56 protein-coding genes (2 of these 56 running past the window's edge) are annotated in these 55,214 nt (G+C 63.5%); 32 read left to right on the top strand and 24 right to left on the bottom strand.

The features are described from left to right. A protein-coding gene (locus tag DPM33_RS18405) for a LysR family transcriptional regulator (RefSeq protein WP_040989587.1) crosses the window boundary here: on the top strand, positions 1-147 show its final stretch. It extends 750 nt beyond the left edge of the window; only the last 147 of its 897 coding nucleotides appear in the window; its start codon lies off the left edge, out of view; its stop codon occupies positions 145-147. 14 nt (positions 148-161) lie between these two features. Here the strand turns inward: DPM33_RS18405 and DPM33_RS18400 are convergent, their stop codons facing one another. The 3 genes from DPM33_RS18400 to DPM33_RS18390 form a co-directional block, all read right to left on the bottom strand. Next, positions 162-659, bottom strand: coding sequence for a methyltransferase family protein (locus tag DPM33_RS18400; protein WP_112098933.1), 498 nt, complete (start codon positions 657-659; stop codon positions 162-164). 689 nt (positions 660-1,348) lie between these two features. After that, entirely contained in the window at positions 1,349-3,397 is a 2,049-nt protein-coding gene (locus tag DPM33_RS18395; protein WP_112098860.1) for an elongation factor G, read from the bottom strand. Between the two features lie 202 nt (positions 3,398-3,599). After that, on the bottom strand, positions 3,600-5,129 hold the full coding sequence (locus DPM33_RS18390; protein ID WP_112098859.1) for a putative bifunctional diguanylate cyclase/phosphodiesterase: 1,530 nt from the start codon (positions 5,127-5,129) through the stop codon (positions 3,600-3,602). A gap of 309 nt (positions 5,130-5,438) precedes the next feature. Between DPM33_RS18390 and DPM33_RS18385 the strand changes: the two genes are divergently transcribed. Next, a complete protein-coding gene (locus DPM33_RS18385; RefSeq protein WP_112098858.1) occupies positions 5,439-5,834 on the top strand; it encodes a (R)-mandelonitrile lyase in 396 nt (131 codons plus the stop codon). 63 nt (positions 5,835-5,897) lie between these two features. Here the strand turns inward: DPM33_RS18385 and DPM33_RS18380 are convergent, their stop codons facing one another. Further along, a complete protein-coding gene (locus tag DPM33_RS18380) occupies positions 5,898-7,100 on the bottom strand; it encodes a pyridoxal phosphate-dependent aminotransferase (protein ID WP_112098857.1) in 1,203 nt (400 codons plus the stop codon). A 207-nt stretch (positions 7,101-7,307) separates the two neighbouring features. Here DPM33_RS18380 and DPM33_RS18375 point away from each other — a divergent pair, with 207 nt between their 5' ends. The 3 genes from DPM33_RS18375 (at position 7,308) to DPM33_RS18365 (ending at position 9,819) form a co-directional block, all read left to right on the top strand. Next, complete coding sequence (locus tag DPM33_RS18375) at positions 7,308-8,207, top strand: EAL domain-containing protein (RefSeq protein ID WP_112098856.1); 900 nt, start codon at positions 7,308-7,310, stop codon at positions 8,205-8,207. Continuing rightward, positions 8,204-9,061 (top strand): EAL domain-containing protein, encoded by an 858-nt coding sequence (locus DPM33_RS18370; RefSeq protein WP_112098855.1) that lies wholly within the window; start codon positions 8,204-8,206, stop codon positions 9,059-9,061. The genes DPM33_RS18375 and DPM33_RS18370 overlap by 4 nt, the downstream gene beginning before the upstream one ends. 152 nt (positions 9,062-9,213) lie before the next feature. Continuing rightward, on the top strand, positions 9,214-9,819 hold the full coding sequence (locus DPM33_RS18365) for a glutathione S-transferase family protein (RefSeq protein ID WP_112098854.1): 606 nt from the start codon (positions 9,214-9,216) through the stop codon (positions 9,817-9,819). Between the two features lie 483 nt (positions 9,820-10,302). Here the strand turns inward: DPM33_RS18365 and DPM33_RS18360 are convergent, their stop codons facing one another. After that, positions 10,303-10,515, bottom strand: a complete 213-nt coding sequence (locus DPM33_RS18360; RefSeq protein WP_027168154.1) for a cold-shock protein — start codon at positions 10,513-10,515, stop codon at positions 10,303-10,305. Positions 10,516-10,789: 274 nt separating this feature from the next. Here DPM33_RS18360 and DPM33_RS18355 point away from each other — a divergent pair, with 274 nt between their 5' ends. Beyond that, positions 10,790-11,119 carry a hypothetical protein gene (locus DPM33_RS18355; RefSeq protein ID WP_112098853.1) on the top strand — a complete coding sequence of 110 codons (330 nt, stop codon included), beginning with the start codon at positions 10,790-10,792 and terminating at the stop codon, positions 11,117-11,119. Positions 11,120-11,275: 156 nt separating this feature from the next. Here the strand turns inward: DPM33_RS18355 and DPM33_RS18350 are convergent, their stop codons facing one another. Then, positions 11,276-11,845, bottom strand: coding sequence for a methylated-DNA--[protein]-cysteine S-methyltransferase (locus DPM33_RS18350; protein ID WP_112098932.1), 570 nt, complete (start codon positions 11,843-11,845; stop codon positions 11,276-11,278). A gap of 165 nt (positions 11,846-12,010) precedes the next feature. Between DPM33_RS18350 and DPM33_RS18345 the strand changes: the two genes are divergently transcribed. The 6 genes from DPM33_RS18345 to DPM33_RS18315 all read left to right on the top strand — a co-directional run bounded on the left by DPM33_RS18345 (position 12,011) and on the right by DPM33_RS18315 (position 17,615). Then, complete coding sequence (locus DPM33_RS18345) at positions 12,011-13,006, top strand: lytic transglycosylase domain-containing protein (RefSeq protein WP_112098852.1); 996 nt, start codon at positions 12,011-12,013, stop codon at positions 13,004-13,006. Positions 13,007-13,046: 40 nt separating this feature from the next. Continuing rightward, positions 13,047-13,544 (top strand): GNAT family N-acetyltransferase, encoded by a 498-nt coding sequence (locus DPM33_RS18340; RefSeq protein WP_112098851.1) that lies wholly within the window; start codon positions 13,047-13,049, stop codon positions 13,542-13,544. Positions 13,545-13,756: 212 nt separating this feature from the next. Next, positions 13,757-14,284, top strand: a complete 528-nt coding sequence (locus DPM33_RS18335; RefSeq protein ID WP_112098850.1) for a phage tail protein — start codon at positions 13,757-13,759, stop codon at positions 14,282-14,284. Between the two features lie 254 nt (positions 14,285-14,538). Beyond that, positions 14,539-15,093: a DUF4142 domain-containing protein gene (locus DPM33_RS18330; protein WP_112098849.1), complete on the top strand. Its 555-nt coding sequence runs from the start codon at positions 14,539-14,541 to the stop codon at positions 15,091-15,093. A gap of 372 nt (positions 15,094-15,465) precedes the next feature. After that, a complete protein-coding gene (locus tag DPM33_RS18320; protein WP_112098848.1) occupies positions 15,466-15,858 on the top strand; it encodes a Rid family hydrolase in 393 nt (130 codons plus the stop codon). After that, a complete protein-coding gene (locus DPM33_RS18315) occupies positions 15,840-17,615 on the top strand; it encodes a hypothetical protein (RefSeq protein ID WP_146770279.1) in 1,776 nt (591 codons plus the stop codon). Before DPM33_RS18320 ends, DPM33_RS18315 begins: the two co-directional genes overlap by 19 nt. Before the next feature lie 52 nt (positions 17,616-17,667). Here the strand turns inward: DPM33_RS18315 and carB are convergent, their stop codons facing one another. From carB to DPM33_RS18295, 4 genes are all read right to left on the bottom strand, one after another. Continuing rightward, a complete protein-coding gene (carB, locus tag DPM33_RS18310; protein ID WP_112098846.1) occupies positions 17,668-21,171 on the bottom strand; it encodes a carbamoyl-phosphate synthase large subunit in 3,504 nt (1,167 codons plus the stop codon). Between the two features lie 288 nt (positions 21,172-21,459). Beyond that, positions 21,460-22,263 (bottom strand): SH3 domain-containing protein, encoded by an 804-nt coding sequence (locus DPM33_RS18305; RefSeq protein WP_342634353.1) that lies wholly within the window; start codon positions 22,261-22,263, stop codon positions 21,460-21,462. Positions 22,264-22,323: 60 nt separating this feature from the next. Continuing rightward, positions 22,324-23,100, bottom strand: a complete 777-nt coding sequence (locus DPM33_RS18300) for a metallophosphoesterase family protein (RefSeq protein WP_112098844.1) — start codon at positions 23,098-23,100, stop codon at positions 22,324-22,326. A gap of 5 nt (positions 23,101-23,105) precedes the next feature. Then, entirely contained in the window at positions 23,106-23,462 is a 357-nt protein-coding gene (locus DPM33_RS18295) for an ArsR/SmtB family transcription factor (protein WP_112098843.1), read from the bottom strand. A 192-nt stretch (positions 23,463-23,654) separates the two neighbouring features. Here DPM33_RS18295 and DPM33_RS18290 point away from each other — a divergent pair, with 192 nt between their 5' ends. After that, positions 23,655-24,833 carry an MFS transporter gene (locus tag DPM33_RS18290; RefSeq protein ID WP_112098842.1) on the top strand — a complete coding sequence of 393 codons (1,179 nt, stop codon included), beginning with the start codon at positions 23,655-23,657 and terminating at the stop codon, positions 24,831-24,833. 32 nt (positions 24,834-24,865) lie between these two features. Here the strand turns inward: DPM33_RS18290 and DPM33_RS18285 are convergent, their stop codons facing one another. Next, positions 24,866-25,330: a MarR family winged helix-turn-helix transcriptional regulator gene (locus DPM33_RS18285; protein ID WP_112098841.1), complete on the bottom strand. Its 465-nt coding sequence runs from the start codon at positions 25,328-25,330 to the stop codon at positions 24,866-24,868. 194 nt (positions 25,331-25,524) lie between these two features. Between DPM33_RS18285 and DPM33_RS18280 the strand changes: the two genes are divergently transcribed. Beyond that, positions 25,525-26,319 (top strand): SDR family NAD(P)-dependent oxidoreductase, encoded by a 795-nt coding sequence (locus DPM33_RS18280; protein ID WP_112098840.1) that lies wholly within the window; start codon positions 25,525-25,527, stop codon positions 26,317-26,319. A 176-nt stretch (positions 26,320-26,495) separates the two neighbouring features. Here the strand turns inward: DPM33_RS18280 and DPM33_RS18275 are convergent, their stop codons facing one another. Continuing rightward, a complete protein-coding gene (locus DPM33_RS18275; protein ID WP_112098839.1) occupies positions 26,496-27,095 on the bottom strand; it encodes a LysE family translocator in 600 nt (199 codons plus the stop codon). A 99-nt stretch (positions 27,096-27,194) separates the two neighbouring features. Between DPM33_RS18275 and DPM33_RS18270 the strand changes: the two genes are divergently transcribed. Beyond that, positions 27,195-28,061 carry a LysR family transcriptional regulator gene (locus DPM33_RS18270; protein ID WP_112098838.1) on the top strand — a complete coding sequence of 289 codons (867 nt, stop codon included), beginning with the start codon at positions 27,195-27,197 and terminating at the stop codon, positions 28,059-28,061. An 8-nt stretch (positions 28,062-28,069) separates the two neighbouring features. On the opposite strand, the gene DPM33_RS18265 is transcribed toward DPM33_RS18270, so the two are convergent. From DPM33_RS18265 to DPM33_RS18250, 4 genes are all read right to left on the bottom strand, one after another. Beyond that, positions 28,070-28,720: a glutathione S-transferase family protein gene (locus DPM33_RS18265; protein WP_112098837.1), complete on the bottom strand. Its 651-nt coding sequence runs from the start codon at positions 28,718-28,720 to the stop codon at positions 28,070-28,072. Between the two features lie 94 nt (positions 28,721-28,814). After that, entirely contained in the window at positions 28,815-29,465 is a 651-nt protein-coding gene (locus DPM33_RS18260; RefSeq protein ID WP_112098930.1) for a dihydrofolate reductase family protein, read from the bottom strand. A 154-nt stretch (positions 29,466-29,619) separates the two neighbouring features. Beyond that, positions 29,620-30,462 carry a protein-L-isoaspartate O-methyltransferase family protein gene (locus DPM33_RS18255; RefSeq protein WP_112098836.1) on the bottom strand — a complete coding sequence of 281 codons (843 nt, stop codon included), beginning with the start codon at positions 30,460-30,462 and terminating at the stop codon, positions 29,620-29,622. A 36-nt stretch (positions 30,463-30,498) separates the two neighbouring features. Next, positions 30,499-31,857 (bottom strand): Nramp family divalent metal transporter, encoded by a 1,359-nt coding sequence (locus DPM33_RS18250; RefSeq protein ID WP_112098835.1) that lies wholly within the window; start codon positions 31,855-31,857, stop codon positions 30,499-30,501. Between the two features lie 296 nt (positions 31,858-32,153). On the opposite strand from DPM33_RS18250, the gene mntR reads away from it, so the two are divergent. The 4 genes from mntR to DPM33_RS18230 all read left to right on the top strand — a co-directional run bounded on the left by mntR (position 32,154) and on the right by DPM33_RS18230 (position 35,429). Then, entirely contained in the window at positions 32,154-32,606 is a 453-nt protein-coding gene (gene mntR / locus DPM33_RS18245; RefSeq protein ID WP_112098834.1) for a manganese-binding transcriptional regulator MntR, read from the top strand. A 100-nt stretch (positions 32,607-32,706) separates the two neighbouring features. Next, positions 32,707-32,895: a hypothetical protein gene (locus DPM33_RS18240; protein ID WP_112098833.1), complete on the top strand. Its 189-nt coding sequence runs from the start codon at positions 32,707-32,709 to the stop codon at positions 32,893-32,895. A gap of 176 nt (positions 32,896-33,071) precedes the next feature. Then, the gene (ypfJ, locus tag DPM33_RS18235) at positions 33,072-33,995 is read left to right on the top strand and encodes a KPN_02809 family neutral zinc metallopeptidase (protein WP_112098832.1); all 924 of its coding nucleotides are present in this window, start codon (positions 33,072-33,074) and stop codon (positions 33,993-33,995) included. Positions 33,996-34,160: 165 nt separating this feature from the next. Continuing rightward, a complete protein-coding gene (locus DPM33_RS18230) occupies positions 34,161-35,429 on the top strand; it encodes a TCR/Tet family MFS transporter (RefSeq protein ID WP_112098831.1) in 1,269 nt (422 codons plus the stop codon). A 14-nt stretch (positions 35,430-35,443) separates the two neighbouring features. Here the strand turns inward: DPM33_RS18230 and carA are convergent, their stop codons facing one another. After that, positions 35,444-36,649 carry a glutamine-hydrolyzing carbamoyl-phosphate synthase small subunit gene (carA, locus tag DPM33_RS18225; RefSeq protein WP_112098830.1) on the bottom strand — a complete coding sequence of 402 codons (1,206 nt, stop codon included), beginning with the start codon at positions 36,647-36,649 and terminating at the stop codon, positions 35,444-35,446. A 265-nt stretch (positions 36,650-36,914) separates the two neighbouring features. On the opposite strand from carA, the gene DPM33_RS18220 reads away from it, so the two are divergent. After that, positions 36,915-37,364: a GatB/YqeY domain-containing protein gene (locus DPM33_RS18220; protein ID WP_112098829.1), complete on the top strand. Its 450-nt coding sequence runs from the start codon at positions 36,915-36,917 to the stop codon at positions 37,362-37,364. A gap of 13 nt (positions 37,365-37,377) precedes the next feature. On the opposite strand, the gene DPM33_RS18215 is transcribed toward DPM33_RS18220, so the two are convergent. Beyond that, positions 37,378-38,376: a hypothetical protein gene (locus DPM33_RS18215; RefSeq protein ID WP_112098828.1), complete on the bottom strand. Its 999-nt coding sequence runs from the start codon at positions 38,374-38,376 to the stop codon at positions 37,378-37,380. 338 nt (positions 38,377-38,714) lie between these two features. On the opposite strand from DPM33_RS18215, the gene DPM33_RS18210 reads away from it, so the two are divergent. Both DPM33_RS18210 and DPM33_RS18205 read left to right on the top strand, forming a co-directional pair. Beyond that, positions 38,715-39,452: a DNA helicase gene (locus DPM33_RS18210; protein WP_112098827.1), complete on the top strand. Its 738-nt coding sequence runs from the start codon at positions 38,715-38,717 to the stop codon at positions 39,450-39,452. Between the two features lie 19 nt (positions 39,453-39,471). Next, a complete protein-coding gene (locus tag DPM33_RS18205) occupies positions 39,472-40,029 on the top strand; it encodes a GNAT family N-acetyltransferase (protein ID WP_112098826.1) in 558 nt (185 codons plus the stop codon). Positions 40,030-40,047: 18 nt separating this feature from the next. On the opposite strand, the gene DPM33_RS18200 is transcribed toward DPM33_RS18205, so the two are convergent. Next, positions 40,048-40,434, bottom strand: a complete 387-nt coding sequence (locus DPM33_RS18200; RefSeq protein WP_112098825.1) for a DUF983 domain-containing protein — start codon at positions 40,432-40,434, stop codon at positions 40,048-40,050. 114 nt (positions 40,435-40,548) lie between these two features. Here DPM33_RS18200 and DPM33_RS18195 point away from each other — a divergent pair, with 114 nt between their 5' ends. Then, positions 40,549-41,925, top strand: a complete 1,377-nt coding sequence (locus DPM33_RS18195; RefSeq protein ID WP_167449127.1) for an aminotransferase-like domain-containing protein — start codon at positions 40,549-40,551, stop codon at positions 41,923-41,925. A 30-nt stretch (positions 41,926-41,955) separates the two neighbouring features. Here the strand turns inward: DPM33_RS18195 and DPM33_RS18190 are convergent, their stop codons facing one another. The 3 genes from DPM33_RS18190 to DPM33_RS18180 all read right to left on the bottom strand — a co-directional run bounded on the left by DPM33_RS18190 (position 41,956) and on the right by DPM33_RS18180 (position 45,280). Continuing rightward, positions 41,956-43,137 (bottom strand): MFS transporter, encoded by a 1,182-nt coding sequence (locus DPM33_RS18190; protein ID WP_112098929.1) that lies wholly within the window; start codon positions 43,135-43,137, stop codon positions 41,956-41,958. A gap of 126 nt (positions 43,138-43,263) precedes the next feature. Beyond that, positions 43,264-43,473 (bottom strand): DUF2061 domain-containing protein, encoded by a 210-nt coding sequence (locus DPM33_RS18185; protein ID WP_112098823.1) that lies wholly within the window; start codon positions 43,471-43,473, stop codon positions 43,264-43,266. Between the two features lie 142 nt (positions 43,474-43,615). Beyond that, positions 43,616-45,280 (bottom strand): Na/Pi cotransporter family protein, encoded by a 1,665-nt coding sequence (locus DPM33_RS18180; RefSeq protein WP_112098822.1) that lies wholly within the window; start codon positions 45,278-45,280, stop codon positions 43,616-43,618. 363 nt (positions 45,281-45,643) lie between these two features. On the opposite strand from DPM33_RS18180, the gene DPM33_RS18175 reads away from it, so the two are divergent. From DPM33_RS18175 to DPM33_RS18145, 7 genes are all read left to right on the top strand, one after another. Then, positions 45,644-46,006 carry an RcnB family protein gene (locus tag DPM33_RS18175; RefSeq protein WP_112098821.1) on the top strand — a complete coding sequence of 121 codons (363 nt, stop codon included), beginning with the start codon at positions 45,644-45,646 and terminating at the stop codon, positions 46,004-46,006. A gap of 141 nt (positions 46,007-46,147) precedes the next feature. After that, on the top strand, positions 46,148-48,091 hold the full coding sequence (gene dnaG / locus DPM33_RS18170; protein WP_112098820.1) for a DNA primase: 1,944 nt from the start codon (positions 46,148-46,150) through the stop codon (positions 48,089-48,091). A 424-nt stretch (positions 48,092-48,515) separates the two neighbouring features. Then, a complete protein-coding gene (rpoD, locus tag DPM33_RS18165; protein ID WP_112098819.1) occupies positions 48,516-50,543 on the top strand; it encodes an RNA polymerase sigma factor RpoD in 2,028 nt (675 codons plus the stop codon). A 23-nt stretch (positions 50,544-50,566) separates the two neighbouring features. Further along, on the top strand, positions 50,567-51,178 hold the full coding sequence (locus DPM33_RS18160) for a hypothetical protein (protein ID WP_146770278.1): 612 nt from the start codon (positions 50,567-50,569) through the stop codon (positions 51,176-51,178). Between the two features lie 267 nt (positions 51,179-51,445). Continuing rightward, complete coding sequence (locus tag DPM33_RS18155; RefSeq protein ID WP_042646984.1) at positions 51,446-51,739, top strand: GYD domain-containing protein; 294 nt, start codon at positions 51,446-51,448, stop codon at positions 51,737-51,739. A gap of 63 nt (positions 51,740-51,802) precedes the next feature. Continuing rightward, on the top strand, positions 51,803-52,183 hold the full coding sequence (locus DPM33_RS18150) for a thiol-disulfide oxidoreductase DCC family protein (RefSeq protein WP_245442211.1): 381 nt from the start codon (positions 51,803-51,805) through the stop codon (positions 52,181-52,183). 135 nt (positions 52,184-52,318) lie between these two features. Next, the gene (locus DPM33_RS18145) at positions 52,319-52,987 is read left to right on the top strand and encodes a PadR family transcriptional regulator (RefSeq protein ID WP_112098817.1); all 669 of its coding nucleotides are present in this window, start codon (positions 52,319-52,321) and stop codon (positions 52,985-52,987) included. A 76-nt stretch (positions 52,988-53,063) separates the two neighbouring features. Here the strand turns inward: DPM33_RS18145 and DPM33_RS18140 are convergent, their stop codons facing one another. After that, on the bottom strand, positions 53,064-53,324 hold the full coding sequence (locus DPM33_RS18140; RefSeq protein ID WP_112098816.1) for a YiaA/YiaB family inner membrane protein: 261 nt from the start codon (positions 53,322-53,324) through the stop codon (positions 53,064-53,066). A gap of 51 nt (positions 53,325-53,375) precedes the next feature. Continuing rightward, a complete protein-coding gene (locus tag DPM33_RS18135) occupies positions 53,376-54,053 on the bottom strand; it encodes a PspA/IM30 family protein (protein ID WP_112098815.1) in 678 nt (225 codons plus the stop codon). Between the two features lie 176 nt (positions 54,054-54,229). Between DPM33_RS18135 and DPM33_RS18130 the strand changes: the two genes are divergently transcribed. Together DPM33_RS18130 and DPM33_RS18125 are read left to right on the top strand one after the other, a co-directional pair. Further along, positions 54,230-54,871, top strand: a complete 642-nt coding sequence (locus DPM33_RS18130; RefSeq protein WP_112098814.1) for a TetR/AcrR family transcriptional regulator — start codon at positions 54,230-54,232, stop codon at positions 54,869-54,871. 68 nt (positions 54,872-54,939) lie between these two features. Then, positions 54,940-55,214, top strand: the 5' portion of a protein-coding gene (locus DPM33_RS18125; RefSeq protein ID WP_112098813.1) for an HlyU family transcriptional regulator. It continues 19 nt past the right edge of the window; 275 of the gene's 294 nt are visible here — the first part of the coding sequence; its start codon is at positions 54,940-54,942; the stop codon falls past the right edge of the window.

Below are 55,214 nucleotides of genomic sequence, written 5' to 3'. Positions count from 1 at the left end.
GACACCAACCTGGTGCAGCTGCTGCCGGAGACCGAGGTGCCGTCCTTCGACACCTATTTCGCTTATCCCGACGCGATGAAGAACCAGGCGAAGCTGCATGTGTTTCGCGACTTCATCATCGCGAAGGCGCGCAGCTGGTCGTACTAGCTCAGGGGTGCCGTTCATCCACGCCACGGCGTTAGCCGCGGCAGCCAGCCGGGGACGGCGCGGCGATAGGTTTCGTACTCCGCGCCGTAGCGGCCGGCGAGCGTCGGCTCTTCGTAGGCTTTGACGAAGGAGATCATCGCCGCCGCGGCGATGAGGCCGTAGACCATAACCGCCCAGCTCGAAAAGATGAGAACCTGGCCGAGGATGATCGCCAGCACGGCGACATACATCGGGTTGCGCACGTGGCGGTAGATGCCGCCGACAACCAGCGTCTCGGTCGGGGCCACGGGAGCGGGTGTGCCGAGGCCCTCCAGCGCAAAACGGGCGAAGGCATGAAGCAGGATGGCGACCGCTCCAACGACGAGGATCGAGCCTGCGGGCACGAAGGCGGGCACCGCCGACAGAGGGTTGCGATAGTGGTCGGTCAGCAGCCATGGCACCAGCCCGGCGACAGCGCCGGGTGCTGCGACAAGGAACAGCGCGCTGCCGGCGATTGCTGAAAAAGGTCGCATCATCGGTCTCCTGCCGTGAAAATAAACTCGGCCTGCCGAAATCGGCATCATTGTGCCGACTTGCATATTTCGGAGCAAAATCGGCTCGGTTTTGCATTTTAGCAGTCGCTTTCGGCCCGGAAATGCCGCGAAATCGGCGATTTTTCTGGTCCTATGGGCATCGGAGATAGGTTGGACCACAGCCTGCGTCTTTTTGCATGCGTGTGTTGCAAAATAGATGCTTGTTTCTTGGGCATGATGAGCACATATATAGTCGTATCTCCAGGGCGCGTTCTCCTCCCATTAGCGCCCTTGAGTGTTCCCCTCTGGAGGTTAGCCCTAATCGGCACTTCCAATCAAACTCAGCCGGATCTTTATTGATCCGGCTTTTTTGTTGCCCGCGAGCCTTCGAGCCGGCAAGAAAACGGCTGAATCCCCCACGTAACAGTGACATGTAACATCGGGTAACATGTCGCGGCCGCAGTCTATCGATTAAGTAGACCATAGGACGCGGTTGGTCGCTTCGAGAGATGGGGGCATCACTCGGATGACCGGGCTCAGGCAAGCGCCGCGTCCGAACCTTTTTTTCCGGATGCGGCGGACCTGCCATTGCCTCCCAGGAAAACGGTCCGCAATAGAAACGGCGTCCGGATCATCCGGACGCCGTTTTCATATCTTCGACAGAACGACCGGTCAGGCGGCCGACCTGTTCAGGCAGCTTTGCCGTTGGCGTTCATCGCCTCATCGGCGAGGCGGCCGGTCAGCTCGGCCATATGGTCGAAAGCGGCCTTGTAGGTGGCAACGCCGGCCGTCGCCGAGCGCAACTCGATGATCAGGTCACCGATTTCCGACTGCGGCATGGTCGCCTCGACCACGTCCCAACCCGGCCAGTCGGGCCGTGCGTCATAGCCGAGGATCTGACCGCGGCGTTGCGGGATCAGCGCGATGATCTTCGAGGTCGCGTCGGAGGGCGTGACGATCTCGACCTTCATCACCGGCTCCAGCAGGACCGGCGAACAGGCGGCCATGCCTTCCTTCATCGCCAGCTTCGCCGCCATCTGGAAGGCCATGTCGGAGGAGTCGACCGCATGGTAGGAGCCGTCCGACAGATTGACGGCGACATCGACGACCGGGAAGCCGAGCGGACCCGTCTTCAGATAGTCGCGAATGCCGGTCTCCACCGACTGGATATAGGTCTTGGGAACCACGCCGCCGGTGATGGTGTCGGAGAACTGGAAGCCGGTGCCGCGCGGCAGCGGCTTGATCTCGATCACCACGTCGCCGAACTGGCCGTGGCCGCCGGACTGCTTCTTGTGGCGGCCGCGCTGCTGCGCCGATTTGCGGATGGTTTCGCGATAGGGCACCGCCGGGGTATGGCCCTCGATCGGAATCTGGTTCTTGCCCTCGAGGCGCTCGCGCACCACGCGCAGATGCATTTCGCCGTGGCCCGACAGGACGGTTTCGGCGGAGTCCTGATTGTGGCGCAGACTGAGCGAAGGGTCCTCCTCGGCCAGCCGCTGGATGGCCGCCGACATCTTGACCTCGTCCTTGCGCTCCTTGGGGCGAAGCGCGAAGGCAAAGACCGGCTGCGGCGGCTCGAGCGCGACCAGAGGCCGGATGCCGCCCCTGGCCGAGCTCAGCGTCTGCCCGGTCTTGACGTTGTCGAGCTTGCCAAGCGCGACCGTGTCGCCCGCCCTGGCGGAGGTCAGCTTCGACTGGTCCTTGCCGAGCATCCTGTAGATGCCGGAAACCTTCGCTGTGTCGCCATTGGAAAGGTAAAGCTCGGCCGCGTCGGCCAATTGGCCGGAGAGCACGCGCGACACCGAGAGCTTGCCGCCATGCGCGGTGTGGATGGTCTTCATCACCTGCACCACCGTCTGGCCACCCGGCGCGCCAAGGCGCTTCCTCGTCGCCTCGACATCCGGAGCGTCGTGGCGAATGGCTTTCAACAGGCGCAGCACCCCATTGCCCTTCTCGGCGGTGCCGATCAGCACCGGCGTCACGGCGCCGCCGCGCAGGTCGGCCGAGAGATCGTCGAAAATCGCATCCTTCGGCGGCTCGATCTCCTCCAGCAACTGCTCCATCAGGTGATCGTCATGGTCGGCGAGCGTCTCCAGCATGGAGAAACGCGCTTCCAGTTCGCGCGCCTTGTCGTCGCCAGGAATCTCGGCGACTTCGCTCTCCGCGTATTCGCGGTAGATGTAGGCGCGTTCCAGCGCCAGATCGATCGAGCCGATGACGACGCCGTCCTTGCGCACCGGAATCTGGCGCAGCAGCAGCGGCACCGAACTTGCCGGCTGCAGCATCTTCAGCGTCTCGCGCACGCCCGCAATCGCCTTGTCGACCTTGTTGAGAAACAGGATGCGCGGAACGCCGAGATCATCCAACTTGCGCATGATGAGCTGGAGCGCCGGGATCTTCTTCTCGTCGGCCTCGGCGACGACGACCGCGAGGTCGCAAGCGGCAAGCACGGGTTCGGCCTCGAAGGCGAATTCGATGGAGCCGGGGCAATCGACGAAGGTCAGCTGCTCGCCCATGAAATCGGTGGTGGCGAATGTCGCCTCGACGCTCATGGCGTGGGCGCGGGCCTCGGGCGAATGATCGGAAACGGTGTTGCCCGATGAAACGGGCGACTGGCGGGGAATGGCGCCCGTGCGGGCGAGTATGGCTTCGAGAAGTGTCGTCTTACCGCTTGCAAAGGGACCGACTATGGCGATGCATTTCGGTCCCGTGCGTCGTCCTCCGGCGCGAGTACCCATGGCTGACCTCCACTCAGGCGTTTCCCAAGAGAGCGATCAGCAAAAGTGGAAACCGGTTTTGCGTCCGATCGCACCCTGTGCAGAGCGGCGGCCGGCCTGTTCGGCCGTCGCGGGCGGGGTTTATACACCCCTACCCAAAACCATCGTCACACGGGTTTGCCGGGAGGGCAAGAAAAATAGGATGTTCGCCGGCTTGGGTTCGTCAGGCAGTCAGGGCCAGCGGTTCGTGAGCGGTGGCGCACAGCGCGCTTGCCTTGTCGCGGGGCGCCGGCCTGCCGAAGAAATAGCCCTGGAAGCGGCCGCAGCCGGCGGTCTTGGCAAGGGTGAATTCCGCCGCCGTTTCCACGCCCTCGGCGACTATGGTTATGTCCTGGATGCGCGCGATCTGCGCAAGCGCCGAAACGAAGATCTGCGCCACCTGGTCATGGGCGAGGCTGCTTATATAGGAGCGGTCGATCTTGACGCTGTCGATGGGCAGCGACTTCAGGTAGTTGAAGCCGCAATGCCCAGTGCCGAAGTCGTCGAGGGCGATGTGGAAGCCGAGGCCGCGCAGCGCCTCGATGCGCCTTAGCACCTCGGGCGTCGCGGCCGTCGCCACCGTCTCTGTGATCTCGATGATGAACTGCGACGCGGACCGTCCGGTCTCGCGCAGGACCCGGTCGCACATCGTCACGATCTCGTCGCGCTTCAGCTGCTCGCCGGAGACGTTGATGGAGATGCGCCGTCCGGGAAAATGCCCGATATCGGCGCAGGCGCGCTTGAAGACCCATTCGCCGATCATGTCGATCAGCGTCGAGCGCTCGGCGATCGGGATGAATTCGGCCGGCGAGATCAGGCTGCGGACGGGATGGCGCCAGCGGATCAATCCCTCCAGCGCGTCGACCGAGCCGTCGGTATCGACGATCGGCTGGTAATGCAGTTCCAATTCGCCAAGATAGACCGCGGCGCGCAGCTCGCGTTCCACCAGCCGGCGATAGCGTTTGTCCGACAGCATCTCCTCGTCGAAAACGGTGACGCGGCCGCGGCCGCCCGCCTTGCTTTCGTAAAGCGCGAGGTCGGCCAGCAGCATCAGTTCGGTGCAGTTCGAGGCATGCAGCGGCGCAAGCGCGACGCCCACCGAAATCGACAACGGAATGATCTTGCCTTCATGCCGTTTGCCGGCCCGCATCGCATCCAGCAGACGACGCACATCCTTGTGGATGAGGGCGACGTCGCCGTGCGGAACCAGGACGCCGAACTCGTCGCCGCCGAGCCGGCCGATGACGCCATCCTCGAAGATGCGCTGCGCCTCCGCGACCAGATGCGCCAGCGCCAGGTCGCCAAACTGATGGCCGAACGTGTCGTTGAGCTGCTTGAAATGGTCGAGGTCGATCAGAAGCAGGCTGGCCTGGCGGCGGTTGCGCAAGCCGCCCAGCCGGTCGCGCAGGGCTTCGACGAAATAGCGCCGGGTCATGGCGCCGGTCATGGCATCGACGGTGAGAAGGCGGTGCTTCTCGGCTTCGGCGTCTTCCGCCGACTGCAGGCGCTGGACGACGCTCGAGCGCATATACATCAACACCAGGAGCGCCACTAATGTCGATGCCGCCGACATCGCCAGCGCGCCGGCGCGGGAGGTATCCTCCGTCAGCGCGAAAGCCGCGAGGCCGATGGCGACGATGCTCATCACGAGCAGGGCCTGGATGCCGCGGTAGATGCGGCCGCTGTGATCCTTGATCGTTGCCAAGATACTCATGTCCGCGCCCCCACAGCACGCGGCATGGCTAAGACCTCAGCCGTTAAAAAACACTGAGTGCGGCTTTTCGCTTCGAGCTGTTCTTTGACGGTGGAACGCAGGTTGCGCTTTTATGGTTAAAAAGCAACGGTTTATGACAATATTCGGACAGTCTAATGCCGCAGCTTGGGTAATGCTGGAACGTCAGGATGAGGGTGTTGTTCAGCAATAGCGTCAAGCTGGTTGCAACGGCCCCTCGATCGGATGAAACTGCGTCACGAAACGCCGCGCGCGGCCTTTGTCCAACCAACGATTTCGAGGATTTGAACGATGAAGATCATTGCGTGCGGCAGCGTGCCGACGATCATCGCGCCGGAGACCTATTTCACCGGGCGGGTGCTGCAGACGCCGATCATCGACAGGGAAGCGCCGGCGCGGCTCAGAGCGACGCTGGTCAGTTTCGAGCCCGGCGCGCGCACGCATTGGCACACGCATCCGCTCGGACAGACGCTTTACGTCACTTCCGGCGCCGGGCTCGCCCAGACCTGGGGCGGGCCGATCCAGACGATCAGGGCAGGGGATGTCGTTTCCTTTGCGCCGGGCGAAAAACACTGGCATGGCGCCGGATCGAACACCGCCATGACCCATATCGCCATGCAGGAGGCGCTGGACAGCGTCCACGGCGAATGGCTGGAAGCGGTGACGCCGGAGCAATATGGCGGCTGAAGCTGCCCAACAAAAACCCGGCCGGAGCCGGGTTTTTCCGATCTGCGAAGCTTGCTCTTCCGGTCAGGTCAGCGACGCGGTGAAGCGCTGGATGCGCGTGCAGGCTTCTTCCAGCAAAGCGTCCGACGTGGCGTAGGAGATGCGGAAGTTCGGGCCAAGGCCAAAGGCCGAGCCGAACACAACCGCAACGCCTTCGGCCTCCAGCAGTTCCGAGCAGAAGGCCTCGTCATTGTCGATCACCTTGCCCGTCTTCGTCTTCTTGCCGATCAGCTGCGCGCAGGACGGATAGACGTAGAACGCGCCCTCCGGAGACGGGCAGGAGATGCCGCGCGCCTGGTTGAGCATCGAGACGACGAGGTCGCGCCGGCCCTGGAAGATCGCCTTGTTCCTGGCGATGAAGTCCTGCGGCCCGTTGAGCGCCTCGACGGAAGCCCATTGCGCGATGGTGCAGGCGCCGGAGGTCTGCTGACCCTGGATCATGTCCATCGCCTTGATCAGCGGCACCGGACCGGCGGCATAGCCGATGCGCCAGCCGGTCATGGCATAGGCTTTCGACACGCCGTTCATGGTCAGCGTGCGTTCATAGAGGCTCGGCTCGACCTCGGCGATGGTCTTGAAGACGAAGTCGCCATAGGTCAGGTGCTCATACATGTCGTCAGTCAGCGTCCAGACATGCGGATGCTTCATGAGTATATCGGCCAGCGCCCGAAGCTCGGCCTCCGTGTAGGCGGCGCCAGACGGGTTGGACGGCGAGTTCATCAAGAGCCATTTAGTCTTCGGCGTGATCGCCTTTTCCAGCACTTGCGGCGTCAGCTTGAAGCCATTGTCGATCGAGGTGTCGGCGAAGACCGACGTGCCGCCGCAGATCGCCACCATTTCGGGATAGCTCACCCAATAAGGGCGCGGGATGATGACCTCGTCGCCGGGGTTCAGCGTCGCCATGAAGGCGTTGAATAGGATCTGCTTGCCGCCGGTGCCGACAATGGTCTGCTCCGGCCGGTAGTCGAGATTGTTCTCGCGCTTGAACTTCTTGGCGATCGCCTCACGCAGCGGCGCGATGCCGGAAACCGGCGGATATTTGGTCTCGCCGCGGCGGATGGCTTCGATCGCCGCGTTCTTGATGTTGTCGGGCGTATCGAAGTCCGGCTCGCCGGCGCCGAGGCCGATCACGTCACGGCCGGCATTTTTCAGCTCGCGCGCTTTCTGCGTCACCGCGATGGTCGCGGAAGGCTTAACGCGGGAAAGGGCGTCGGCAAGAAAGGCCATGACAAAATGTCTCCTAGGAAAGCGGCCAGGAGCGGCCGCGGCGCGCCTCTCATGTCGCATCACCGCGCCAAGCGCAAGCATTGTGCGATGAGCCAGGGGTCAAGGAGGCGTGAGCGGGCAATTAACAAATTCATCAACGACCGGTAAACCCTTCGCTGGCAGGATGTCGGATTGAATTCCGCTGATTTCGCGGAGCGAGGGGGATTCTTGTCGCGCAGCGTCGGCCTTGCCCACATCATTCGTCATGATGACGGCACCTCGAGCGGTGTCTGGGGCATCTATACGCTGCAGAGCGCGTTCCAGCCGATCTTCGCCTTCAAGGAAGGCAAGCTGTCGGTCGCCGCTTTCGAGGGGCTGATCCGGCCGTTCCGCGACGGCGAGCTGCAGTCGCCAGGGACCTTCTTCGGCATTTGCCCGGCCGGCGACCGGCTGCATATCGAGGCGCTGACGCGCACGCTGCATCTTCTCAACGCCGGCACCTGCCTGCCGGAAGAGGCGTCCATCTTCGTCAATTTCGACCCGTCGGTCTTCACCGATCGCAGCATAGCCGACAAGGCGCTGCGTGACATGCGGCTGGTGCTGCACGAAGCCGGCATCGATCCGCGCCGCATCGTGTGCGAGGTCACCGAGCAGAAGTCGGCTTCGCAGGAAACGCTCTACGGCTTTGTCGAGGCGCTGAGGGCCAATGGTTTCCGCATCGCCGTGGACGATTACGGAGCCGATGAATCGGACATCAACCGGGTCAAGGAACTCAAGCCCGATATCGTCAAATTCGATGCGCATTGGATCACGCATCTGATGGAATCCGGCCCGGGCTTCGCGTTGCTGACGGCGATGGTGCACAGCTTCGAGCACCAAGGCATTCGCACAGTCTTCGAAGGCATCGAGGAAGGCTGGCAGCTGGAGCTTGCCGAACGGTCCGGTGCCTCGATGGTGCAAGGCTATGTGCTTGCCCGGCCCGAGCTTGCCCCCACCAGCTTTCGTGTTTTCGGCAAGGTCGCGCAGGTCGCGACCGAGGCGAGCAAGGCGCCGGCTACTCCGAGCCCGACCGCCCCGGCGCCGCAGGTCCGGCCGGCCAGGGTGTTCGGGCGCAAGGTCGCGCCATGAGTGGCAAGCCTGAGAGGCGGCGCAACGTCGCCAAGGCGATCTTCGCCGACGAGATCGGTCTCCAGTTCGGCATCTATGGCGATTTCCGGCTGTGGAGCGCCTACCAGCCAATCTTCGCGCCGCAGGGCAGGGTACTCAGGGCGGTCGCCGTCGAGGGACTGATCGAACCGCGCCGCATTGCCCAGCCGGTGGCCCCGTCGATCTTCTTCGACGGCGTTCCCGCGGCCGACCGGCTGTTCGTCGAGACGATGTGCCGGATGCTGCATCTCGGCAATTATCGCAATTTAGGCGTCGAAGGGCTGTCGCTGTTCTTCAACTACAACCCGATGATCAACGACCATCTCGGGCGGGCGCTGGCCGAGATCCGGCTGATGACGAGGCATCTCGGCGAACTCGAACTGGAGCCAAGCCTTCTGGTCTGCGAGATCACCGAACAGGCGGCGGACGACCGCGTTCTCACCAGCCTGGTGCGCGAAATGCGGCGCGACGGCATCCGCATCGCCATCGACGATTTCGGCACGGGACATTCGACCGAGGCGCGCATCAATCTTCTGGCGCCCGACATCGTCAAGATCGACGGTGCCTGGTTCGGCGAGCTCTGCCGCCATGCCGCCGCCGAGCGCTTCTTCCGGCCATTGGTGGCGATGCTGCACGAGCGCGGCGCCAAGGTGCTCGTCGAAGGCATCGAGCAGGCTCAGCATTTGCGCGTCGCGCTCGAGGGGGGCGTCGACCTGCTGCAGGGTTTTTATCTTGCCCGTCCGGCGCTCGCCGGCACGATCTTCAGAGAAGAGCCTCTTTCCGTCGATACCCTGCTCGGGGCCGACAATGTAGTGCCCCTGCATCAGCGTCGCTGATGCTCGATCCTAAAGTTGTATCAGCGACGCGGATGCTTGGCCCCGAAAGGATGCATCAGCGTCGCTGATGGTTTTCCTCAAAAACAAATCACTGGATGAGACCCGCCCAGGCGCGTTAGAGCCTTCGTGGGCGGACGCGCGAGGTGGGTCGCATGATCCTTTACGACATGGCGGACAGCGGCAATTGCTACAAGCCGCGGCTGTTGATGGCCAAGCTCGGCATTGCCTTTACCCGGGTCGAGGTGAGCTCGCACACCGGCGAGACGCGAAGGCCCGACTATGTCGCCAAGAATCCGAACGCGATGGTGCCGATGCTCGAGCTCGACGACGGGCGGCGCATCGCCGAGAGCAACGCCATCCTGCTCTATCTTGCCGAGGATACGCGCTTCCTGCCGGCCGACAGATACGAGCGGGCGCTGGCTTACCAATGGCTGTTCTTCGAGCAATACAGCCATGAGCCCTATATCGCGGTGCGCAAGGCGCTGCTCACCTTCCCGGAACGGGCCAAGGACGCCACACCGGAACGATTGGCGCAGACGCTGGAGCGCGGCAACAAGGCGCTCGGCGTGATGAACAAGCATCTGGAGCAGAACGAATTCTTCGCCGGCTCCTATAGCGTCGCCGACATCGCGCTATACGCCTACACCCACACCGCCGGGATGGGCGGCTTCCAGCTCGACGCCTATCCGGCCGTCGCCGCTTGGCTGAAGCGGGTCGAGGCTGACAAGGGCCATGTGCCGATCGGGTGGGCGCCTTAAGACGCGACCTTGGAGATTGGCGAAAGCGTCGGCGACAGCGCCCTTCTCCCCTGTTTACGGGGAGAAGATGGCGGTAGCCAGATGAGGGGCGGCGCCGGCCTCTCTTAGTTGGTCCTGAGGTAGAAGTTCTGAAGTGTAGGCGCTGCCCCTCATCGCCCTGCCGGGCACTTCTCCCCGTATAGCGACGGGGAGAAGGGAGCAGCTTCGCCGACTCCGCCAATCGCCAAAATCCAGACAACAAAAAAGGCGGGCATTGCCCGCCTTCCTCTGTCGGTAGCCTGATCGGGAGCGTCCGGTCCGGGCTGGCAGCTATCTGCTGTTCCAGCTTGTCGGGTCTTTCCGCTCCGGCGCGCTTCTCGCGCGACTGTCAGTACATCCGTGACTTGCCGCGCGCCCCGAACCTTCGTCCGGCGCGCGCCTTTACTCAATCGCACTTTCGCAACGCCAAGCGCTGTGCTTGGCCGCAAAAATGCTTAAGTCAAATCAGGCTGCCTTGCTCAGAGATCCAGCAGCGGACTTGCCGGTGCGGCGGTCCTGCTCGATCTCGAAGTTGATCTTCTGGCCTTCAGCCAGGCTCGTCATGCCAGCGCGCTCGACAGCGGAGATGTGGACGAAAACGTCCGCGCCGCCATTGTCAGGCTGGATGAAGCCGTAGCCCTTGGTGGCGTTGAACCACTTGACCGTACCAGTTGCCATTTAGAATGCCCTTCACATTTGCTTTTGTTTGACCTGACCAACGTCCGGCCGGCGGTATCGAAATTTTGGAGATAGACGTCAGCAAACGCGAAGATCGCGGCCCGATCGATCGGCCAAATTCAATGGAGCGGATATAGGATAGTTTGAGCGAGAAAACAAGACGGGTCGCTCGGCTCTCTACCGGCACGCTTTCCGTATCGAAGGGAATGGAAGTTTTGACAGCGGCCGCGCGTTGTGGAGGGATGAGATGCTTGCCGTTCCAAGGAAGGGAACCATGAAGATCATTCTGCTTGCGGCTTGTTTCTTGCTCGTGGCCGCCGAGGCGCAGGCGGTGTCGCGTTACGATCCGACGCGCATGAGCTGCGACCGGGTGCAGGCGACGATTGCCAGACAGGGCGCCGTCATCCTGCGCTATCAGTCGACGCGCGTGCCGGGTCTTCCGCTCTATGATCGCTACGTGCGCGACGAGCGCTTCTGCAATATGGGCGAGGTGAGGTCACGGGCCTATGTGCCCAGCGCCGACACCAGATCCTGTGCCGTCTATATCTGCAAGCGGCCGGACTTCGACCATTTCCGGAGGCGATTTTTCCCCCACCGCCACTGAGAGTCCATTTGGAAACTCTACTCCCGCGGCCACCTGACGGCGTCACCTGCGCTTCCGGTGCTCACGTACTCAAAGTACGTTCCGCTCCGGTTCTCGATGCCGCCGTCATCTGACTCGCGGGAGCGAGTTTCGAAACGGACTCTCATCGTTGCACCTTCAGAAACCGAACGAGGCCTGCGCGGCCGGCGGCGGGCCGACGCGAACGCCTTCCATGGCCAGCATCTTCTCCTTGGTGGCCGAGCCGCCCGGCGCCGAGAAGCCGCCGATCTTGCCGCCGGCCGCCAGGATGCGGTGGCACGGAATGACCAGCGGCACCGGGTTGGCGCCGAGCGCGGCGCCCGTCTCGCGCGGCAGGCCGGCATGGCCGGCGCGCTTCGCCAGCTCGCCATAGGTGGTGGTCTCGCCGAAGCCGAGCTTGCGCGCGGCGTCGTAGATGGCCAGGCGGAAATCGTCGACGCCGTCGAGATCGACCGGCACGCCGGAGAAGTCGACATCCTCGCCGGCCGCATAGGCTTTGATCGAGGCGATCAGATCGACCACCCAGGACGGCTGGTCGGTCGAGGCCGAGACACCGGGGTGGCGGAGCAGCCGGCGCTCGACCGCTTCGCGGCTGCGCTCGGGCAGGCAAAGCCGGATCAGGCCCTTCTCGCTCCAGGCGATGCCCATGAAGCCGATCACTGTTTCTAACACTGCGTGGCCGGCCGTGATCTCAGATGTGGGTTTCATGGCGTATTCCTTTCGCAAAACGGCGAAAAACGAGTACATATCCAGAACAATATGGCATTTTCGCCCTGTTGCCGCCACCCGAAAACCGCCGGGTGGCCCCGATTGCCGGGTGTGAATCGCTGGTGTAAGGACTTCTTAACAACCGACAAACCGGACCCGCACGGCTTGCCAACTAAAATCATCATCACCGCGGTCGGCGTGCTCATTGCGGCAGCCGGTCTCAGCGGGTGCACCTCGACCTCGCAGATGAAGGCCGCGCCCGCGCTCGCGGCGGTCTCGACGCCTGTCGTCGCGGACGATACGCCGACGCTTGCGCTGCCCGAAACGGTGGCCGTGCTGCCGGAGCCTTCCGGCCTGGCGCAGGTACAGACCGCGGCGCTTACCGGCGATGCCGTTGCAATGGCAGCGACGCCCGGCGCCCCCGCGACGCCCGGCTCACTTTTGCCGCCACCCACCCAGCCCGGCGCGCCCCAGTCTGCCATGACCCTGGCACAGCCGGCGGCTTTCGCCGGCTCGACGCCGCTCGCCGGCCAGTTCCCGCCGCCGCCGGTGCTGACGGCCGGCGGTTCGCCGACCGGTCCTGGCTCAATCAAGCAAGGGGCGTCCATCAAGCAAGCGGCTGTCTACACGACCGCGGGCGTCGCCATGCCGCTCACCGGCCAGTCGGCGAAAGTCGCGCCGATGCCCGGCGTCCAGCAGGTCGCCTATGTGGTGCCGGGAAATCCGGCGCTGCTTGCGGCTCCCGGCCAGCCCGAGCAGCACGCCAGCGGTCCGCGCGGCGAGATCGAGCGGCTGATCGAGAAATATTCGGCGATCTATGAAGTGCCGGTCGACCTTGTGCGCCATGTCGTCAATCGCGAGAGCACCTTCAACCCGAAAGCCTTCAATCATGGACATTGGGGGCTGATGCAGATCAAGCACGCGACGGCGCGCGGCATGGGCTATGACGGGCCGGCGACCGGCCTTTTCGACGCCGAGACCAATCTCAAATACGCGGTGAAGTATCTGCGCGGCGCCTGGCTGGTTTCGGGCGGCAACGCCAAGCGCGCCGACATGCTCTACCAGACCGGCTATTACTACGACGCCAAGCGCAAGGGCCTGCTCGAGGCGACGGGCCTCGGCGTCGACCGCAAGCGGCACCGCCTGCCACCCGACGCCTGAGCGGATCGTCCGGTCATCCGCGGCGTTTCGGGACAGCGCCATGCCTGAAAACACCACGCCCCGTCCGCCGGTTCCCAACGACATCCGCCTGCGCAAGATGCTCGACGACTCGCTGGCCGCGCCGCATTGGCCCGAAGGCTTCGTCATGCGCGCGTTCGAGCCTCGGGATGCGCAGGCCCTGCACGCGCTGCTCGAAGAGGTGTTCGACGACGGCGCCGACGGGCCGTTCGACGAATGGTGGCCGCGCATTGCCGGCGATGCCGAGTTCGATCCCGCTCTCTGCTTCCTGGTGATCGACGGCAAGGGCCTGCTGGCGGGCGCGGCGCTCTGCTGGACCTCCGGTTTCGTCAAGGACCTGGCCGTCCATCCGGAGTCCCGACGGCAAGGCATCGGCGAGGCGCTGATGCGGCATGTGTTCGCGGCCTTCCGCGAGCGCGGGGCGGCGCATGTCGATCTCAAGACCAACACGGTGGAGAACACCGCGGCCTTCAGGCTTTACGAGCGGCTCGGCATGACCCCGGTCGGCTGGGAAGGTTAACGGTGCCCCCGCCATTGTGAAGTCCTTCACATTGGGTGACGTTAGGGCATGCTAATGCGTCGTCGTGCCGGGCGGCCGATCGGCGGATCGACGCTGGCAAGGCGTCGGAGGAGGCTGTGCCGGCATGCGTCAGCCACTCCCAGGCGGGCTCCGGGGCGGGGGTTTCGGAGCCCGTCCGCTTTCACGCGACGTGAGGCGGAGGAGATTTGGCCATGGCCCCGTTCACCGTCAATCCGCAGCGTTTCGACCCTTACAAGAACTACCGGTTCCGGCTGAAATGGGACGGTAAATACGTCGCCGGCATTTCGCGGATCAGCGGGCTGAGGCGCACCACCGAGGTGGTCGAGCACCGCGACGGCGGCGCGGCCGGCAACACGCGCAAATCGCCCGGCATCACCCGCTTCGAGCCGATCACGATCGAGCGCGGCGTGACGCACGACCTGGAATTCGAGCGCTGGGCGAACAAGGTTTGGGACCTGCAGATGGGTGTCGGCACGGAGGTTTCGCTGAAGGATTTCCGCAAGGACGTCCTCCTCGAATTCCTCAACGAGGCTGGGCAGGTGGCGCTCGTCTACAGGATCTACCGCTGCTGGCCGTCCGAAGTGCAGATGCTGCCGGAACTCGACGCCAACGCCAACGCGGTGGCGATCCAGTCGATGAAGCTGGAAAACGAGGGCTGGGAGCGCGACACCGACGTGGTCGAGCCGACCGAGCCCGGCTTCACCGACCCGCCGGGCTGATCTGCGCGCGCCGAACGGTTTTAGCCAATGGACAGGAATGCCGCAAAGCGGGGGCTGGTTCCGGCGATGAAAAAATGTCGGAACGCATTTGGCCGGCGTCCTTGGGTCGTGGAGCAACCCGCGCCCGGCAGCCTGCGCCCACTGCCACTGACGGCGATGCGGGCGGTCAGCCCGGGCGCTTCTTTTCGAGGCAACCCCGACGCCGATGCCGCGTTGGGGATGGCAGAGGGGCTGTTTCGGATCGGAGATTCCAGATGAAAACGCTGCTGCCCCTGGTCGCCGTCGCGCTGTTTGCCGGCGCGCCCCTCGCCCAGTCGGACGATACCAATACGGATGCCGTGGGACCGATGGTGACCGACAACAAGGTCGACACCCAGACCTTCGTCGCCACGGTGCCCAACGCCAACGCGTTCGAGATCCAGTCGAGCAAGCTGGCAGAGGAGAGGTCAGCCTCGGCCGACGTCAAGGCCTTCGCCGCCGATATGATCAAGGACCACGCCAAGGTTGCCGAGGATTTCAAGGCGGCGCTCAGCCAGGGCCAGACCACCGCGTCGATCAAGCCCGCCGGCCCGGCGCTGCAGCCCAAGGAGCAGCAGCTGCTCGACGAATTGAAGGGCGCGAGCGGCAAGGCGTTCGACGCCAAATACATCGAGATGCAGATCGACGCGCATAAGGATGCGGTCGCGCTGTTTTCCACCTATGCCAATTCCGGCGACGACCCGACGATGAAGGAATTCGCCAAGAAGACGCTGCCGGTGCTGAAGATGCACGAGAAGCATGTGAAGGAACTGGCGGTGGCGCATCAGTAGGGGGTTTTAGACGAGCGCGATACAGGCGGCGGTAGTGCTCTACGGCGCCCCTCTGTCCTGCCGGACATCTCCCCCACTTGGGGGGAGATTGGCGGTTTCGGCGCCTCGCCTGTTCTGCAACGGTGGTGATTGGCGAAAAGCCGACGCGACAGCTGATCTCCCCCCTTGTGGGGGAGATGTCCGGCAGGACAGAGGGGGGCGCGAAGGATCGCGACGCTGCGCACTTCCACCGGGTCTTGGCAATGACCAACCCGGCGCTCTTCAGCCCGAGCCGCCGCGCACTAATCTGCACGTATCATCCGCAGCAGGGCTAAGCCGCTGGCGTTCCCTCGCCGCCGCGATAAGCTCGCTTACAAATCAGGGAGGACCACCATGGACAAGGAAGTCATCGAAGTACCCGTGATGTCAGCGAAGGTGCGCGCGCTCGGGCTGCCGTGCTCGACAGCGGTCAGGGCCAACGGCTTCGTATTCATCTCGGCGACGCCGCCGGTAGACATGGTGACCGGTGAGATGGTGCGCGGCGACATCGAAACCCAGACGGAGGCGTCGCTGAAGGCGCTGAAACATTGCCTGGAAGCGGCCGGCAGCTGCCTGGACAAGGTGGTGATGGTGCGCATCTACGCCGTCAATTCCGGCTTCTACAACGCCATCAACCGGGTGTACGCGAGGTATTTTTCGACCAACCCGCCGGCGCGGAGTTTTGTGCCGGTGGCGTCGTGGCCGATGGAGTTCGATATCGAGATCGAGTGCGTGGCTGTGGCTTGAGGGGCGGCCCAAGCGGTTCGGTTTTCCCTGTGGGAAATTTTGGGCTTTCGGAGACGATAAAGTCTGTAATTTCCTCTGGCAAACCCTCCATTTCCGTTTCTGGTGCGGAGAATTTTGAAGAAGTCTTGTTACCATCGGACCTGGGCGACAATTTTGTAAGTGACCGTGAGGTTGACGCTCTCCTTGTCAGAGGGATTTACAGCAGAAGTAAATATCTAGAGTCTTCTCTTGGCGGGGGGAGGCCGTACCTTATCGACAGATCTGACGCTAGGGCGGTTGCAGAAGCCCTTAGGAAGTCGAATTCTACGGTGATAATTCATTGCGAGTTTGGCAATGGCAAGACTCTCTTTGTGGAGCAAGTTGCGAAATATCTGCTAGTCGATAGATTCCGTGTATTCATTCTCAATCGAACTACCGATAATTTTTCTTTTGACATTGAGTTTTTCTCGAGTTTGATGGATAAACACGTAATAATCATAGAAGAGATAATAGCCAACGAAGACATTATTAATGCAATAAGATCCCAAATAACGAATTTGAGGATGGTGATAACTACGCGAACTTCTGCATTCGATTTAAAAAGCACGGATATACGTACTATAGTCGATGAAAGTGCTGCGGTATATTCTGTTGATAAACTCAAGCCTGCAGACATCGATTCTGCGATAAGTATCCTAGATCATGGCGGCTATTGGGGTAAGTTAGATGGCGTTCGCAGCCTAAGGGACAAGAGAGCATTTATTGAGAAGAACTGTAAGCCAGAGATTTCATCGCTTCTTCTTGGTGTGGTTTCGTCAGAATATCTTGACGAAAGACTCAGGGTAGCTTTCTCTAAGCATAGCTATCAGTTATCTTCCGCAGAGCGGGGGATAGTCCTAGCTCTTTGCCTGAATATGGTCGAGATAGTTCCGACATTTGAGTTTTTCAGCGAACTGCTTGATGTCGATCTATTTAGTACGATACGTACGTTTGACGATCATTTTGTAAGCGAGTTCTTCGCAATTAATGATGTTGGTATATTTGCGAGGTCTCCTGTAATGTCCGAGTATATACTTAGGAACGTTATTTCTGACGATCTAAAAATTGACGTTGTCCTCGAAGCAATCAGAGTTTCGTCGGAAAAGCACAAGAGAGCGAAGAGGTATAGGGAAGTTAATTCGAAATTGATGCAATTTTCTTTCATAGAGCGGATTGTCAGGAGCGTTAACAACCGCTACGAGCGCATCGAGGAATTCTATGATCGAGCTGGCGAAATCGGATTTAAAGAATTCAGCCCTCACTACTGGCTTCAGTATGCAATTGCTGCTCGCTCTTTTAAGGATTATAGATCGGCAGATCGTTTTTTCGCGCAGACTAAAAAGATAATGGAGAGAAGGCCGGATTTTTATACGTATAAGGTGGACAACGCTTATGCGCAATTCTTATTGGAAAGCCGTGTTGATACAGATTTATGGAGCGATTTCTTTCCTTCTTTTGTTGAGGCCAGCACGTTAGCGCTCAACCAGACTCGCAATAAGCGGACGGGACTCTATCCGTACAAAGTGGCATCGAAGTTCCTAAATTTCTTTGAGGCAAGAGGGGAGCGCTTCTCGCAGACGCAGATACAGCAGAGCCTTGACATGCTCGGACAATGGTCGAAGCAAATTGAAAGTGTATCTAAGAACAACCGAAATAAAAGAAGTCTGACGCTGGCGAATAATAGCGTCGACTTGTCGATTGACTACCTGTTAGCTCTCAAGAGGCCAAGAAAGAGCTAAGGGTTCTTTCGTGCCGTTCTCCTATGTGTTTGACGATATTGAGGCGTGGGCCTCATCCAAAATACTCCTGCAGCGGCCGCACTTCGAGGTTCCCCGCTCTTAGCGCCGCAATCGCCTCCGCCACCGCAGCCGCACCCGACAGCGTCGTGTAATACGGCACCTTCTGCATCAGCGTTGCCCTGCGCAGCGATTTCGAGTCCGACACGGCCTTCTGGCCGTCGGTGGTGTTGAAGACGATCTGGACCTGGCGATTGCGGATGGCGTCCTCGATGTGGGGGCGGCCTTCGAGCACCTTGTTGATCTTTTCGGCAACCACGCCGTTCTCGGCGAGGAAGCGGGCGGTGCCGGAGGTGGCGAGCACCTTGAAGCCCTGGCCGGCGAGGCGTTTCACCGCCGGCAGGATGCCTTTCTTGTCCTCGTCGCGGACCGAGACGAAGAGGGTGCCGGAGCGGGGCAGGTCGACATTGGCGCCGAGCTGGCTCTTGGCGAAGGCCAGCGCAAAATCGCGGTCGAGGCCCATGACCTCGCCGGTCGAGCGCATCTCCGGGCCGAGCAGGATGTCGACGCCGGGGAAGCGGGCGAAGGGGAAGACGGCTTCCTTGACCGCGATGTGGCCGGGATTGCGCGGATCGGGCATTGCGCCGTAGTGGGCGAAGGCGTTTTCCAGCGTCTCGCCGGCCATGATGCGCGCCGCGATTTTCGCGATTGGACGCCCGATGGTCTTGGCGACGAAGGGCACGGTGCGCGAGGCGCGGGGGTTGACCTCCAGCACATAGACCGCGCCGTCCTGGATGGCGTATTGCACGTTCATCAGGCCGCCGACATTGAGCGCGCGCGCCAAGGCCGCGGTCTGCCGCTCCAGCTCGTCGACGAGGTCCGGGTGCAGCGAATGCACCGGCAGCGAGCAGGCACTGTCGCCCGAATGGATGCCGGCCTCCTCGATATGCTCCAGGATGCCCGAGACGAAGGTGTCCTTGCCGTCGCAGAGGCAGTCGACATCGACCTCGATGGCGCCCTTGAGATAGGTGTCGAACAAAAGCGGGTTCTTGCCCAGCAGCGTGTTGATCTGGCCGGTCTTGTCGTTGGGGTATTTCTGCTTGATGTCCTCCGGCACCAGGCCGGGCACGGTGTCGAGCAGGTAGGTCTGCAGCATGCCCTCGTCATGGATGATCTGCATGGCGCGGCCGCCGAGCACATAGGAGGGGCGCACCACCAGCGGGAAGCCAAGCTCGCCGGCGACGAGGCGCGCCTGCTCGACCGAATAGGCGATGCCGTTCTTCGGCTGGCTGAGATTGAGCTTGTGCAGGAGCTTCTGGAAGCGGTCGCGGTCCTCCGCCAGGTCGATCATGTCGGGCGAGGTGCCGAGGATCGGGATGCCGGCCTTCTCCAGCGCGTCGGCCAGCTTCAGCGGCGTCTGGCCGCCGAACTGGACGATGACGCCGACCAGTTCGCCCGAGGCCTGCTCGGCGCGCAGGATCTCCAGCACGTCCTCCGCCGTCAGCGGATCGAAATAGAGCCGGTCGGAGGTGTCGTAGTCGGTCGACACCGTCTCCGGGTTGCAGTTGATCATGATCGCTTCATAGCCGGCGTCGCGCAGCGCGAACGCCGCGTGACAGCAGCAATAGTCGAACTCGATGCCCTGGCCGATGCGGTTCGGACCGCCGCCGAGGATGACCACTTTCCGGCGCGACGAAACCCGCGCCTCGTTGGCGGGCTCGCCGACGAAAGGCACCTCATAGGTCGAGTACATATAGGCGGTCGGCGAGGCGAATTCGGCGGCGCATGTGTCGATGCGCTTATAGACCGGATGGACGTCGAGCTTCTGCCTGGCCTTCTGGACGGCTTCGGCGTCGGTCCTGGTCAGCGATCCGAGGCGGGCGTCGGAAAAGCCCATCGCCTTCAGCATGCGCAGGTTCTCGGCATCCTGCGGCAGGCCATGCTCGCGGATGCGCTCCTCCATGGCGATGATGCCGGCGATCTGCTCGAGGAACCACGGGTCGATCTTGCACATGGCGTGCACGTCTTCCAGCGACGTGCCCATGCGGATCGCCTGCGCCACCATGCGCAGCCGGTCGGGCGTCGGCGTGCCGAGCGCGGCGCGGATGGCGTTGCGGTCGTCGACATGACTGGCGGGCGCGCTGCCGTGGCCGAGGCCGGGGATCTCGATCTCGTCCAGGCCTGTCAGGCCGGTTTCCAGTCCGCGCAGCGCCTTCTGCAGCGATTCCTGAAAAGTGCGGCCGATGGCCATCACTTCGCCCACCGACTTCATGGCGGTGGTCAGCACCGGCTCGGCGCCGGGGAATTTTTCAAAGGCAAAGCGCGGGATCTTGGTGACGACATAGTCGATGGTCGGCTCGAAGGACGCCGGCGTCGCGCCGCCGGTGATGTCGTTCTCCAACTCGTCCAGCGTGTAGCCGACGGCGAGCTTGGCGGCGACCTTGGCGATCGGGAAGCCGGTCGCCTTCGAGGCCAGCGCCGAGGAGCGCGAGACGCGCGGGTTCATCTCGATGACGACCAGACGGCCGTCGGCCGGGTTGACGGCGAACTGCACGTTGGAGCCGCCGGTCTCGACGCCGATCTCGCGCAGCACCGCCAGCGAGGCGTTGCGCATCATCTGATATTCCTTGTCGGTCAGCGTCAGCGCCGGCGCGACGGTGATGGAGTCACCCGTGTGCACGCCCATCGGGTCGAGGTTCTCGATCGAACAGACGATGATGCAGTTGTCCGCCTTGTCGCGGACGACCTCCATCTCATACTCCTTCCAGCCGAGCACGCTTTCCTCGATCAGCACCTCGGTGGTGGGGGAGGCGTCGAGGCCCGACTGGACGATGTCGTAGAATTCGGCGCGGTTGTAGGCGATGCCGCCGCCGGTGCCGCCCATGGTGAAGGACGGGCGGATGATCGCCGGCAGGCCGACATGGTCGAGCGCCTGGGCGGCGATCGCCATGCCATGGCTGATATAGCGCTGCTTGCGGTCGCCTTCGCCGAGGTTCCAGCGCGTTTCCAGCGCGTCGAGCGCGGCGTCGAGGTTTTCCGGGTTCTCGGCCTTGAGTGCTGCGCGCTCGGCCTCATGCGTCTTGCGGTCGGCGTTCTTGACGTCGGTGGCGTTGGCCAGCATCGAGCGCGGCGTCTCCAGGCCGATCTTGCTCATCGCCTGGCGGAACAGCGCGCGGTCCTCGGCCTTGTCGATGGCATGCGCGTCGGCGCCGATCATCTCTACTTGATAGCGCTCCAGCACGCCCATGCGGCGCAGCGACAGGGCGGTGTTGAGCGCGGTCTGGCCGCCCATGGTCGGCAGCAGCGCGTCCGGCCGCTCCTTGGCGATGATCTTGGCCACCACTTCGGGCGTGATCGGCTCGATATAGGTGGCGTCGGCCAGCTCCGGATCGGTCATGATCGTGGCCGGATTGGAGTTGACCAGGATGACGCGGAAACCCTCTTCCTTCAGCGCCTTGCAGGCCTGGGTGCCGGAATAGTCGAACTCGCAAGCCTGGCCGATGACGATGGGGCCGGCCCCGATGATCAGGATCGACTTGATGTCGGTGCGTCTTGGCATATTCGAAAAATCCGTTCGGCGAGCGGCTTGCACGAAAAACCGGGACGGGAGGACCCGGCCGGTTGTGCTTGCGATTATGGTATCAGGCTAGGAGGGCCTTATAGGGAAGAGTTTTGCGGGATGTAACCCCGAAAATGCGGGAGTAGGCAGTAGGCAGTAGGCAGTAGGCAGTAGGCAGTAGGCAGTAGGCAGTAGGCAATAGGCAGTAGGCAGTAGGCAGTAGGCAGTAGGCAGTAGGGGAGGGTTCAAGCCCCTACTGCCTAATCCCTACTGCCTATTGCCAAATCCCTAGTATCCCAGCGCGAGCGCATCCGTGATCTCGAAGCGCTCGGAAACGCCGACGCGGATCATGTTGAGCGTGCCTTCGCGCGTGAAGCGGAATTCGTCCGGCGAGTCCGAGCCGCTCGGCTGGCCGTCATGGAAGGTGATGATGCGGCTGCCGCCGTCCGGCCAGGTCACGGTCACGGCGCTTTCGCCGCCGGTATGCGCGACACTTATCTCGCAACGGGTCATCGGCTGGCCGACATGGCGCGCGCAGGGGATGCCGGCGTCCGGGGCAGGGGCGTCGGCGTTTGCCGCGGCCGCGAAGGCGAGGCCATAGGCGTCCTGCATGGCGGTCCTGCCGATATCCGCGGCGGATGGCGGGTCGCCCGGCTCGCTGCCGCCCAGCCGCGTCGCGATATCCGGCGGCGGCGTTTCGGCGGGCGCGGCTGTGCTGTCTCCGGTGGTCGGTACCGTGCCGTCATCCGGCGCCGGCGCGGGGTTGTTGGGGCTGAGATAGCGGGCCGGCGCCCAGCCGACGATATGAGCGTCCTGCGTGTCCTCGACCTTGCACCAGGGATGACCTTTGATGACGTTGCAGCCGAAATTCCTGACGGCCGCGCCATTGGGCAGCCGCGCCGCCACCTTCCCGCCCGCTGAAGCGGTGGCGCGGATGTTGAGAAGATCGTCCGGCGCGAGGCCGCCGATGATCGAAATGATCGTTCCCGGCGCTTCCTCAGCCAAGGCCGGCACGGCGGCGAGCAGCAAAGGAGCAGCCAAGAGCAGCGTCGACGGGAGCATGGCCTTGCGCTTCATATGAGCCTTGCTCAATGGATATCAGCTCCACTTAATCTGGATATGAGCTTCGCCCAATCTGGATATGAACTCCGTTCAATCAGGATATGAGCTCCGCTCAATCCTCATGAACCCGGTCCGCAGCGCGTGTGCCCATTCCGGCCGTCCCGCCTGTTCGGCCTGCTTTGCGGCGGCTTCATGGTCGTAGTCCACGACGATCGCCTCGAAGCGGCCGGGATGGCCGTCCCGGAGCTCGACGATGCCATAGCGGGCGTGCGGCGAGCCTTGCTCGGAGACATGCGCCGGCGGCGTGTCATCGTCATAGGCCGGGCAGCCGACGCTGCCGGGGTTGAAGATGACAGGACCGTCGGGGATGCGGATCAATTCGTTGCGGTGGCTGTGGCCGCACAATACCAGACGGCAGCCCGGATCGAGCGGCTTCAGCCGGCGCCTGATCGCGGCTAGCGGCGCGCGCACCAGCTGGCCGTCGACGATGGCGTCGGCAAGGTATTTCTCGTCATGGTCCGGCCGGGAGTGGAAGGCGACGATTCCGGGCGCGATCTCCAGTGTGAGCGGCAAGTCGAGCAGCGCCTGGCGCTGCGCCGATGTCAGCCGCTCCTTTGCATAGCGATCGGATGGCCACATGGTGTCGTCGGCCGGATCCTGCGCGACGCGGCGATCGTGATTGCCGCGCACCGTCGGCAGGCCGAGCGCCCGCAGCCTGTCCATCGTCTCGCGCGGCCAGAGCGGGCCGGAGACACAGTCGCCGAGATTGACGGTGATGTCGGCGCCGCCGCGCCGTTTCAGATCGTCCAGCACCGCATCCAGTGCCAGCACGTTGCCATGGATGTCGGCGAGGACGGCGATGCGCATGGGGATCAGGCCGAAACCTCGACCTCGGCGGTGCCGACCGCCGGCAGATCCTTGTCGCCGTCGGCCGCGGCGATCACGCTGTCGAGCAGGCCGGGAAAGCGCTTGTCGAGGTCGTCGCGGCGCAGCGTGATCAGCCGGCTGGTGCCGACGGCTTCGCTGCGGGTGACGCCCGCCTCGCGCAGCTTGGCGAGGTGGTAGCTGAGATTGGTCTTGGAGGCGAGGTCGAGGAACTTGCTGCAGTTCAGCGGCACGCCTTCCTTGCTGGCCAGATAGCGCACGATGGCAAGCCGGGTCGGATCGCCGAGCACGGCGAGTACGATCGGCAGGCTGATCTGGTCGGTGGTGGGATGGGGCAGGCTCATGCCCCAGAATTAAGCACAAACGACGCGAACTTCAACGCGGCTCCTGGTGCTGCCGATGGACGCAGCTTCTTCATTCTGGCCCCGTCCTGACACAGGGCTGTCAGCAGGGTTCAGCTATTTTGTCCCGGCTCGGTTGACATCATGCCGTGCCATGTCCAATTGTTCAATAACTTTTGAACTAAGGACATGCCCATGGACAAGCGGATCTTCTGGCTGGCGCTCGGATCGTTTGCGATCTCGACCGAAGGCTTCGTCATCTCCAGCCTTCTTCCCGACATTGCATCCGACGCCGACATCTCCGTGCCGCTCGCCGGCTCGCTGATCACTGCCTTCGCGCTCGCTTATGCGATCGGCGCGCCTGTGCTGGCGACGCTGACCGGCGAATGGGACCGGCGGCGCGTCATCCTGTGGACGCTGGTGTTCTTCGTCATCGGCAATCTGGTGGCGGCGCTCAGCTCGTCCTTCGAGTTGCTTTTGATCGCCCGCATCGTCATGGCACTATCGTCCGGCCTGTTCGCGGCGACCGCGCAGGGCACGGCGGTGGCGCTGGTCGACGACCACCACCGGGCGCGCGCCATCGCGGTCGTCGTCGGCGGCACCACGGTGGCCGTGGCGGTCGGCGCGCCGCTCGGCGCGCTGGTCGCGGCGATTGCCGGCTGGCGCGGCACCTTCTTCGCCATCGCCGGGCTCGGCGCCCTGTCCGGCGCGATCCTCTGGTGGCGGCTGCCGCGCGGCATCGTCGGCACCAGGCTGCCCCTGAAGCGCAGGCTGGCGGCGGCGGTTCGCCCCGGCGTGATGCCGATCCTTTTGACGACGGCGCTTGCGCTGGTCGGCGCCTTCACCGTCTTCAGCTTCATCGCGCCCCTGGCCATTCAGGGTGGCGGGCTGTCGCCGATCGCGCTGCCCGGGATGCTGCTCGCCTTCGGCGTCGGCGCCGTCATCGGCAACATCGCCGGCGGCCAGGCCGCCGACCGCTTCGGCGCGACCCGCACCGTCGCCTGGTCGCTGACGCTGTCGGCCGCGATGCTGGTGACCTTCTCGCTGATTCCGGCCTTCCTGCCGCAGTCGATCGCCGGACCGGCGCTGATGGCCATGATGGTGCCTTGGGGCATCGTCGGCTGGGCCTTCCCGCCGGCGCAGGCGAGCCGCATCCTCAAGATCGCGCCCGATGCCGCGCCGATCGTGCTGTCGCTCAACGCTTCGGCGCTCTATTTCGGTGTCGCGCTGGGTGCGGTGGTCGGCGCCGCGGTGCTGCGCTTCGGCGCGCCGGCCGATCTCGGCCTGGTCGCCGCGGCGTTTCCGGTCATCGGGCTCGGCATCGTGCTGGCGGGACGGGCGTTTGCACGGCCCGTCGCGATGCCCGCGGAATAAGCTACTTCAAATCCTGAACCGCGGCCGTTTCTTCAGTTCGAAGGAGCGGCCGCCGGCATTTCGAGGTCGAGATCGGCCACCGCGTCGAGCGCCGCGCGCAGTTTCGCCGCCTGCTCGGCGCCGACCTTGTCCTCGAACTGCTGCTGCGCGACGCCCCACAGCCTGATCGCTTCGTCGAGCTTGGCCTCGCCCCGCGGCGTCAGACGCACGCGCTTGACGCGGCGGTCGTCCTTGTCGGCGAAGGTTTCGACATAGCCGTCGCGGATCAGCGGCTTCAGCGTATGGCCGAGCGCCGAAAGGTCCATGATCAGCGCCTCGGCGATGGTGCCCATCGCCGGCTCGCTGCTGATATGGATCTGGAAGAGCAGGCCGAACTGCGTGCTCTTCAAGCCCGTGGGCGCCAGCGCGTCGTCGTAGAAGCGGCCGAGGCTGCGCGCGGCGCGCCGCAGCGTGGCGTTGTTGCAGCGGCTAAATCCGGGTTGCTTAGCCTGGTCCATATGAACTCCTTACCGGCGGAAACGTGTGCCGGCCATCCTGAGAAAATAGTTTTCACCGTCGCCGTTGACAAGATAGTGGCATATACCTACTTCGATGAAAGTGGCATATGCCACTAATTGGAATTGCACCCGAAGCGATGTCCGACCGGCACCGTTGGCCGAGTAGGGACGAACAGGACAAAAGGAACAGGACAATGAGCACGAAGGACAACAAGGGCACGGCCGTCATCACCGGCGGATCGTCGGGCATCGGTGCGGTTTATGCGGACCGGCTGGCGGGGCAAGGCTACGACCTGGTGCTGGTGGCGCGGCGCGCCGACCGGCTGCAGGAAGTGGCAGACAGGCTCGCCTACGCCTATGGCCGCAAGGTCAAGACGATCGTCGCCGATCTCTCCGTCGATGCCGATCTGCGCCGCGTCGAGCAGACGGTCGCGACGGACGACAGCGTGACGCTGCTGATCAACAATGCCGGCGTGGCCGGCCTGGAGACCATTGCCGATGCCGACGCCGACACGGCGGAGCGCATGATCAAGGTCAATGTCGTGGCGCTGACCAGGCTGACCAGGGCGGTCTTGCCGGGCCTGCTTGCGCGCAACCGCGGCGCCATCATCAACATCGCCTCGGTCGTCGCCTATGGCATTGCCGTCGGCGGCATCTACAGCGGCACCAAGGCCTATGTCGCCAACTTCACGGAAGCGCTGCAGAAGGAAGTCGCCGGCACCAATGTGAAAGTCCAGTCAGTGGTGCCCGGACCGATCCGCACCGAGTTGTGGGACGTCTCCGGCATCAGCCTCGACAGGATCAATCCGGACTGGATCATGAGTGCCGAAGATCTGGTCGACGCGGCACTTGCCGGGCTCGCCCAGGGCGAGACCGTCACCGCGCCCGGCCTTGCCGATGCGGCCGGGCTGGCCACCTATCTCGGCGCCCGGGACCAGTTCTTCGGCAGCCTGTTCTCCGGCAAGCCGGCGGCGCGCTACGCCGTCTGAGGGTTAGGTTCCTCGCCCCCGCAACGCGGGGGAGAGGTGGCCGCGAAGCGGCCGGAGAGGGGGCCTTCGTAGGGCGAGTTCGTCGCCGGAAACTGGTGCCGTGGCGCGAGTTCCCCTCTCCGTCTCGGCTTCGCCGAGCCACCTCTCCCCCACCTTCGTGGGGGCGAGGAACAGCGCTATACCGGCCGCCACATCTGCAGGATCGAGGCGGCCAGCAGCAGGCCGAGCACGATGTTGAGCGCACGCCACTGGCGCTCCGTCTTGAGCAGGCGGGCAAGCAGGGTTCCCGCCACACACCACAAAGACAATGAGAAAGCCGCGGTCAGGCCGAACACGGCGCCGAGCAGCAGCGCGAGTTGCAAGGGACCATCCGCCAGCGCCGCGAAGGATGCGGCGGCGCCGAGGCCCATCGCCCAGCCCTTCGGGTTCATCCACTGGATGCCGGCGCCGCCGAAAAAGCTGTTCGGCCTGGCCATGCTGATGTCGAGCTTGGGCGGGCCGCTGCGGCCGATCTTGATCGCCAGCCAGATCAGGTAGAGCGAGCCGGCGATCTTCATGGCGAGCTGCAGGGATGGGATGGCCGCAAGCAGCCCGGCGAGGCCGGCCGCGCCCGCGGCCGCCACGGTAGCCAGCCCGGCGGCGCTGCCGGCCATTAGCGGCACCGAGCGGCGAAAGCCGAATTGCGCGCCGGAAGCGGTCGAGAGCGTCGTGGCGATGCCGGGCGTCGAGGTCGAGATCAGCGCGAACAGGACCAACGGGATGATGGTTTCGGACATGCGGGCTTCCCGGTCTGAGGAGCCGGCATGCTTAGGCGCTTTGCGGCATCAGTAAATGCAATGTTTGATATAGTTTGCATTAGCGAATATAATGCCGCCATGATCCGCGACCTCGACACGACCCTCATCCGCACTTTCGTCACCACCGCCGACAAGGCCAGCATGACGGCGGCGGCCAATGCGCTTCACCTAACGCAAGGCGCGGTCAGCCAACAGGTCAAACGGCTTGAAGAGGTGCTCGGCCAGAGCCTGTTCGAACGCGACCGCCGCGGCCTGAAGCTGACGCGCTCCGGCGAGCGGCTGCTCGACAAGGCCAGGCGCCTGCTGCAGCTCAACGACGAGATCCTTGCCGACATCAAGGGCAGGGTGGTCGCCGGACAGGTGCGGATCGGCGTGCCTTACGATCTCGTCGGCACGCTGCTCGCGCCGGTGCTTAAAGCTTACGCCGAAGCCTATCCGCAGGTGGAGATATCGCTGGTCTGCGCGTCCTCGCCGGAACTTGCGGCGGCCTTGGTGGCGGGTACCATCGACCTTGCCATCATCGAGGAACGCGCCGGCCCCACCGCCGGCGAATGCCTGCTCGTCGACCGGCTGGTCTGGGTCGGCGCCAGAGGCGGCTCGGCGCGTCTGAAGCGGCCGCTGCCGGTCTCGATCGTCGCCGACACCTGCGCCTTCCGCCCGGCGGTGCTGGCCGCACTCGGCGAGCAAGGGCTCGACTGGCGGACCGTGTTCGAGAACGGCAATATCGACGCCACGACCGCGACGGTGCGGTCGGACCTCGCGGTGACCACCTGGCTTGCTTCGACGGTGCCGGCCGATCTCGAAATCCTGTCCGATGCCGGCCTGCCGGCGCTGCCGAATTTTTCCGTCAACCTGCATTTGCCGAAGCATGCCATCCAGCCTGCTGCGCAGGCTTTCGCCAGCCATATCCGCGAGGGTCTTTCGCGTTATCGACAGGCGGCGTGAACGGCCGATCAGCCATTCGATGCCGCCATAGCGACCGTCAATTGCGCATCGAAGGCGCGCTTGAAGGCCGGTCGTGCCTCGCCGCGGGCGACATAGGCGGCGACGTTCGGGAATTCGTTCAGCAGTCCCGATCTCTGCAGCCGGCGCAGCACTCCCACCATGACGAGGTCGCCAGCGCTGAATTCGCCATCGAGCCAGTCGCAATCGCCCAGGTGGCGGGAGAGTTCGGTCAGTCGCTTGCGGATCCGGTCATCGACCAAGGGCAGACGCTGGTCGTGCCACGTCGCCTCGCGTTCCAGGATCACCGTTGTCGCGCGCTCCAGGATCGGCGGTTCCACCGTGCTGTAGGCAGCGAACATCCAACTGATTGCGCGCGCCCGCGCATTCGCATCATCCGGCAACAGGCCCGCATGACGCTCAGCGATGTGAAGGACGATGGCGCCAGACTCGAACAGAGCGAGATTATCTTCCTCATAGGTCGGGATATTGCCGAAGGGGCTGATCGCAACATGCGCGGGTCGTTTCATCCCGCCGAACGAAACGAGACGAACGTCATAAGCTTGCCCCACCTCCTCGAGTGCCCAACGGACTTGCATGTCACGCGCGAGCCCTCTGCCGCCGTCGGGCGATCGTTCGAAGGCGGTAATGGTGGGGATCATCGGCGGGCTCCTGGTGGTCAGGCTTTGTTGCGAAAGCGAGGCTTGATGAGGCGGGCGCGCGGCAGGCTCGGCCCGCCGCGCACCCGATTTTGTGCTACTCCCAGTTCTTGCGCCGCTCGAGCTCGGCCGCGGAAGGCTCCTCCTGCGCGAACGACCCGACCTTGATTTCGCCCGAACGCTCATAGGTCGTCATGATGACGCCGGTGCTCGTCACCTGCGATTTGACGAGCTTGAAGGCGGCAGGCATCGCGTCATCGCCGAACAGCCGCTTGCCCTTGCCCAGCAGCAGCGGGAAGATCATCAGCCGGATCTCGTCGATCAGGCCGTTGGCGAGCAGGGTCTGGATCAGATCGCCCGAGCCTTGGATGAGCAGGTCCGGCCCGTCCTCCTGCTTGAGCCGGCGCAACGTCGCGACGATATCGGTCCCGAGCGATTGCGTGTTCTGCCAGCTCAGGCTGTCCGGCCGATGCGTCGCCACATATTTGGTCGCGGGATTGAAGACATCCGCGATCGAATCTTTCTGATATGGCCAGTAGGCGGCGAAGATGTCGTAGGTTCTGCGCCCGAGCAGCAGGTCGAATGGCTTGGAGAACATCTCATCCATTGCCTTGCCCGCCACCTCGTCAAAGTAATGGAAGGTCCAGCCGCCGAACTTGAAGCCGCCGACCGGATCCTCTTCCGGTCCGCCCGGCGCCTGCATGACGCCGTCGAGGCTGACGAAGGTGGCGGCGATGATCTTGCGCATCTTCATTCTCCGTTTTCATTATCCGCGCCGTCAGGGCCGGATTTCTCGTTAGAGTGGTTGACGAAATTCCTGACGGAAAACCGCTTCGCACTTTCCTGGAATTGCTCCTAGGACGAACGGCAAAGCACGTTTTCGACAGGGCCTCGAAAAGTTTCTATCGCCTGCTGTCGCCGCGAATGGCGCGCGATGAAAACCAGATATCGCCGAAGACGGCGGTCGCCGTGCGGTCCGGAGCCTTGGCCGCCGTCAGCCAGATCGAGCGGGTTCGCACGGCGCGTTCACGCGTCGGTGTTCTAGCCGCCACTCCGGCAACAGAGGCGCCGACACAGGGGATGAACCAGGAGCCCATGAAGGGCCGGCAGGCAAAACCATTTTCCAGGCGGGTGATGAGGACCGCGAGGCCGACGGTTTCGGATGGGCGCCATGGGAAGATCATGCGGCCGCCGGGCTTCAGCGCCTTCAGCCATGCGGCGGGCGGAGCGACGACGCCGGCATTGACGTAGATGACGTCTGAGGGGGGCAGCGCATTGGCGACGGCGTCGCCATGGACCACTTCCACGTTGTCGTATTGGCCAAGGTTCGCCTTGGCGCGCGCGGCGAGACCGGCTTCCAGCTCGAACGCGGTGACGCTGCCGCCCGGCTCGACCAGCTTCGCCAGCAGCGCCGTGTAGTAGCCGGTGCCGGCGCCGATATGGGTGACGGTCTCGCCCGGCTTCGGGGCGACCTTGCCGAGCCACATGGCATGCAGCATCGGCTCGCCATTGTTGATGCCCTTGTCGGCATCGAGGACCACGAGCACGTTCTGGTAGATGTAGCCAGGATCGGCGCTCGGCGTTTCGAACCGGCCCTTGCCGGCAAAAACAGTCCATGGTCCCGGGCCCAGGAAAGCCTCGCGCGGCACCGAGGCGAACACCTCCTCGATGCGCGGATCGGCCGACTGCGCATGCGCGGCCATCAGCCTGGCGTAAAATCTGCGGGCTTCGTCCGGCTCGGCCATAGCGCGAAGATAGCGCGATCGGCGCGAATGTCGCGGTCAGCCGGCGATGGTGTCGTAGAGCAGCTTGAAGTTGAGCACGAGGATGACGGCGGCCACCACCCACGCCAGAGCGGCAATGCCGCGCGGTATGGCGAAATTGCCCATCTTCTTCTTGTCCGAGACGAACTGCACCAGCGGGATGACCGCGAACGGCAGCTGCATCGACAGCACCACCTGGCTGAAGACCAGCAGCTGGGCCGTGCCCTTCTCGCCATAGAACGCGGTGACGATCACGACGGGGACGATGGCGATGCCGCGCGTCAGGAGGCGCCGCGCCCATTGCGGGACGCGCAGGCGCAGGAAGCCTTCCATCACGATCTGGCCGGCCAGCGTCGCGGTGACCGTCGAGTTGAGGCCGGAGGCGAGCAGCGCGACCGCGAACAGGATCGAGGCGATGCTCAGGCCCAGCAGCGGCGACAACAGTTCGAAGGCCTGGCCGATCTCGGCCACGTCCTGATGCCCGGTGCCGTGGAAGGCGACCGCCGCGACGATCAGGATCGAGGCGTTGACGAACAGCGCCAGGATCAGCGCGATGGTCGAATCCGCCGTCGCCCATTTGATCGCGTCGCGCTTGCCGGCATCGGTGCGCTCATAGGCGCGCGTCTGTACGATCGAGGAGTGCAGATAGAGATTATGCGGCATGACCGTCGCGCCGATGATGCCGATGGCGATGTAGAGCATCGTCGGATTGGTGACGATCTCGGGCGACGGCACGAACATCGAATGCAGGATGGTGCCCGCCGGCGGCGCGGCGACGAAGATCTGGATGGCAAAGCAGCCGAAGATGATGATCAGCAGCGCGATGACGAAGGCTTCGAGGTAGCGGAAGCCCTTGTTCATCAGGAGAAGCACCAGGAAGGCGTCGAGCGCGGTAAGCATGGCGCCGCCGATCAGCGGAATGCCGAACAGAAGCTGCAGCGCGATCGCCGTGCCGATCACCTCGGCGAGGTCGCAGGCGATGATCGCCAGCTCGCAGGCGATCCAGAGCATCAGATTGACCGGGCGCGGATAATAGGCGCGGCAGCCCTGGGCGAGGTCGCGGCCGGTGGCGATGCCAAGCCGCGCCGCCAGCGCCTGCAGCAGGATCGCCATCAGGTTCGACAGCATGATGACGAAAAGCAGCGTGTAGCCGAACTGGGCGCCGCCGGCGAGGTCGGTCGCCCAGTTGCCCGGGTCCATATAGCCGACCGAGACCATGTAGCCCGGCCCCATGAAGGCGAACAGGCGGCGGAACCAGACGCCGGTCTGCGGCACCGCGATCGAGGCGTTCACCTCGCGCAGGCTGGGCTGCTCGTCGTCCGGCCTGTCGAATCGCCACGCGGGTCGGGCTACGGTTGCTGCATCGGCATCGGACATGGGGGATTTCCGCTGGACTGTATCGGCGTCCCTTCTATATACGCCATGGCTCAACATTATGCAATAGGCTATATTTCATTGATCATGCTTTCGTGGATGCGTCGGACAAGGCTGGCGGCGGGGAGCCGCAAACGCCGGTTGCGCTAGCGTGGGAATGCAAATAAACGGCCGGACCAACAGGGGTTCGTGCTATGGATGCGATCCCGATTCAGTCGAAGAGATAGAGTGTGACGTCGTCCGAAAACCGCTTCACACTTTTCGGCATCACGCTCTAGGGCAGCCAAGAGGAGCGCGTATTGGCGCTGAGGAACAAACCGGTTCGACGCGAAGAGCCGCTTCCCGATGCCGAAATCCATTCGGAAGGATTTCGGCAGACGCGCGAAGCGCGCCGCAGCGCGCTGGTCGAGGACTATGTCGAGCTGATCGCAGATCTGATCGAGGACGGCAACGAAGCGCGGCAGGTGGATATTGCGGCAAGGCTCGGCGTCGCGCAGCCGACCGTGGCGAAGATGCTGACCAGGCTGTGCGCCGACGGGCTGGTCTCGCGAAAACCCTATCGTGGCGTGTTCCTGACCGAGGCCGGCCGCAAGGTCGCCGATGAAAGCCGCATCCGCCACCAGACGGTGGAGGCCTTCCTGCGCTCGCTGGGCGTCAGCGCCGAGACTGCACGCATCGACGCCGAAGGTATCGAGCACCATGTCAGCGCCGAAACGCTGGACGCCTTTCGCAGGGCGATGACGCATCGCTGAAGCGTATTGCCGGGATCCTCAAGCCTGGGACGGCGGAACCGCCGCATTCCAGAAACGTTGCCTCCAACATCGCGCGATGATCGCGCTTAGGGAGGAAGCAATGGGCGTCGAACAGGCACCGACCGCTAAAGGAAAGCAGGCCGCCAAGGGATTGCGACAGGCGACCGCGAAGGACGAGCGCAAGACCGAGGCCGAGACCGGCCATCCGCTCAAGAAGGGCGCGGCACGCTTCGAGGAGCGTTCGAAAAGTTCAGACGGCAAGAGCGCTGGCGCCAAGCAGAAAAGCTGACGGTTTTAACTTTGGGGATGCCGGGCGGAACTTTACTTTCCGATCTGGGTTGCCTGCGTGCCGCGGCGCTATGGAGCGCAAAAATTCTGTGACTCGGGCTGGCCGTTACGATAATTGTCTGGAGGGGGCGGTGGCATGCCGGTCCCTCCAGGACATTCGCATTGCGAGGAGTTGCCATGCTTTGGAGAGGCCGTCGTCAGAGCGACAACATCGAGGATGACCGCAGCGACAGCGGCGGTGGCGGCGGATTGGGCGGAGGTGGCCAGTTCCGCGTTCCGATCGGCGGCCGTACCGGCGGCGGCGGCAGCATCCTCCTGGTCATCCTGGTCGTGCTCGCGGGCTGGTATTTCGGCTTCGACCCGTCGCAGATCCTCGGTGGCGGCGACGGCGGCCTGCTGCCGGGCGGTGGCGGCCAGATCACCGACAACAGCGGTTCGCAGGACAATGGCAACGCGCCCGCCAATGACGAGATGAAGCAGTTCGTCGCGACCGTGCTTGCCGACACCGAGGACACCTGGACCGGCATTTTCAAATCTCAAGGGCTGACCTATGAGAATCCCAAGCTGGTGCTGTTCAGCGGCCAGGTTCGCTCGGCCTGCGGTTTCGCTTCGGCGGCGGCCGGGCCGTTCTACTGCCCGGGCGATCACAAGGTCTATCTCGACATGACCTTCTTCCAGCAGCTCGACCAGCAGTTCGGCGCTTCCGGTGAATTCGCGCGCGCCTATGTGGTGGCACATGAGGTCGGCCATCACGTGCAGAACCTCACCGGTATCATGGAGAAGTTCAACCAGATGCGGCAGGGCATGAGCGAGGCCGACGCCAACCAGCTCTCGGTGCGCATCGAGCTCCAGGCCGATTGCTTCGCCGGCGTGTGGGCGCATTACACCCAGCAAAAGGGTATTTTGGAGCAGGGCGATATCGAGAGCGCGCTCAATGCCGCCAAGCAGATCGGCGACGATACGCTGCAGAAGAAGATGCAGGGCTATGTCGTGCCGGAAAGCTTCAACCATGGCACCTCGCAACAGCGGCAGACCTGGCTGGCGCGCGGCTTCAAGAGCGGCAAGCTGTCCGACTGCAACACGATGAGCGGTGCCATCTGAAGCGGCGCATACGCCTGATTTCTAACAGTGATCCGCGATCGGTGGCGGCTGGCAAGTGATGTCAGCATGAGACGTTCGCCTTCGTTCGCGGATTGTTCCCGCCGGCAACCTCGCCTATAAGGTGCCTCCCGCCTTCGCCCCAGGCGGCCCGAGGAGCTTATCGTCATGATCGACCCGAAAACCGCCAAGCGGGGCCTTGCGCTCGTCTTCACCACGCTGCTGCTCGACATCATCGGCTTCGGCATCATCATGCCGGTGCTGCCGGCCTATCTGGAGGAACTGAGCGGCGTCAGCGTCAGCCAGGCGGCAATCGAGGGCGGCTGGCTGTTCTTCGTCTATGCGGCGATGCAGTTCGTCTTCGCGCCGATCATCGGCGGCTTGAGCGACCGCTTCGGGCGCCGGCCGGTCCTGCTTGCCTCGGTGCTGACCTTCTCGATCGACAATCTGATCTGCGCCATCGCCTGGTCTTACCCGATGCTGTTCATCGGCCGCGTGCTTGCCGGCATTTCGGGCGCCAGCTATTCGACGACATCGGCCTTCATCGCCGACATCTCGAACGATGAGAACCGGGCGAAGAATTTCGGCCTGCTCGGCATCGCCTTCGGCGTCGGCTTCGTCATCGGCCCGGTGCTGGGCGGGGTACTCGGCACGTTCGGGCCGCGCGTGCCGTTCTATTTCGCGGCTGGGCTCGCCTTCGTGAATTTCCTGATCGCGATGGTCTTCCTGCCGGAGACGCTGGACCGGAAGCATCGTCGCCGCTTCGAATGGAAGCGCGCCAATCCAGTCGGCACGCTCATGCAGATGCGCAACTATCCGGGCATCGGCTGGATCGGGCTGGTCTTCTTCCTCATGACGCTCGGCCACATGATGTATCCGGCGGTCTGGTCGTTCGTCTCCACCTACCGCTACGGCTGGAGCCAGCAGCAGATCGGCTTCTCACTCGGCGCCTTCGGCCTGTGCGGGGCGATCATCATGGCGACGGTGCTGCCGCGCATCATCCCGAAGCTCGGCGAGTGGAAGACGGCGGCGATCGGGTTGACCTTCACCGCGCTCAGCGCGTTCGGCTATGCGTTCTCGACGCAAGGCTGGATGATCTATGCGGTGATCGTCGCCGGTTGCCTGGAGGCGCTGGCGGATCCACCGCTCAGAAGCCTCGCCGCCGCCAAGGTGCCGCCTTCGGCGCAGGGCGAATTGCAGGGCGCGATGACCTCGATCTTCTCGATCACCTCGATCATCACGCCGCTGCTCTATACGGCGATCTTTTCCTGGTTCACGGGCCCGGCGGCGCCGGTGGTGTTCGGCGGCGCTCCCTACGTGCTCGGCGCGATTTTCCTGACGCTGGCGGTCATCGTCTTCGTGACGAAGGTGGCCAAGCCGACGCCGAAGGAAGTCGAGCGCATGCACACGCAGGAAGCGGTCACGGACGCTGCTTAGGCTGGCGGTTTGAGCTAGGCGCGTTCCGCCAGTGCTTCCTCGCCGCGCCGTTCGCGGATCAGGTTGACGAAGCGACGGAACAGGTAATGCGAATCCTGCGGGCCGGGCGAGGCCTCAGGATGATGCTGGACCGAGAAGACTGGGCGGCCGGTCAGCGCGATGCCGCAGTTGGAGCCGTCGAAGAGCGAGACATGGGTTTCCTCGACGCCTTCGGGCAGTGAGTCGGCGTCGACGGCGAAACCGTGGTTCATCGAGACGATCTCGACCTTGCCGGTGGTGTGATCCTTGACCGGATGATTGGCGCCGTGATGGCCCTGATGCATCTTCTCGGTCCTGCCGCCGAGCGCCAGCGCCAGCATCTGATGGCCGAGGCAGATGCCGAACACCGGTATGTCGGTCTTCAACAGGTTCTGGATCACCGGCACGGCGTATTCGCCGGTCGCTTCCGGATCACCGGGGCCGTTCGACAGGAAGATGCCGTCCGGCTCCATGGCCAGGATCTCCTCGGCGCCCGTCTTGGCCGGCACGACGGTGACCTTTGCGCCGAGGCCCGCCAGCAGGCGCAGGATGTTGCGCTTGACGCCATAGTCGATGGCCACGACATGCATCGACGGCGCGTCCTGCTCGCCATAGCCCTCGTTCCAGATCCAAGGCGTCTCGCGCCAGACCGAGGACTGGCCGGAGGTGACCTCCTTGGCGAGGTCGAGGCCGATCAGGCCCGACCAGGCCGCGGCCTGCCGCTTCAGGTCTTCGATGTCGAACACGCCGTCAGGCGCGTGCGCGATGACGGCGTTGGGCATGCCCTTCTCGCGAATCAGCACGGTCAGCGCGCGGGTGTCGATGCCGGAAAGCGCGACGATGCCGCGCCGCTTCAGCCACTGGTCGAGATGGCCGGCGGCACGGTAGTTCGACGGGTCGGTGACATTGGCCTTGAAGATGGCGCCAACGGCACCGGCGCGGGCAGCCGGATGCAGATCCTCGATGTCCTCGTCATTGGTGCCGATGTTGCCGATATGCGGGAAGGTGAAGGTGACGATCTGGCCGGCATAGGACGGGTCGGTGAGGATCTCCTCATAGCCGGTCAGCGCCGTGTTGAAGCATACTTCCGCAACGGCCGACCCGGTGGCGCCGAGACCGCGGCCTTCGATCACCGTGCCGTCGGCGAGCACCAGAAGGGCGGTCGGCTTTTCGGTGGCCCAGGGGGCGGTGGTCGTGGCCATGGCGGCACTCCTGTCTGTCGCGTCAAAAGTGGTCGGCGGGACCGTTTGCGCGGCAAGGCGCGCGAGCTGGATGTTTTCAGCTCCCGCGCGTCGGTTTCATCGTCTTATGCAGGACCGAGTACATAGGGGAAGGCGCGGGAGCGGTCAATGCGGCGGCACCAAGCCAGGGTAGATTTGCATTCGTCCAGCAAAATCAGCGGCTTGCCGGGATTTGCGTCACGCGGCCGGCGAAGCTATTGTCCGCCGCATTCGAAGGAGAAGCACGATGCGCGAGAAAATCGCCGAATCCACCAAGAGCGCGATGAAGGCGCAGGACAAGGACCGTCTGCCGACGTTGCGGCTGATCCAGGCGGCCATCCACGACCGCGACATCGCCAATCGCGGTGCCGGCAAGCCGGCGGCGGGTGATGACGAGATCCTGCAGATTCTGTCCAAAATGGCGAAACAGCGCGAGGAATCGGCCAAAGCCTTCGAGGACGGCAAGCGGCCGGAGCTGGCCGCCAAGGAACGCGCCGAGATGGAGGTCATTCTCGGGTTCCTGCCGAAACAGCTGGACGATGCGGCGATCACCGCCGCCGCGCGCGAGGCCGTCGCTGCCACCGGCGCCGCCAGCCAGAAAGACATGGGCAAGGTGATCGGCGCGCTGAAGCAGAAATATGCCGGGCAGATGGACTTCGCCAAGGCGAGCGCCATCATCAAGGGACTGCTGCAGTAGAAACTTCAGCCTGCTAATTCTTGCAGATCGGCACCGGCTGTGGCGGCGGTGCCGGGTGGTCTTTCTTGTACTGCGCAATGATCGGCTCCAACGTCTTCTTTGGCCAGAACTTTGGAGTGCCGATCTCCTTCAGGCAGGAGGCGTTCCAATAGGCTCCCGCGGCTGAGAGCGCCTGTCTGTCGGCCTTGGCGCGGGCGACCGCGGCGATGTCGCGCGATTCAGGGTAGATGTAGAGCGTCGTCGGGCTGTTCTTGACCATCGGGATGATCTGCTCGGCATCGGCCGGGGACCAGCTGGTGCAGCCATTGCTGCGGCCGCCGGCATAGTTCACCAGCTTGCCGAACGGGACAAAGCCGTCATGGTCGGCGTAGGAGCTTTGCGGGTTCTTGCGCATGCACAAACCCTTCAGAATAGCCGCAGGATGGCCGCCGATGACGCGTTGCCTGGCGTTGGCCGCTTCGCCTTCGCCGTCGAACTGGATGAAGGTGCGCATGAACACCGCGTTCTGCGCGCCGACGCGGTAGTAACCCTTGAAGGACGTCTTGGTCTCGGCGGTCATGTAGGCGCCGCCGGCCGTGAGCTCGGACTCCATCGCATTGCCGAAGTTTTTCGCGCAACGCCTGCCGTTGGAGAAATCGGCGACGCCTTTCAGGTTGCGGCCGCCGCCATGGCCCGAGGAAACCGCGCGGAAGAGCTGCTTGGCTTCGCAGATGACGTAATAACGCTGGCCAAGCACGCTGCTGCCGAGGTCGCCGGGACGCGTCGCATCCATGGCGAAATAGCAGGGATTGCTGACCGAGCCGTCGCTGACTTTCTTCTGATAGAGTGCGCGTGCCCGCTCCAGCACGATCTGCGAGATCTGGCCCTCGCCATCGCCGACATGGCGCTGCAGCCAGTCGGGAATGTTCGACGGCTGCAACGCCGCGAATGAACTGACCGATGCCGTAAGGGCGGCGAGGACCGTAACCAGACAGAAGATGGCCACGCCCAGCGGAACAGATCTCAACCGCACCGTTTTGCCCCTCCTGTCGAAGTGTCTCGTATCTGAGAATCACTGAGCCGATCATAGAAGGTCGCGCATCCATCGGCGAAACACTTCTAGTTTAGCGACGTCCTTTAGAGGCGGAATTGCCGTGAGGACAATTGAGAGCACCACCGCCATCGCCGCAATGCAATCTCACCGATTTTCGGTCGGCGCGGATTGAGCTATCATCTGATTCCGGCGTGCCCACGCCCCCACCCTCCACCGGGAAGCATCGTTCATGCAGGGCAGTCGATCATTCAGCCAACTGTTCGAGCGCCAGGCATAAGGAGGGGTTGCGAAGACTGCTCGCGGCAGGAGGTTTTTCGATGCGGCTTTCCGCACCCGTCTATCATCTGAAACGTCAGGCGAGGCTCTTGTCTCGCAGGGAAAATATTCCGCTCCATCAGGCGCTCGACCGTGTTGCCGCTGAAGAAGGCTTTGGCAGCTGGAGCCTGCTTGCGGCCAAGGCCACCGAGGCTGCGCCCGCCGACAGACTGCTCGCACGGCTGACACCCGGCGATATGGTTCTCGTCGCGGCGCGGCCAGGCCAAGGCAAGACGCTGATGAGCCTCGAACTCGCCGTGGCGGCCATGAGGCAAGGCAACCGCGCCGTCTTCTTTACCCTGGAATATGTGCACGCCGACATCCTGGACCGGTTCCGTGACATCGGGATCGAACCGGCCAACTTCGGCCACCTGTTCGATTTCGACAATTCCGATGCCATCAGCGCCGGTTACATCATCGAAAGGCAGCGGTCGGCGTCGCGCGGCACGCTCGCGGTCATCGACTATCTGCAACTGCTCGACCAGAAGCGCGAGAATCCCGAACTCACGGTCCAGATCCGCGCGCTGAGATCGTTTGCCCGGGAGCGCGGGCTGGTGCTGGTCTTCATCTCGCAGATCGACAGGTCGTACGATCCCGCGAGGAAACCGTTCCCGGATATCGGCGATATCCGGCTGCCGAACCCGCTCGACCTGTCGCTGTTCGACAAGGCCTGTTTCCTCAACAAGGGTGAATCCAGTTTCAGGCGACTTGAGGGCGATCCGTCCGGCCGCTATCCGTGATCTCGACAGGAAACGAGCCATGATCGCAATCGTCAAACCGGCGCTCGACCACTTGCCGTCCTACAAGGCGGCGCTGGAGCGCGGATGGTCGCCCGACAATGTGCGGCTACTGGAAGCGACGCGCGAGCAGCTCGAGGCGATCGAGAGGGATCCTGTCGAGTTTCTCGCCAGCCTCGACGATCCCGAGGCGAAGGGACCGCCCATCACTTTGCCCGACGGCACCAAGGTTGCGCGGTTGCCGGGCTTCCGGCGCTGGATCTGGGATGGCGAGGCCGCCGGGTCGATCGGCTTTCGCTGGCAGGAGGGCACGTCGGCGCTGCCTTCGCATGTGCTTGGCCATATCGGCTATGCGGTGGTGCCGTGGAGGCGAGGCCGCGGCTATGCCACCGAAGCGCTGCGGCTGATGCTGGACGAGGCGAGGGCGGTCGGGCTCGACCATGTCGAGATCACCGCGAAGCCTGACAATCCGGCTTCGCACAAGGTCATCACGGCCAATGGCGGCAGGCTCGTCGGCCGCTTCTTCGAGGACGCCGCCTATGGCGGCGCGGAGAGTCTGAAATTCCGGATCGATCTTTAGACCGGAATGGTTCGGCGTTTATTCGCCGGGCTTGGCCAGTCTTCCTTCCTCGGCCTTGTAGTAGAACTGGCTCGCCACGAGCCAGCCCTTGAGCGGCCGCAACGGCGGAATGCAGGTCAAGAGGACGATCGGCACCGACACGAAGGCGTGGAACCACATCGACGGCTCGAAGGTCACCTGCGCCCAGACGGCGAACAGCACCGAAGGCACGCAGGCAAAGCAGATGACGAAGAAAGCCGGACCGTCTGCGGGATCGGCGAAGGAATAGTCGAGCCCGCAGACATCGCATTTCGGCGCCAGCTTCAAGAAGCCCTGGAACAGGTGACCCTCGCCGCAACGCGGGCAACGGCCCCGGATCCCTACCTGCCAGGGCACGAGATGTGGATAATGCGCAAGGTCTTGCATGATCGTCGCTCCAGCGGACCTCGCGTTTGGTCAGATCGGCCTTGAGGTCTCTGATGCATACATATATCATTCTTATATGCATACAATGCGACAAAATGTATGGATAGTCGGAAAGTGACCGGCGAAAGTGACAATGGCTGGCTTCCGGTTTTGGCGGCAGGGCCGCGACCGGTCTATCTGAAGATCGTCGACGCCCTGGCGGATGCCCGTTCGGACGGCCGCTTGCAACCCGGCGACAGGTTGCCGCCGCAGCGCGAACTCGCCCGGTCGCTGGGGGTCGATCTCACAACCGTCACGCGGGCGTTTTCCGAAGCCAGGCGCAGGAACCTCATCGACGCGACGGCTGGCCGCGGCACGTTCATCACGCCGGGCGACCCGGAAGAGCCTGTCCTCGATCTTGGCATGAACATTCCGCCGGCACCGGCCGGCCTCAACCTGCCGGCCTTGATCCGGACAGGTATCGAAGGGCTGCTCAAGCGCTCCAGCGCGGAAGCGCTGCTTTCCTACCATCCCGGTCCGGGTTCGCCCGTGGAGCGCGCCGTCGGCTCGTCATGGCTTGCCGCGAAGGGGGACCGGCTGCCGGTCGACAGGGTCGTGGTCGGGTCCGGCGCGCAGGCACTGCTGACGGCCGTGCTCCTGTCCGAGACCCGCGAGGGCGATACGATCCTTGCCGATGCGCTGACCTATCCCGGGCTGATCGGGCTGGCCGGGGCGACGCGACGCAAGCTCGCCGCTGTCGGAAGCGACAGCGACGGCATGCGGCCGGACGCTCTCGAAGCGGCGGCGCGGCGGCATCGCGCCCGCGTTGTCTACCTCAATCCGACGCTGCAAAATCCAACCGCGCTTGTCATGTCAGAAGGCAGGCGGCGCGAACTCGTCCGCATGGCCGACAAGCTCGAACTGATCATCGTCGAGGACGATCCCTACAGTCGGTTGTTGGCGGCGGCGCCGCCGGCGTTTCTCAACCTGGCACCGGAGCGAACTTTCCATGTCGCGACATTGGCGAAATGTATCTCGCCTTTCCTGCGCACGGCGTTCCTGGCGGCTCCCGACGCGCAAGCCATGGAGCGCATCGCGGCAGCGATACGCGGCACGACGATGATGGCGCCGCCGCTGATGACAGGCCTTGCCTGCGAGTGGCTGCGAAGCGGCCTTGCCGGGGAGATCACCGCCGGCGTGCGCGCCGAAGCGCAGGCCAGGCAAGAGATTGCCCGCGACATCCTGCCCAAGGGTTTTGCGGCAACGAGCGCCAGCCTGCATCTCTGGCATCCGCTCGAGAGCCAGTTGCGCTCGGCCGAACTCGCCGACATCGCCCGCCGTCGCGGGCTGGCCATCAGCCCCGCGGAAGAATTCGCGGTCGGGGAGGATTTCGCCAACGGTTTTCGCCTGGCGCTGGGTGCTATGCCTAACCGGGAACGGTTGAAGGAAGGCCTTCAAAGCCTGGCTTCCATCCTTTCGGGAGCGTCCGGCTCCGCACGGCCGAGGGTTTGAGCCAACAAGTCACGGCTTGGCGTAGGCCTGCTATTCCGCTGCCGCGGGCAGCAGCGGCATTGCGCGGCTGCGCCATTCCCAGGCCTGCGAGGCAACAGCCACCACCACCGCCACCAGCATGGCTGAAGCGCCGGCCAGCGGCAGGCTGCGATAGCCGTAGCCGGCATTGAGCATCGCCGCGCCCAGCGAGGCGGCGAGGGCGATGCCGACATTGAAGCCGGACGGGATCAGCGAGGAAGCGAGGTTCGAGGCGTCGGCTGTCCAGGCGAGGATGCGCGTCTGGATCGGCGCGCCGATGGCGAAGTTGAGGCCGCCCCAGATGACGATCGCGACAATCATCGGCACGGGGTAGGGGCTGACGATATGGATGACGCCCAGCATCACCGCCTGCAAGGCGAGCATGGTGATCAGCGCCGGCATCAGCTTCCAGTCGGCGAGCTTGCCGCCGACAAGGACGCCGATCGTGGCGCCGACGCCGTTGAGCAGCAGCACCCAGGGGATCAAACCTTCGTCGAGGCCGGTGACCTCGAGCAGCATCGGCGTGATATAGGTGAACAGCGCGAACTGGCCGATCATCAGCATCAGCATCAGGATGAGCGACGTCCAGACCTGCTGGCGGCCGAGCACGCGCACCTCGCGCGCCAGCCCGGCGGGCCGGTTGGCGGCGCCCACCGTGCGCGGCAGCAGCGCCAGCATGGCTATGATGGCGACGATGCCCAGCGCGCCCATCACCCAGAAGGTCGCGCGCCAACCCCACAGGCTGCCGATCGCGGTGCCGGCCGGCACGCCGATGACATTGGAAACCGTGAGGCCGGAGAGAATGACCGCGACGGCCCTGCCGCGCTGGTCCTCGCGCACCAGGCTGACCGCAACCACCATGGCGACACCGAAATAGCAGCCATGCGCAACCGCGGTCGCGATGCGCAGCAGAAGCATCGCGGTGAAGTCGGGCGCCAGCGCGCAAGCCGCCTGGCCAAGGGTGAAGGCCATCGTCAGCCCGATGAGCAGCGTTTTGCGCGAAACCTTGGCCGTGGCTAAAGCCAGCAGCGGGCCGCCGATGGCAATGCCGCAGGCATAGCCGGAGACGAGATAGCCGGCGGTCGGCACGGAAACGCCGAGGCCCTGCGCCACCTCGGGCAGCACGCCGGCGATGACGAATTCGGTGGTGCCGAAGGCGAAGGCGGCAAGAAAAAGGGCAATCAGTGGCAGCATGGTGCAAAACATAGGCGGGGAATGCACGCCTCAAACCACGCCTGGGCGGGCGCGGCAATGCAGAAATTGGCGATGGCGCTTTAGCTTTTCTTGACTGGACCGATCAAAGCCGGGCTGTCGCTGGCGTTACGCAGGCGTTTTGCGCCCGTAAGGGATCTTCAGCCAGGCCCGCTCGTGAAAATAGTAAAGCAGCGACTTGGTGACGACTTCGGTGAGACCGATGGTGGCCGCGAGCTTGATACTGCCGGTGACCACCAGCGAGATGATCATGGTGTCGATCGTGCCGGTGGCGCGCCATGAGAGTGCCTTGGCGAAGCTGCGCGAATGCGTATCCATCGACCGATCGTCCTCCCATCAGGTCCTCAGGCGATCCTTAGCCGACGGAAGCGAGGATGAGCAAAGACTAATTTTTCCGCTTTGGTGCTGGCGGCGGAACCTTGTTCCCAAGTTGATGTCGAAGCAGCAATTCTGCAGCTTGCTATCCAGCTTTCAACCGCGAACCGCCAAGCAGGCCGCGTTCCTCGAGCACGGGATAGGCCATGGAAGCCAGCAGCGAGTTGATCTGCTTGAGGTCGCGGATGGTGTCGAGGTGAATGGAACTGGTCTCGACGCTCTTGGCCGTGCCGTCGCGCAGGCGCAGGAAATGGCTGGCGCTGGTTTCCTTCTCGCGCTCGCGCAAGAGATCCTTTTCCAGCACAAGCTGACGCGCGGTTTCGGGGTCGCGCGAAACCAGCACGTTGAATGCAAGCCGGGCGTTGGCGAGCACGGAGGCATGGAAGGCGCAGAGTTCGCGCCAGCCTTCCGGCGTGAACTCCAGGCCACGCTCCAGCTTCTTCTTCACATGCACCAGCATGTTGCGCACGATGATGTCGCCGACCTGCTCTAGCTTGACGCAGGCGCCGATCAGTTCCTGGCATCGCAAAGCCTCGTCTTCGCTGAGCGGGTTCTTGGTGACCTTGGCCAGATAGAGCTTTATCGCCGCATGTTTCTTGTCGACGCGGTCGTCGAGCGCGGCGAGCGCCTTGATCTTGTCGCCGTCGGCGCTCTCGTAAAGTTCGATGATGCGCTTCAGCATGATCTCGACCGTCTCGCAGACCCGCACCACCTCCCGGGTAGCGTTGGCCAGCGCCTGGCTTGGCGTGTCGAGCGCACTCTCGTTGAGCGCCGACAGTTCGACGACCTCGAGCGTCGCCGCCGGGTCTGGCTTGGTGCCGACCGCCACGATCTTCTCGGAAACGCGGTAGACGAGGCCGGCAAGCGGCAGGCCGGCGAGCAGGATGATCACATTGAACAGGATGTGCGCATTGACGATCTGATCGGGCACGGCGGCGCCAAGAAAGCCGATCGGCGGCTTCACCGTCATGAACAGGATCAGCATCAGCAGCGAGCCCATGCCGCGCATCAGGAGGTTGCCGATCGGCACGACGCGGATGCCTGGATCGGCATTGCGGGTGAGCAAGGGAGCGATGACCGAGGAACCGAGATTGACACCCAGCACCAGCACGATGCCGAGTTCCGGGGGGATGAAGCCGCGCCCCGCCAGCGTCACCAGAAGCAGCACGGCGGCGATCGAGGAATGGAAGAGCCAGGTGACCAGCGCGGCGAGCAGATAGGCGGTGACGAAATCGCCGGAGAAATAGCTGATGATCATCGGCATCAGCGAGCTCTGGCGCAGCGGTTCCGACGCCTGTCCGATCATTTCCAGCGACAGGATCAAGAGGCCGATACCGATCAGGATACGGCCAAACTGCCGCCAGTCGCGGCGCTCGGTGGCCATGAACATGACCGTTCCCGCGATCAGGCAGAGCGGCACCAGCAGCGTCAGATCGAAGGTAAGCAACTTCACCACCAGCGCCGAACCGATCTCGGCGCCGCGCACGGCAAGCTGTCCGGCGGCGCCCGAAACGATGCCGGCGCCGGCGAAGGAGCCGACCAGCAGCGTCACCGCGGTCGAACTCTGCAGCGCGATCGACAGCCCGCAGCCGGCGAGCACCGCCATGATCGGGTTGCGCATGGTGGCGCGCAGCCTGTGGCGCAGCACGTCGCCATAGGCGCGCTCGACACCGGTCTTCACCATGCGGGTGGCGAACAGCATCAGCGCCACCGCGCCGGCAAGGTGCAGGAGGACGACGGAACCGCTCAAAGCCTACCTCGCGGGGCGGCTCCGGCGACACGGAGAGAGGTACGAATCTCAGCCATCTTAGGGCTCGGAAATACACCAATTAACATTAGCCGAATAATAGATTCTTCTGATGCGGTGGTCGTCTCGGTTCGACGGATCATGTCGGAAATGAATGCAGAGCGCATTGGTTGCACGCGCCTCGCGGCGGCGTTTCGCCTGATAATGCCCAAACGCCAGGTCGCATGAGCGAAAGCAGTCCGAAGTCTTGTTGAAATGGCCCATGCAAACATCGGAAATCATTACAGAATTGTAATTCTCATGTTCAGTTTCAGTTCATCCGCCGGCGGTTATCCCTCTGTCTATCGACAACCAGGAGTACCGACCATGAAGCGTCTCATATTGTCCGCCGTCACCACCTCGATGCTCGCCGCCTCGGCCTTCTCCGGCCAGGCCGCGCCGCTTGCCGAGCCGAGCGCGCCGCAGTCGAACTACGCACAGGTCGACTGGCAGAAGCCCGACCGGCGTGTCGACAAGCGCATCATCGTCAAGAAGAAGGTGGTGAAGCGCGACCATTGGCGCAACGGCCAGCGCTATTCCAACTGGAAGCGTCACCAGCCGGTGCGCGACTGGAACCGCTACGGCCTGCGTCGCCCCGGCCCCGGCCAGGAGTGGATCCGCGTCGGCAATGACTATGTGCTGGTCAGCATCCTTTCCGGAATCATCTTCGGCGCGATCGCCGCGCAATAAAACTGCGCCAATCCGGAATCCAAAAAGAAGGCGGCCGCCCTGGCCGCCTTCTTTTCGTCTGTGAAAAGCGGGTACGATGGGCGAGACAGAGTCGCCGTGCCCGGCGGGCTTGATTATATGGAGGGCAAACGAGCTTTCCCGATGCGCTTTCCGCCCGCCTTCCTCGACGAGATACGCGACCGCGTGCCGATTTCATCGGTGATAGGTCAGCGCGTCGCGTGGGACAGGAGGAAGACCAACGCCTCGCGCGGCGACTATTGGGCCTGCTGCCCGTTCCACGGCGAGAAAAGCCCATCCTTCCATTGTGAGGACAAGAAGGGTCGCTACCACTGCTTCGGCTGCTCGGTGTCGGGCGACCACTTCAAGTTCCTCACCGAACTCGACGGCATGAGCTTTCCCGAAGCGGTCGAGAAGATCGCCGAGATGGCCGGCGTGCCGATGCCGGTGCGCGATGAACAGGAAGAGCGGCGCGAGAAGGAACGCGCCAGCCTGACCGACGTCATGGAGATGGCGACCACCTTTTTCCAGGAGCGCCTGCAGGGCCCGGAAGGGGCAAAAGCCCGCGCCTATCTCAGGGAGCGCGGGCTGACGTCGGCGACGCAGCAATCGTTCCGGCTTGGCTTCGCGCCCGACAGCCGCAATGCCCTGAAAGAGCATCTGGCGGCAAAGGGCGTGCCGAAGGCCGATATCGAGGCCTGCGGGCTGGTGCGACATGGCGACGACATTCCGGTTTCCTACGACTGGTTCCGCGACCGCATCATGTTCCCGATCCCGGATTCGCGCGGCAAGATCATCGCCTTCGGCGGACGCGCGCTGGCGCCCGATGCGCTGGCCAAATACATGAACTCGCCCGACACCGAGCTCTTCCACAAGGGCAACGTGCTCTACAATTTCGCCCGCGCCCGCAAGGCCTTGGCCAAAGGCGGCGCCGTCATTGCCGTCGAAGGCTACATGGACGTGATCGCGCTGGCGCAGGCCGGCTTCGAGAACGCCGTGGCGCCGCTTGGCACCGCGCTGACCGAAAACCAGCTCGAGCTGTTGTGGCGAATGTCCGGCGAACCGGTGTTGTGCTTCGACGGCGACCAGGCCGGGCTGAAGGCGGCGTGGCGCGCCGCCGATCTTGCGCTGCCGGCGGTTCAGCCCGGGCGCTCGGCGCGCTTCGCGCTGCTTCCCGAAGGCAAGGATCCCGACGATCTGGTCAAGGCCGAAGGGGCGGACGCGTTCCGCGGCGTGCTGGCGGAGGCACGGCCGCTTGCCGACCTTCTGTGGATGCGCGAGACGGCGGGTGGTGTCTTCGACACGCCGGAGCGGCGAGCCGAGTTGGGGAAGCGGCTGCGCGAACTGACCAGCCGTATCCGCGACGAGAGCACGCGCTACCACTATCAGCAGGAGATGCGCGAGCGGGAACAGAGCTTCTTCGGCTCGCAGCGCAATACGCGGCGCGGGCGTCAGGATGGCGGCCGGCCAGGTGAGCGCGGCCAGGGCAAGCCAGCACCGGGCGGACAGTTCGCCAAGGGTGGAGGCGGCCGCATGGCGATCACCGAAAGCCTCGGCCAGTCGGCGCTGGTCAAGCGCGGCAGCGAGGGCATGTCGGTGCGCGAGGCGACGATCATCGTGGCGCTGGTCAACCATCCGGCGCTGATCGACGAGAATTTCGCGCATGTCGAATTCCTCGACCTTGCCAATTCGGATTTGAGGAAGCTCCACGCCGCCATCCTCGATGCGATGGCGCATGATGCGGCCGACGAGCGCGGCGCGGTCATCGCCACAATCGAGCGCGCCGGATGCGGCGGTATCTGGGAGAGGGCGGTGGCGCTGATCAAGCGGGCGCGCCAGTGGCCGGCGCTCGAAACCGCCGGGCTCGACGACGCCCGCGACGCCTTCAACCAGGCGCTGCACTTGCAGCGCAGCGCCCGCACATTACATAGAGAGCTGAAACAGGCGCAGGCGGCGCTCGACGCAGATCCTTCGGACGAAAACTTCCGGCATCTCGTCGAGATTCAAGCGCAATTCAACGATGTGCAGGCGACGGAAGCGCTGATCGAAGGGTTCGGCGTTTCGTCGGGCAGGGTTGGACGCGTTTAGGCCGGACTGCTCCTGGAATGAAGTGGAAATGGGCGGCGCGTCGAATCGACGCCTCTAAGTCGGGTAATTGATTCGCTTTTTTCATGCGAATCATGCCAGAGGCGCTTGACCTTCTGGCAGATTGGCGGAATCAGGACGATTCGAAACGTTAACCGTGCCCCGGCGTCGGCGGGAAATTTGAGCGATGTGAGGTATCGGTGACGTCTGGACAGGCAAAGTGCCTGCTCCAGATATCAGGGTTAATCTGGACTTAATGCATGTCGCCCAAAAGTGAAAACCGGTTTGGGACCAGCGACAGGCACAAAACAAAAGCGATGACACGGTTGCCGGACCGGTAAAGAGCGTTCCGGTGCGGGCGCATCCCGCATAACCGATCCGACAGTTTACGCGGCCTCGATATTCGGCCGCTTGGAGACGACAAAGAATGGCGACAAAGGAAAAGGAAGAGGTCGAGACGGAACGTGAAGGCGCCACCGATGGGCCTTTGCTCGACCTTTCCGACGATGCTGTCAAGAAGATGATCAAGGCCGCGAAGAAACGCGGCTATGTCACGCTCGACGAGCTCAACGCGGTGCTTCCCTCGGAAGAGACGGATCCCGACCGCATCGAAGACATCAATGCGATGCTCAACGACATGGGCATCAATGTCGTCGAGGACGACGAGCAGGGTGAAGAGGCCGAGGCCGAAGCGCCCGCCGACACCGAGGAAGACGCCAACGAGCTCGCCGAGCAGACCGGCACCGCCGTCGCCGCCACGACCACCAAGAAAGAGCCGACCGATCGCACCGACGATCCGGTGCGCATGTACCTGCGCGAGATGGGCTCGGTCGAGCTTCTGTCGCGCGAGGGCGAAATCGCCATTGCCAAGCGCATCGAGGCCGGCCGCGAGACGATGATTGCGGGTCTTTGCGAAAGCCCGCTGACTTTCCAGGCCATCATCATCTGGCGGGACGAACTCAACGAATCGAAGATCCTGCTGCGCGAGATCATCGACCTCGAGGCGACCTATGCCGGCCCCGAGGCCAAGCAGGCGCCCGTCGTCGAACGCGTCGAGGAAGCGCCCAAGCCCGAAGAGAAGCCGCGCGGCCGCGCGGCGGCGCGCGTGGAAGAAGACGACATCACCAATGTCGGCGGCGACACGCGCGGGCTGGAGGAAGAGGAAGACGACGAGGACGAGGCCAGCCTGTCGCTGGCCGCGATGGAAGCGGAACTGCGCCCGCAGGTGATGGAGACGCTCGACGTCATTGCCGACACCTATAAGAAGCTCAGGAAACTGCAGGACCAGCAGGTCGAGAACCGTCTGGCCGCGGCCGGAACGCTCTCGCCCAGCCAGGACCGCCGGCTGAAGGAGCTGAAGGACCAGCTGATCAAGGCGGTGAAGTCGCTGTCGCTCAATGCCGCGCGCATCGAGGCGCTGGTAGAGCAGCTTTACGACATCAACAAGCGCCTGGTGCAGAACGAGGGCAAGCTGCTCAGGCTCGCCGAAAGCTATGGCGTGCGCCGCGAGGAATTCCTCAAGGAGTATCAGGGCTCGGAGCTCGATCCGAACTGGACGCGCTCGATCGCCAACCTGACCTCGCGCGGCTGGAAGGAATTCACCAAGAACGAGAAGGACGCGATCAAGGAGCTGCGCGCCGAGATCCAGAACCTCGCCACCGAAACGGCGATCTCGATCCTGGAATTCCGCAAGATCGTGAACCAGGTGCAGAAAGGCGAGCGCGAGGCCGCGATCGCCAAGAAGGAAATGGTCGAGGCGAATCTGCGTCTCGTCATCTCCATCGCCAAGAAATACACCAACCGCGGGCTGCAGTTCCTCGATCTCATCCAGGAAGGCAATATCGGCCTCATGAAGGCGGTCGATAAGTTCGAATACCGCCGCGGCTACAAGTTCTCGACCTACGCCACCTGGTGGATTCGGCAGGCCATTACCCGCTCGATCGCCGACCAGGCGCGCACCATCCGCATCCCGGTGCACATGATCGAGACGATCAACAAGATCGTGCGCACCTCGCGCCAGATGCTGCACGAGATCGGCCGCGAACCGACGCCGGAGGAACTGGCCGAGAAGCTCGCCATGCCGCTGGAAAAGGTGCGCAAGGTCTTGAAGATCGCCAAGGAGCCGATCTCGCTCGAAACGCCTGTCGGCGACGAGGAGGATTCGCATCTCGGCGATTTCATCGAGGACAAGATGGCGATCCTGCCGATCGACGCGGCGATCCAGGCCAATCTGCGCGAGACGACGACGCGCGTGCTGGCCTCGCTGACGCCGCGCGAGGAACGCGTGCTCAGAATGCGCTTCGGCATCGGCATGAACACCGACCACACGCTGGAAGAGGTCGGCCAGCAGTTCTCGGTGACCCGCGAGCGCATCCGCCAGATCGAGGCCAAGGCGCTGCGCAAGCTCAAGCATCCGAGCCGGTCGCGCAAGCTGAGAAGCTTCCTCGACAGCTGAGTTGAGCACTCATGGGAGAGACGGTGGCCAAATCCCCAAGCCGTCTTCTCCCACGGGTATTTCTTTTCTGTGTGTTCGGCTTTGCAATCCATCTGTGGGTTTTGCTCGGGGCCTTGATTTTCGGCCATTCTTTTGTGCCGTCGCAAGCCTATGTCAACGCCCACGATATGATCGCTAAATCGGTAGCCATACTGATTGGCTGCCTGATGTTGTTTTTTTGCTGCCGGAAGTTTGCGAAAGACTTCCAGAGCCCAAACTTATCTACCAAGACCTTCCTTGTTTCCGGTTTCGGTATTCTTGTCGTGCCCCTCATTTTCGGGGTTTTTGCTCGGGCAATTGTTCTCACCGCATACCCGCTGTGGCTGGCGGCAGTGGCGGGTGGAGACACGCAACTAGAGTTTTCCGTAGGCGATATCGCGGGTTCATCAATGCGCTGTCCGCATATAGTCAATCTCGCGGACATGCCGATGATGACTGGCACTCTATGCGACGTCCCGGAAGCTGTTCGTAAGACGCTTTATCCGGGCATGAGGGTTTTGTTGACCGGGCGCGGCACGGCAAACGGGCTTTTTGCAGCGAGAATTGATGTTGCTCCTAGCGGGCTGGCATTGCCCGGTGAGGGTTGGCTTCGCTAATGCTGCGCAAGCTCAAGCATCCGAGCCGGTCGCGCAAGCTCAGAAGCTTCCTCGACAGCTGAGCGGAACGCAATCATACGAAGATCGACAAGGACGCCTCGGCGCCCTTTTTGCGTTTCAGCTGCCTTCAAGGTGCCTTGCCGGCTTTGCCCGACAGGAGGATAATTCTGGTGTCGGATGCATTTGTGGGCGACAAGCCGGATGCCCGCCCCGGCGCTGGCCGTAACGGCCAGGCGCCCGCACCGTGGCTCCCGGTGGAGGTATGCCATGACAACCTACATCGTGCTTATCAACTGGACCGAGCTGGGCGCCAGGAATGTGCGGGAGTCGCCAAAGCGGCTCGATGCGGCCAAGAAGCTGCTGGGGGAAATGGGCGGATCGTTCAAGTCATTCTATCTGACCATGGGCGAATGCGACATGGTGGCCATCGTCGAAGCCCCGGACGATGCGGTGCTTGCCCGTTTCGCGCTGCTGTTGTCGTCGGGCGGCAACGTCAAGACGCGGACGATGAAGGCGTTCCCGGAGTTCGCCTATCGCGAGATCATCAGTTCGCTCGGGTAGGCGGCTGAAGCCGGGATCGGCGCGGCTGTTGCGAAGCCGCGCCGCATTCCCGATAGTCGCGCCATGCCCAAGCCGCTGCTGACCGTCTGGTACAACACACGCTGCCCAGTATGCGACGCCGGCATCAACCGGCAGAGGCGGCGGCTGGTCGAAGCGGTCAAGGCGGGCCGGGTCGAATTCCGCGACATCAATTTCGAACCGGAGGCGCTTTCCGCCTTCGGCGCTTCGTTGGAGGATATCCGCCGCCGGCTGCATGCGACCGATGCTGAGGGACGGCTGCTGGTCGGCGCCGATGTGGCGATCGCGGTCTGGCGGCTCACGCCGGGCGAGGGGTGGCTGGCGTCCCTGTTCGGCAACCTCGTCGCGCTGCCGCTGACGCGCTTTGCCTATGACCGTTTCGCCGACCTTCTCTACGCCTGGAACCGGCGCAAGGGCCGCTGGTAGGCGGCCCCGCTTCCCAAATTACAGCAATGCCAGAGGCCTGGCGTGTTCTGCGATACATCGTAAGATATATCTTGACTCCCGTGAGGGGCCGCCTTACTTAAGATGTATCGTAAGATATAACTCAAGGAGCAATCCATGCACAGACACAACCATTTCGGGCACAATCACTTCGGCGAGCGCATGTTCATGCATATGGCCGGCAAATTCGGCGGTCGCGGCGGCGGCTTCGGTCCGTTCGGCCATGGCGGCAGGGGCGGCGGGCGCGGCGGTCCGGGCGACATGTTCCGCGCCGGGCGCATGCTGGCCGACGGCGATCTCAAGCTGATCACGCTGTCGCTGCTGGCCGATGCGCCACGCCACGGCTACGACATCATCAAGGCGCTGGAAGAGCGCACCAGCGGCGTCTACAGCCCGAGCCCGGGCGTGGTCTATCCGACGCTGACCTTCCTGGAAGAGGCGGGTTATGCGGTGTCCTCGAGCGAGGGCAACAAGAAGGTGTTTTCGATCACCGAGGCGGGCAAGGCGCATCTCGAGGAGAACCGCGAGATGATCGACAGCGTGCTCGACCATCTCGAGCGGTTCGGTCGCAAGATGGCCGCGGCGCGCGAATGGTTCGGCTGGGGCGACGACAGGGACGAGCGGCGCCGCGGCCGCTCGGAAAAGCGCGACCAGTTCCGCGCGCTGCGCCACCGGCTGCGCGCCGCGCTCGGCGACATCGCCGACGCGCCCGAAGACAAGCAGGCCGAGGCGATCAGCATCCTGGAAGATGCTGCCGAGGCGATCGAGGCCTTGGCTCGCCGCTGAGCTGGCGACGTTCTATCTCGGAAAAAAGCCCGGAGTGATCCGGGCTTTTTCTTGCCGACGATCAAACGCGAAGCGGTCAATCCTTGCCGACATATTCGCTGATCAGCTTCTCGTTGCGCGCCTTCTCGATCTTGGCGGTGGTCTCGGCGGAGATACGTTCGTCGGTGCGGTACTTGACCAGATTCACTAGGCTGCCGGTGAGCAGGAGGATGCCCATCGCCCAGTAGCCCTTGGTCGACAGGTCGACCGGCGCCAGCCATAGCGACAGGCCGAGCATGAAATAGGCCGCGCCCACGGACACGGTGTTGAACAGGATATAGGTCTGATTGCCGTTCATCGTATTGCTCCTTGGATTCGGAATTTGATCTGTTCGGGAAATTGCGGGGGTTCAGTTCAGGGATTTCAGGCGCTGCAGAACGTGCTCAGCGCGCACCTTGGTGGCCGGACCGTGACCTGCTTCGGCGAGGCGTTCGCGGATCGCCTCGTGGCGCAGTTCGCCGTCGATCTCGTCGAGGATGCCGGCCTCCTCGAACGGGTCGGAGCTGTCCTTGATGCGGGCCAGCAGTTCCTCCGCTTCGTTGATGCTCGCCGTGCGGCCGATCGAGCGGTTGAGGCGCGACTGCGCTTTGCGTTCGGCATCGATCGCCCGGGCCGAGATCATGCCCTGGTTGAGGTCGATGATGCGGCGATGCGCCTGTTCGACGGAGAGACGCATCCGCAAGGTCTTCTCGCCGAGGCTCTTCACGGTGGCGCGGCGGACCTCGCGCTCGTTCTCGAGTTCGGCGATCGCGGAAGCGCCACCTTCGGCTAGCGCCTGGTTGTTGGCGGAAAGCGCGCTCAGCGTGCGGGTTTCCAGATCGGCGATGCGGCGGTCGAGCTGGTCGAGGCTGGTCTGCTCGGCACGCTGGCGTACGATCAGCGAGGCGAGCGTCTGCTTGGCGGCGGCGAGGCCCGCTTCGGCGTCGCGGATGCGCTGCGCCAGGAGGTCAATGGCGAAACGGTCCTTCAGATTGTCCTCGGCCCGCGCGCTGGCGCCGTCCAGCAATGTCTTGATCAGGCTAAACATGGGTCTTCTCCCTGTTGATGTGAACATTGTTCACGGAGCCAACATAACAGAGAATGAACATTGTTCAAGAACTATTTTGAACACTGTTCATGAGGCGTTGATCATGGTAAACGGAACGAAATGGAAATGAATTCCGGGTCGGGCGCGCGGGCCCCAGACAGAACGACGGGAAGAACATGGCGCTGGACAAGGAAGAAATGAGCGAGAAGGTGCTCGCCATTGCCGAGACGCTGCTCAACGAGGGTGGTGCCCAGAACCTGAAGGCGCGCACGATAGCCGAGCAGGCCGGCATCTCGGTCGGATCGGTCTACAACCTCTTTGCCGATCTCGACGAGGTGCACCGCGCGGTCAACATGCGGCTGCTCGACCGGCTCGGCGCCACCGGCATCGCGGCAATGGCCGATCTCGAAAGGCAAGGGGTGACCGATGTCCAGCATCGCATCCTGGCGATGGCGGCGGCCTATGTGCGGTTCGTCGAGGCGCACCCCGGCAGCTGGCCGGCGGTGCTTGCCTTCAACCGCCGCCGCGCGACGCGGCCGGGCCCCGATGCCTATGACGCGCTGCTCGATGAATTGTTCGACATCGTCGCCGGTGTGCTCAAGGCCGGTGACTTCGACCTCGACGACGAGCGCCGCGCGCTTGCGGCGCGGACCTTGTGGTCAAGCGTGCATGGCATCGTGACCAGCGGCTATGTGGCGAATTCGGACAGCCGCCAGGCCGAGGAAATCTGGCACCAGGTCGAGCTGCTGGTCGGCGTTTTCGTCAAGGGACTGGAACACGGCGGTGCATTCGCGCATGCTGAGACAAAGCCTGTGTGACCAGGAGCCTGCGTGAACAAGGGGCGCCGCGATTTTCTGGTGCCCGCGTGAAATGGGAGTTTTGAAAGATGTCTTTTCTGAAGAAGCTTTTTGGCGGCAGCGGTGGCGAAGCAGCGGAAGCCGGCGCCGCCAAACCGGCAAAGCAGGTCGAGCACAAGGGGTTCCTGATCAGCGCGACGCCCTACAAGGCCGAGGGCCAGTACCAGACCTGTGGCGTCGTCTCGAAGGAAGTGGACGGCGTGCTGAAGGAGCATCGCTTCATCCGCGCCGACCGCTTCGCCGGGCTGGACGACGCCGTGGACATCTCGATCAAGAAGGGCATCCAGCTCGTCGACGAGCAGGG

The organism is Mesorhizobium hawassense (assembly GCF_003289945.1).
Taxonomy (GTDB): Bacteria; Pseudomonadota; Alphaproteobacteria; order Rhizobiales; family Rhizobiaceae; genus Mesorhizobium; species Mesorhizobium hawassense.
This window is presented reverse-complemented; position numbering and strand designations above follow the sequence as displayed.

What these genes read in the sequence shown, in the direction of transcription:
- DPM33_RS18400 (WP_112098933.1), bottom strand. Translation starts at nt 659, where the DNA reads ATGCGACCTTTTTCAGCAATCGCCGGCAGCGCGCTGTTCCTTGTCGCA.
- DPM33_RS18395 (WP_112098860.1), bottom strand. Translation starts at nt 3,397, where the DNA reads ATGGGTACTCGCGCCGGAGGACGACGCACGGGACCGAAATGCATCGCC.
- DPM33_RS18390 (WP_112098859.1), bottom strand. Translation starts at nt 5,129, where the DNA reads ATGAGTATCTTGGCAACGATCAAGGATCACAGCGGCCGCATCTACCGC.
- DPM33_RS18385 (WP_112098858.1), top strand. Translation starts at nt 5,439, where the DNA reads ATGAAGATCATTGCGTGCGGCAGCGTGCCGACGATCATCGCGCCGGAG.
- DPM33_RS18380 (WP_112098857.1), bottom strand. Translation starts at nt 7,100, where the DNA reads ATGGCCTTTCTTGCCGACGCCCTTTCCCGCGTTAAGCCTTCCGCGACC.
- DPM33_RS18370 (WP_112098855.1), top strand. Translation starts at nt 8,204, where the DNA reads ATGAGTGGCAAGCCTGAGAGGCGGCGCAACGTCGCCAAGGCGATCTTC.
- DPM33_RS18365 (WP_112098854.1), top strand. Translation starts at nt 9,214, where the DNA reads ATGATCCTTTACGACATGGCGGACAGCGGCAATTGCTACAAGCCGCGG.
- DPM33_RS18360 (WP_027168154.1), bottom strand. Translation starts at nt 10,515, where the DNA reads ATGGCAACTGGTACGGTCAAGTGGTTCAACGCCACCAAGGGCTACGGC.
- DPM33_RS18355 (WP_112098853.1), top strand. Translation starts at nt 10,790, where the DNA reads ATGAAGATCATTCTGCTTGCGGCTTGTTTCTTGCTCGTGGCCGCCGAG.
- DPM33_RS18350 (WP_112098932.1), bottom strand. Translation starts at nt 11,845, where the DNA reads ATGAAACCCACATCTGAGATCACGGCCGGCCACGCAGTGTTAGAAACA.
- DPM33_RS18340 (WP_112098851.1), top strand. Translation starts at nt 13,047, where the DNA reads ATGCCTGAAAACACCACGCCCCGTCCGCCGGTTCCCAACGACATCCGC.
- DPM33_RS18335 (WP_112098850.1), top strand. Translation starts at nt 13,757, where the DNA reads ATGGCCCCGTTCACCGTCAATCCGCAGCGTTTCGACCCTTACAAGAAC.
- DPM33_RS18330 (WP_112098849.1), top strand. Translation starts at nt 14,539, where the DNA reads ATGAAAACGCTGCTGCCCCTGGTCGCCGTCGCGCTGTTTGCCGGCGCG.
- DPM33_RS18320 (WP_112098848.1), top strand. Translation starts at nt 15,466, where the DNA reads ATGGACAAGGAAGTCATCGAAGTACCCGTGATGTCAGCGAAGGTGCGC.
- carB (WP_112098846.1), bottom strand. Translation starts at nt 21,171, where the DNA reads ATGCCAAGACGCACCGACATCAAGTCGATCCTGATCATCGGGGCCGGC.
- DPM33_RS18300 (WP_112098844.1), bottom strand. Translation starts at nt 23,100, where the DNA reads ATGCGCATCGCCGTCCTCGCCGACATCCATGGCAACGTGCTGGCACTG.
- DPM33_RS18295 (WP_112098843.1), bottom strand. Translation starts at nt 23,462, where the DNA reads ATGAGCCTGCCCCATCCCACCACCGACCAGATCAGCCTGCCGATCGTA.
- DPM33_RS18290 (WP_112098842.1), top strand. Translation starts at nt 23,655, where the DNA reads ATGGACAAGCGGATCTTCTGGCTGGCGCTCGGATCGTTTGCGATCTCG.
- DPM33_RS18285 (WP_112098841.1), bottom strand. Translation starts at nt 25,330, where the DNA reads ATGGACCAGGCTAAGCAACCCGGATTTAGCCGCTGCAACAACGCCACG.
- DPM33_RS18280 (WP_112098840.1), top strand. Translation starts at nt 25,525, where the DNA reads ATGAGCACGAAGGACAACAAGGGCACGGCCGTCATCACCGGCGGATCG.
- DPM33_RS18275 (WP_112098839.1), bottom strand. Translation starts at nt 27,095, where the DNA reads ATGTCCGAAACCATCATCCCGTTGGTCCTGTTCGCGCTGATCTCGACC.
- DPM33_RS18270 (WP_112098838.1), top strand. Translation starts at nt 27,195, where the DNA reads ATGATCCGCGACCTCGACACGACCCTCATCCGCACTTTCGTCACCACC.
- DPM33_RS18265 (WP_112098837.1), bottom strand. Translation starts at nt 28,720, where the DNA reads ATGATCCCCACCATTACCGCCTTCGAACGATCGCCCGACGGCGGCAGA.
- DPM33_RS18260 (WP_112098930.1), bottom strand. Translation starts at nt 29,465, where the DNA reads ATGCGCAAGATCATCGCCGCCACCTTCGTCAGCCTCGACGGCGTCATG.
- DPM33_RS18255 (WP_112098836.1), bottom strand. Translation starts at nt 30,462, where the DNA reads ATGGCCGAGCCGGACGAAGCCCGCAGATTTTACGCCAGGCTGATGGCC.
- DPM33_RS18250 (WP_112098835.1), bottom strand. Translation starts at nt 31,857, where the DNA reads ATGTCCGATGCCGATGCAGCAACCGTAGCCCGACCCGCGTGGCGATTC.
- DPM33_RS18240 (WP_112098833.1), top strand. Translation starts at nt 32,707, where the DNA reads ATGGGCGTCGAACAGGCACCGACCGCTAAAGGAAAGCAGGCCGCCAAG.
- ypfJ (WP_112098832.1), top strand. Translation starts at nt 33,072, where the DNA reads ATGCTTTGGAGAGGCCGTCGTCAGAGCGACAACATCGAGGATGACCGC.
- DPM33_RS18230 (WP_112098831.1), top strand. Translation starts at nt 34,161, where the DNA reads ATGATCGACCCGAAAACCGCCAAGCGGGGCCTTGCGCTCGTCTTCACC.
- carA (WP_112098830.1), bottom strand. Translation starts at nt 36,649, where the DNA reads ATGGCCACGACCACCGCCCCCTGGGCCACCGAAAAGCCGACCGCCCTT.
- DPM33_RS18220 (WP_112098829.1), top strand. Translation starts at nt 36,915, where the DNA reads ATGCGCGAGAAAATCGCCGAATCCACCAAGAGCGCGATGAAGGCGCAG.
- DPM33_RS18210 (WP_112098827.1), top strand. Translation starts at nt 38,715, where the DNA reads ATGCGGCTTTCCGCACCCGTCTATCATCTGAAACGTCAGGCGAGGCTC.
- DPM33_RS18205 (WP_112098826.1), top strand. Translation starts at nt 39,472, where the DNA reads ATGATCGCAATCGTCAAACCGGCGCTCGACCACTTGCCGTCCTACAAG.
- DPM33_RS18200 (WP_112098825.1), bottom strand. Translation starts at nt 40,434, where the DNA reads ATGCAAGACCTTGCGCATTATCCACATCTCGTGCCCTGGCAGGTAGGG.
- DPM33_RS18190 (WP_112098929.1), bottom strand. Translation starts at nt 43,137, where the DNA reads ATGCTGCCACTGATTGCCCTTTTTCTTGCCGCCTTCGCCTTCGGCACC.
- DPM33_RS18185 (WP_112098823.1), bottom strand. Translation starts at nt 43,473, where the DNA reads ATGGATACGCATTCGCGCAGCTTCGCCAAGGCACTCTCATGGCGCGCC.
- DPM33_RS18175 (WP_112098821.1), top strand. Translation starts at nt 45,644, where the DNA reads ATGAAGCGTCTCATATTGTCCGCCGTCACCACCTCGATGCTCGCCGCC.
- dnaG (WP_112098820.1), top strand. Translation starts at nt 46,148, where the DNA reads ATGCGCTTTCCGCCCGCCTTCCTCGACGAGATACGCGACCGCGTGCCG.
- rpoD (WP_112098819.1), top strand. Translation starts at nt 48,516, where the DNA reads ATGGCGACAAAGGAAAAGGAAGAGGTCGAGACGGAACGTGAAGGCGCC.
- DPM33_RS18155 (WP_042646984.1), top strand. Translation starts at nt 51,446, where the DNA reads ATGACAACCTACATCGTGCTTATCAACTGGACCGAGCTGGGCGCCAGG.
- DPM33_RS18150 (WP_245442211.1), top strand. Translation starts at nt 51,803, where the DNA reads ATGCCCAAGCCGCTGCTGACCGTCTGGTACAACACACGCTGCCCAGTA.
- DPM33_RS18145 (WP_112098817.1), top strand. Translation starts at nt 52,319, where the DNA reads ATGCACAGACACAACCATTTCGGGCACAATCACTTCGGCGAGCGCATG.
- DPM33_RS18140 (WP_112098816.1), bottom strand. Translation starts at nt 53,324, where the DNA reads ATGAACGGCAATCAGACCTATATCCTGTTCAACACCGTGTCCGTGGGC.
- DPM33_RS18135 (WP_112098815.1), bottom strand. Translation starts at nt 54,053, where the DNA reads ATGTTTAGCCTGATCAAGACATTGCTGGACGGCGCCAGCGCGCGGGCC.
- DPM33_RS18130 (WP_112098814.1), top strand. Translation starts at nt 54,230, where the DNA reads ATGGCGCTGGACAAGGAAGAAATGAGCGAGAAGGTGCTCGCCATTGCC.